Here is a 57,671-nt window from a genome sequence, read left to right as displayed (position 1 = left end):
CCAAGCCCAACCTCGTGATGCAACGTCTGAGCGAACTTGGCGAAACACCTGTCGTGCTGGGTCAGATCGAAGCTGCCGCAACATCGGATGCCGCACCTACGCTGGAGATGGTCGTATCTCCTGACTTCGCGCACGCCTGAGGACAGAGCGTCGTGACGATCCACAAGACCCCGATCGCCATCCTCATCAGTGGCCGCGGCAGTAATATGCGCTCGCTGATCGCGGCCTGTGCTGCGCCGGATTTTCCGGCGCGCGTGGCATTGGTGCTGAGCAACAAAGACGATGCCGCCGGACTGGATTATGCACGTGAATGTGGCATTACCGCAGACGCCATCCCTCACAAAGCATTCGGCAAGGATCGTGAGGCGCATGAACGCGCCGTTGACGCGCGCCTACGCGAAGCAGGTGTCGAGTTCATCTGTCTGGCTGGCTATATGCGTCTGCTCACGCCTTTTCTCACGGACGCATGGGCAGAGCGAATGATCAACATCCATCCCAGCCTGTTGCCACTGTTTCCGGGCACACACACACATGAGCGGGTGCTGGAGGCGGGCGTGCGTATCCATGGCTGCACGGTGCATCATGTGACGGCGGGAATGGACGAAGGCCCGATCATCGCTCAAGCCGCCGTGCCTGTGTTCCCGGATGCCGACACGCCCGATGATCTGGCTGCACGAGTGCTTGTGCAGGAACATCTGCTCTATCCGGCGGCACTTCGAAAAGTTCTTGAGAAGACGGAAAACAACACGAACAAAGCGGCCTCCCTTCTCGTCTGCTGAGCCGGAAAAAGAGAGCCGCCATCGCGCGTATGTTGCGAAAGCATGTCCCCCGCAACATACGTCAACGAAGCTATTCAACTAGAAATGCAGCGCCCCGCCATAGGCCGCCAGCACCGCTTCATGCATAGATTCCGAGATGGTCGGATGCGGGAAGATTGTCTCTTTCAATTCCGCTTCTGTCAGTTCGCCCGTCCGCGCAATGACATACCCCTGGATCATTTCGGTCACTTCCGCGCCGATCATATGCGCGCCAAGCAATTCACCCGTTTTGGCGTCAAAGACGACCTTTACCAAGCCTTCAGGCTCACCCATGGCAATTGCCTTGCCATTACCAATGAACGGGAAGCGTCCCACACGCACCTCATACCCGGCGGCCTTGGCCTTCGCTTCCGTGTAACCCACGGACGCCACCTGCGGACGGCAGTAAGTGCAGCCCGGAATCTTCGTCACGTCGATGGGATGAACGTGCAGTCCCGCAATCGCTTCCACGCACATGACCGCTTCATGACTTGCCTTGTGCGCCAGCCACGGCGCACCGGCCAGATCGCCGATGGCATACACCCCGGCCTCCCCCGTGCGGCACAATTCGTCCGTGACAACATGCGTGCGGTCCACGACGATCTTGGTGCCTTCAAGCCCAAGCTTTTCGACGTTGCCGACAATGCCAACCGCCGAAATCACGCGGTCGATCGTGATGGTTTCTTTCTTGCCGCCTACCTCGATCTCAACCGTCACATCCTTGTCGGACTTTTTCAGCGGGCCAAGCTTCGCACCGGTGAGGATTTTCATCCCCTGCTTCTCGAACGCCGTGCGTGCGAGCTTGCTGATGTCCTCATCTTCAACTGGAAGCACGCGATCGGCCACCTCAACCAGCGTCACCTCGGACCCCATGTTGCGGTAGAATGACGCAAACTCCGTGCCGATGGCACCAGAACCAATCACCAGCAGGCGCTTGGGCAACTCATCGGGCACCAACGCCTCACGGTAGGACCACACGAACTTGCCGTCAGGCTCCAGTCCCGGCAGCACACGCGCACGCGCGCCGGTCGCGAGAATGACGTGCGGCGCTTTCAGCGTGACGGACTTTCCATCCTTAAGCGCCACCTCAACCTTGCGCTTCTTGCCCTCAACGCCGGCCAGTTTGCCGAAACCGTCGAACACCGGCACCTTGGCCTTCTTGAGCAGATGAGCCACACCACTGGAAAGCTGCTTGGAGACAGCCCGCGACCGTCCGATCACTTTGCCAAAATCGAAACGCGGGTTGTCTACAGTAAACCCGAACTGGCCCAGATCGTGCAGCAGGTGGTTGATCTCGGAAGCCCGCAGCAAAGCCTTCGTCGGAATGCAGCCCCAGTTCAGACAGATGCCACCCAGATGGTTGGCCTCCACGACCGCCACCGAAAGCTTGAGTTGGGCTGCGCGCAACGCCGCCACGTAGCCGCCGGGACCGCCTCCCACAACAATCAGATCAAAATCGGTGGTGCTCATATTCAATGTCCTGATCGATGGCTTCGGACGCGGACTGCCGCATGACAGTCCGCGCAGGAGAGGTCAGATGACGAGAGTGATCGGATTTTCCACCACGTCGCGGAACGCTTTCGTCCACTGGGCGGCCAGAGCGCCGTCAATCGCGCGATGATCGACCGACAACGTGGTCGTCATCACCGTGCCAACACCCAGAGAACCATCGGCCTTCACGACAGGACGTTTCTCACCCGCCGCGATGGCCAGAATGGCGGCCTGCGGCGGATTGATGATGGCCGAGAACGAACTCACGCCGAACATCCCCATGTTGGAGACCGAGAACGATCCACCCTGAAACTCTTCCGGCTTGAGCTTGCCCGCACGCGCCCGCTTGGCCAGATCCTTCATCTCCACACTGATCTCGCGCAGGGATTTCCGGTCCGCCTGTCGGATGATCGGGGTAATGAGCCCATCGGGGATCGACACAGCCACCGAGATGTCCACGTCGTTGTATTCAAGGATCGCGTCATCGGTGAAGGAGACGTTCACGCCCTTTACACGACGCAGCGTGACCGCAGCGGCTTTGATCAGCATGTCGTTGACCGACAGCTTGAAAGCGTCCGGCCCTTCTTCTGGAGACGCCGCATTAAGCTGTGTCCTCAGCGCCAGCAACGCATCAAGCTGCACGTCCACCGACACATAGAAATGCGGAATCGTGCTCTTGGATTCCGACAGACGCCGCGCGATGACCTTGCGCATCGTGGACAGTGGATGCGCCGTCGTGCCGCCCACAGGGGCCGCACTGGCCATCGCCTGCGCAGGCCCAGCCGATTTCGCGGCCTCTACATCCTTTTTTACGATGCGCCCATGCGGACCGGTCCCCTTTATGGTGGTCAGGTCCAGACCAGCGTCCTTCGCGATACGCTTTGCCAACGGAGACGCGAAGACTCGCGTGCCTTTGTTAACGGCAGGCGCGGAAGTTTGGGCCGCCAAAGGAGCTGGCATGGCTGTGACGGGAGCCGCGGCTTTGGACGAAGATGGCGCCTCATTAGGTTGCGCCGAAGATGCCTCCGGCACCGCCTCACCTTCCTCCACCAGCACCGCAATCGGCGTATTCACCGCCACACCTTCGGTGCCTTCAGGGACAAAGATGCGGCCAAGAACGCCCTCGTCCACGGCCTCGACTTCCATCGTGGCCTTGTCCGTTTCGATCTCGGCGATCACGTCACCCGACGCAATCTTTTCGCCTTCTTTCTTGAGCCAACGCGCCAGTTTGCCTTCCGTCATCGTCGGAGACAGGGCGGGCATCAGGATTTCGATAGCCATTGCTGCCTGCTCCTCAGACGATCTTGGCCACGGCCTCAACAACCCATTCGGGCTGCGGCAGCGCCAGCTTTTCCAGATTGGCCGCGAACGGCATCGGTACGTCCACACCCGTCACGCGCACAGGAGGCGCATCCAGCCAGTCAAAGGCGTGCTCAATCACCTGCATCGCCACTTCCGCGCCAATGCCGGCAAACGGCCAGCCTTCTTCGACCGTCACCAGACGGCTTGTCTTCTTCACGCTTTCCACAATGGTCGCGGTGTCCAGCGGACGCAGAGTGCGCAGATTGATGACTTCCGCCTCGATCCCCTTCTGCGCCAGAAGATCGGCCGCCGCCAACGCCGTGCCAACGCTGATCGAGAACGCCACAATGGTCACATCCTTGCCCGCCCGCTCGATCTTCGCCTTGCCGATGGGAAGGATAAACTCCTCATCCACGGGACAGGAGAACTTCTGACCGTAGAGAATCTCGTTCTCAAGGAAGACCACGGGGTTCGGATCGCGGATGGCCGCCCGAAGAAGACCCTTCGCATCCGCAGATGACCATGGCGCGACAACCTTCAGACCCGGCACATGCGCGTACCAGCTACCATAACACTGCGAATGCTGGGCACCCACGCGCGAAGCCGGACCGTTGGGGCCACGGAACACGATGGGGCAGCCCATCTGGCCACCGGACATGTAAAGCGTCTTGGCGGCCGAGTTGATGATGTGGTCGATCGCCTGCATCGAAAAGTTCATGGTCATGAACTCAACGATGGGTTTGAGACCTGTCAGCGCCGCACCCACGGCCATACCAGTGAAACCATGCTCCGTGATGGGCATGTCCATCACACGCTTCTCACCGAACTCGTCCAGCAGGCCCTGAGAGACCTTATAAGCGCCCTGATACTGACCGACTTCCTCACCAATCAGGAACACATCCTGATCGCGCCGCAGTTCCGCCGCCATGGCGTCACGCAGCGCCTCGCGCACGGTGATCTCGGACGTCTCCCCCCAGTCTTTCTCCGGCTCGGGAGCAGACAGTGGGGCCGGTGCCGTGGGAACCGCCGTTCTTGCGGCACCTGCGGAGGCTTCTTCACGCGCTCCCTCTGCGGCAGGTGCGCTTGGAGAAATGTTTCCCTCCGGCACAGCCTCACCTTCTTCCACCAGCACGGCAATCGGCGTGTTCACCGCCACACCCTCGGTGCCTTCCGGCACAAGGATGCGACCGATAATGCCCTCGTCCACAGCCTCGACTTCCATCGTGGCCTTGTCCGTTTCGATTTCGGCAATCACGTCACCGGAGGACACCTTGTCCCCATCCTTCTTGAGCCAGCGGGCAAGCTTGCCTTCCGTCATGGTGGGCGAGAGGGCCGGCATCAGGATTTCGGTAGCCATCCGAGTTATTCTCCCACCAGGACGTCAGTATACAGTTCGGACGGATCAGGCTCCGGCGAGGTCTTGGCGAACTCTGTGGCGTCGGCCACCACGGCTTTCACCTTGTCCTCAACCGCCTTGAAGGCCGCCTCGTCCACACCCGCTTCTGTCAGCAACTTGCGAACGTGCTCAATCGGATCGCGCGTCTGGCGGATTTCATCCACTTCGCTACGCTGACGATATTTCGCCGGATCGGACATCGAATGTCCGCGGTACCGATACGTGGACATTTCCAGCAGATACGGTCCCTTGCCTTCCCGGCAATGCGTGATGGCTTCCTGCGCTGCGGCATACACCGCCTCAACATCCATGCCATCCACCTGCTTGCCCGGGATGCCCCATGGCTCTCCGTTGCGCCACAGTTCCTTGGAAGCGGACGCGCGTTCGACGCTCGTGCCCATGCCGTAACGGTTGTTCTCAATGATGAACACACACGGTAGCTTGTGCAGAGCCGCGATGTTGAAGCTCTCGTACACCTGCCCCTGATTGGAGGCGCCCTCACCAAAATAGGTCAGGGAGACTTCGTCCGTCCCGCGATACCAGTTGGCGAATGCCAGTCCGAGGCCAAGTGCTACCTGCGCTCCGACGATGCCATGGCCGCCGTAGAAGTTCTTCTCACGCGAGAACATGTGCATCGAGCCACCCTTACCGTGGGAATAGCCCGTCTCGCGCCCTGTGAGTTCGGCCATCACGCCGCGCGGGTCCATGCCGGCAGCCAGCATCTGGCCATGATCGCGGTAGGAGGTGATGACTTTGTCGCCGGGTTTCTGGGCCAACTCAATGCCCACAACCACGGCTTCCTGACCGATATAGAGGTGGCAGAACCCACCGATCAGTCCCATGCCGTAAAGCTGGCCTGCCTTTTCCTCGAAACGGCGGATCAGAAGCATGTCGTAATACGCCTGCTTCAACTGATCCGTCGTCAGCCCCGGATCGTTCCGGCCTGCGCCAGGCACCTTGCTTTCGTCCATGAGACCGCGCTCCATTCAAACACACATCAACACGAAGGGCTGCATCCATCCCGGATCGTGCAGCCCTTTCGCCAGAATTCTCACTTGTGGGCCGCCGGAGCTTCGAACGCTCCCGAGCGACCTCCGGTTTTCGAAACGAGACAGATGCCCCCAATCCGCATTTCACGATCGAGTGCCTTGCACATGTCGTAAAGCGTCAGGGCGCAGACACTTACAGCCGTGAGCGCTTCCATCTCCACCCCAGTCGGCCCCGTCGTCTTCGCGGTCGCTTCGATCACGAAACCTTCCGTATCAGATTCGATCGTAACCACAAGAGATGTAAGGGCAATCGGGTGACAGAGCGGGATCAGGTCGGAGGTTTTCTTGCCAGCCATGATCCCGGCAATCCGGGCCGTGGCCAGAACATCGCCCTTCGGCATGTCGCCGCGCGTGATGCGTTCGATCACAAAGGCCGCCATGTCGATGCGCCCGCGCGCCACCGCGACACGCGCAGTGTCAGCCTTGGCCGACACATCGACCATTACCGCACGCCCCTGCGCGTCGAGATGCGTAAAGCCATCGGCGTTTTCGATGGGCTGCCCGGTCTGCACTGCGGTCATCCCGCGCTGGTGGCCTCATTGCCCGTTGCCGGTTGAGGAGCGGTTTCCTTGCCCAGAAGGATTTTCAATCCTTCCCCCGGATCGGCATTGCGCAGCAGCGATTCACCCACAAGGAAACCGCTCGCACCCACTTCGGAGAGACGCACAATGTCCTGATGCGTCTTGATTCCGCTCTCGGAAACGATGATCCGGTCAGGGGGAACCAGTGGCGCAAGCTTCACCGTCGTCTCCAGATCGGTCTTCAACGTCTTGAGATCGCGATTGTTGATGCCAATCAGCGAGGCATCCAGCACCAGCGCCCGGTTCAACTCCTCTTCCGAGTGAACCTCCACCAGCACATCCATATCGAGACCCTTGGCGTGGTCGACAAGCGAAGCCGCTTCCTCATCGCTCAGGATCGCCATGATGAGCAGGATGCAGTCCGCGCCGATCAGACGGCTCTCATAAACCTGCCATGGATCGATGATGAAATCCTTGCGCAGAACCGGCAATGAGCAGGCATTGCGCGCCGCCACCAAATCCTCATTCGTGCCATGAAAGCAGGAGCTTTCCGTCAGCACGGACAGGCAGGCCGCCCCCGCCGCTTCATAGGATTTGGCAATCGCCACAGGATCGTAGGGATCGCGCAGCAGACCGGCCGAAGGCGAGGCCTTCTTGATCTCGGCAATCAACCCCGGCACGAGATCGGCCGTCTTTTCCTTCAGCGCACGTCCGAAACCACGTGGCGTAAACTCGGCTTCGCGGGCCTTGGCGGTGATGTCACGCAGACTGAGCAACGTCGAACGATGTCCGACCTCCACCCGCGTGCGCGCCACGATCCGGTCAAGGACATCACGCTGGGTTTCACCAGTTTCTGCCGCCGGAGCCGCAACCGGCGCTTCGGTGGACGTCTGATCCGATGTCTCGTTCATCATGTCTCCGTCTCGCAAATTCGATTGAATGAAGCAGCCTGCCCACATTCCGCCCATTTCGGACGACACGCACCCACCGACCCCGCGAAGTTCATTGCACGCTGCCCTCGCGTGCCCTTTCGAGCACGGCAAGAGCGTCACCTCCGTCGATGGCCTGCGCGGCCATACCGACCAGTTCCAGCAAAGCTGTCGGGTGAATGGCTCCAGCCTGAACCGCTTCACCTCGCCCCGCTACATGCATGGCGCACGCAGCATTGAGGAGCACTGTATCACGATACGCTCCCCGTGAACCACGAAGAAGCGCATTGAGGGCCGCGGCATTCTCAACCGGCCCACCGCCCGCAATGGCTGAGATCGGCGCACGCTGGAAACCCGCCATCTCAGGCTCCAGAACAAGCTGGTAGCGCTGACCGTTTTCCAGAGCTTCGATCCGTGTCGGACCGGCCAGCGTCACCTCGTCCACGAAACCATCCGCTTCTTCGTCGAGTTCACCGCATACCGCCCAGACCCGTTGAGAGCCCAGTTTCGCCAGCGTATCCACGATAGGCGCCAGCCAGCGCACATCCGGCACGCCGACAAGCTGATGCGTCACGCGCGCGGGATTGGCGAGCGGACCGATCAGGTTGAACAGGGTCCGCACCCCGAGCGCACGCCGCACGGCCGCTGCGTGACGCATGGCGGGATGGTGGTTGGGAGCGGCAAGAAAGGCCAGCCGTCGGTCGCGTAGATCCGCGCCCAGCGTGGCCACATCGTCTTTCAACGGCACTCCCAGCGCACCGAGCACATCGGACGCCCCGGATTTCGAGGACAACGCACGATTGCCATGCTTGGCCACCGGCACATCCAGAGCGGCCAGAACGAACGAGACCGCCGTGGAGACATTGAGGGTTCCGTGCCCGTCGCCCCCGGTGCCGCACACATCGATCGCATCGGCGGGCGGATTCTCCAGCGCCTTCATGCGGGCGCGTACAGCTTTCACCGCGCCGAGAAGTTCATCCGGACTTTCGCCACGCATCCGCAGCGCCATGAGAAAACCCGCAATCTGCGACTCACTGACATGCCCATCCATGATGAGACCGAAAGCCGCTTCAGCTTCATCCGCCGTCAGCGGAGCGCCCGTGACGACGCGCGCAAGAACCGCGCGGAAGGACGTGTCTTCCGTTCCCTCAGGCCGCACGACGACCCTCATTCCACTCGCGCGCAAGCGTCAGGAAATTCTTCAGGATTTCGTGACCACATTCGGACGCAATGCTCTCGGGATGAAACTGCACCCCATGAACCGGAAACTGCCGATGCTGGAGACCCATGATCAGGCCATCATCCGTCCATGCCGTACGGTGCAACACATCCGGCAGGGTGTCCGCTTCCACAATCAGACTGTGATACCGCGTGGCCATCAGCGGGTCCGGCAGACCCGAGAACACTCCGGTGTTCGTGTGGTGAATGGCGCTGACCTTGCCGTGCACCGGCATGGGCGCACGGCCCACTTTGCCGCCATAGACCTGCCCGATGGCCTGATGTCCAAGACACACACCAAAAATCGGGGTGGTCGATCCAAGAGCACGTATCACATCGCAGCAGATCCCCGCTTCATCCGGGGAGCATGGACCGGGTGAGAGCACGATGGCTTCAGGCGCGCGCGCAACAACGTCATTCACGCTCAGCGCGTCGTTGCGGTGAACCTCGCACTCTTCGCCCAACTCCCCGAAATAATGCACGAGGTTGAAGGTGAAGCTGTCGTAGTTGTCGATCAGAAGGATCATGGCAGCATGATGACGCTGCAACGGGTTTCGGTCAAACCTTCGCGAGAAAGGCACGAAAAACCGCCGCTTACGCCTCCTTCTTTTTGAGGACAGCGGCAAAGAACCCGTCCGTTCCGTTGACCGCCGGCGTGAGTGAGAACATCGGTGCACCGCGCAGGGTTTCCGGCAGTTCCTCGCTTTCGGGCAACACAGCCTCGAATTCAGGGTGTCGTTCGAGGAACGCCGTGATCTGGGAACGATTCTCAGCGTCCAGAATCGAACAGGTCGCATAGACCATTCGCCCACCCGGCCGCACGAGCGCACTGGCTCGATCGAGAATCTCCGCCTGCTTCACCACCAGTTCCGAAAGGTCCGTCTCACGCAACCGCACCCGCGCGTCCGGATTGCGCCGCCACGTTCCCGTGCCCGAACACGGTGCATCGACCAGCACACGATCGAAGGATCCCGCACGACGCTTGGCCCATTTATCGCCTGCAATAAACAGATGCCGCTCAACATTGTGCACGCCTGCCCGACGCAGACGCTTCACCGCCCCATCCAGACGTGGCGCGGACACATCGCACGCCACGATATGCCCCCGATTCTGCATGGTCATGGCAATGGCGAGCGTCTTGCCTCCTGCTCCAGCACAATAGTCCAGAACACGCATTTCAGGCGCAGCCCCCAGCATGGCCACGACAAGCTGCGATCCTTCGTCCTGAATTTCCACAAGCCCATCGCGGAACGCCACACTTGACGTTACCGGCAGCCGGGAAGGCAGACGTAGCCCCCAAGGCGACAACGCGGTCGGTTCTGGATGCAGTCCATCGCGTGCCAGCGCCTTGCACGCCGCCGCTCTGTCGGTCCGCAGCGTGTTGATCCGAAGATCCAGCGACGCCTCACCGCTCATGGCGGCAAGTTCCTCTTCCACATGCTCCCCGAATGTTGCTTCCAGATGCGGAAGCAGCCAGTCGGGAATCTCCAGCCTTACGGCACGTGGAAGGGTTTGCTCATCGGGGATATCCCGTGCCAGCACGTCCACCGTGTGCCGTTCGTCCCGGTCCAATGCCCCGGGTGCGAAACGTCCCTCCACGAAGGCCTGCGCGACATCGCCCGCTGTCATACCTCCCGCAATCTGCCGCGCTGCAACACGAAGGCGCGGCGTCGCGTCTCCACCTGCCTGCGCAATCCACCACTCCGTTCGCCGCCAGTGGCGCAACACGTCCCACACGATGGCGGAGATGGCGCGACGGTCTCCCCCGCCGATATAACGGCGTTCACGAAAGAAACTGTTGGCAGTGGCGTCGGCGGGTCGACGCGGCGCTGCGTCCATTTCCGCCAAAAGATCGATCGCGGCAGCAAGCCGGGCAGACGGCGTCATGAAATATTCCGGATTCTGTGGGGCCGATGAGCGCAACAGGCAGAGGCTACGCGCCTCTGCCTTCTCACCTCAGTCGCGACGATAGTTCGGGGCCTCACGGGTGATGGACACGTCATGGACATGACTCTCACGCAGCCCCGCGTTGGTAATGCGACGAAAGCGCGATTTCGTCTGAAGATCGGCAACCGTGGCCGAGCCCGTATAACCCATGCCCGCTTTCAGGCCGCCGACCAACTGATGCACGACGGCCGCCATGGTGCCCTTGTAAGGCACGCGCCCTTCGATGCCTTCGGGCACCATTTTCTGCGCGTCACGCACATCCTGCTGGAAGTAACGATCCGCCGAACCACGCGCCATGGCGCCAAGGCTGCCCATGCCGCGATAGGATTTGTAGGAACGTCCTTCGTAAAGGAACACCTCGCCCGGTGCCTCTTCGGTGCCTGCCAGCAGCGAGCCGACCATCACCACATCACCACCGGCGGCAATCGCTTTCACCAGATCACCCGAAGTGCGCACGCCCCCATCGGCAATGGCTGGCACATTCAGTTCATGACATGCGGCGGACGTCTCCAGCACGGCGGAGAACTGCGGCACACCCACACCGGCCACGACGCGCGTGGTGCAGATGGAGCCGGGACCAATTCCCACCTTCACGCCATCCGCACCGACATCGATCAGCGCGCGCGCCGCTTCCGGCGTCGCCACGTTGCCCGCGATGATCTGCACTTCCGCGTTGAACGCTTTCACGCGCTCGACAGCCCGCAACACGCCTGAGGAATGGCCGTGCGCCGTATCGATCACCAGCACGTCCACGCCCGCTTCAATGAGCAGTTTGGCGCGATTGAAACCGTCATCCCCCACGCCCGTAGCGGCGGCACAACGCAGACGCCCCATGCCGTCCTTGATGGCCAGCGGGTGCGCCACCGCCTTGTCCATATCCTTGACGGTCACGATGCCCACGCACCGACCCGCATCGTCCACGACCAGCAGCTTTTCAATGCGGTGCTTGTGCAGAAGCTGACGCGCCACATTGGCGTCCGCGCCATGACGAACCGTGACGAGATTGTCCTTCGTCATCAGTTCACTGACCTTCTGGTTCGGGTCATTGGCGAAGCGCACATCACGGTTGGTCAGGATGCCGATCAGTTTCTGCGAGGACGGCTCCACAACCGGCAGGCCGCTGATGCCGTGGTGCTGCATGATGGCGCGCACCTCGGCCAGCGTCTGCTCGGGGCCGACCGTCACCGGGTTGACCACCATGCCGGATTCGAAGCGCTTGACGCGGCGGACCTGCTCGGCCTGCTCGGCGGGATCGAGATTCTTGTGAATGACACCAAGGCCACCCTGCTGCGCCATCGCAATCGCCATGGCGTATTCGGTCACGGTGTCCATCGCGGCGGAGACGAGCGGAATGTTGAGGTCGATGGAACGCGTCAGGCGCGTACGCGTATCGGCGTGGGCGGGCAGCACATCGGATGCCGCCGGGACGAGCAGGACGTCATCGAAAGCGAGGGCGTCTGAGATGCAATCGTAGAGCGAAGGTGTGGAAGCCATGACGCGGGGAACCCTCAAATGCTGCGTTCTGCGGGCATCCCGAGTTCAAGCATGAGCAAGGCGTTGAATCTGCCGACAGACGCCCTCTCTCCGTTTGCAAAAAGCATCCGGTTTTCGAAGGACTGAGACCGTCGTGGCAGTGAGCCTCGGGTTCCCGACCGTTGGCGGCTCCTCATAAGCACTCGAACGCACCCTGACAAGTACAACTCGTGCCTCTGCTTACGCCTCTGCCCGCCGTCCGCTTTTTTCAGGCAGATTTGTCCTTCGCTGCTGTGCCACACTATCCGTCGGACGCATTCCGTGGAAAAACGGTGCACCACCAAAACAAGGGCCAACCCAACGGGCGGAGAAACCGGCGTGACCCTTCTGCATCATCACAGGAATCGGCGGGACGAACCCACCCTCCCTTCCGACCGGCCCGACGCATTGCTCGCCGTCGTGCTCGACTGTGCCCTCGACCCCGCGACAGATGCGCACCCCGAACGCAGAAAGGATCGCGAACAAGCGATCCTCGATCTGTGCCAGACCGCGCATTTCCGTCCCCATGGCCTGACCGGCCCCTTCATTCTGCACATCGCCGTCAGCGGCAATTCCGGGCTTGTGTTCGACATCCGCACCGAGGAAGACGTAGCACTGCATGCGCAGGGGATTTCCCTCACACCGTTTCGAAGCCTCATCAAGGACTATGCCCTGATGATCGAGAGCTTCGAGGCAGCCATGGAGGAAGGCAACCGGGCAAAAGTGCAGGCCATCGACATGGGGCGCCGGGGCATCCATGACGAAGCCGCCGATCTTCTGATCGAACGACTGTCCGGTAAGATCGCTCTGGACCGCCCCACTGCACGGCGCATCTTCACGCTGGTCTGCCTGCTGGCCAGCCGCAACTGACCCATTCGGAGACGACTGACCGCATCATGGTCGAACACAACAGCCTGACGCCTTCGTCACACAGCCCCTGGTTCCCTCTCGTCATGCGGATGGATGAGGCGGCTTGCGCACTGGTCGTAGGCGGCGGTACCGTGGCCGCCAACAAGGCCGCCCTGCTGCTGGCCACCGACGCCCGGCTGACCGTCCTTTCCCCCACGCTGTGCCCAGAACTGACCCAGCATGCCCTCAATGGACGCATCCATCATGTTGCGAAGGGCGCAACACCGGAACTGGTGGCCGAACACGCACGTCATTGCCGCGTAGTCTTCGCCGCCACGGACGATCGGGCAATCAACCGCATGGTCGCGGCCACGGCCTGCGAACTGAATGTGCCAGTCTGCGCGGTGGACGATCCGGAGCCCTCCACCTTCATCACTCCCGCCATCGTGCGACGTGGTTCCGTGCAGGTCGCCATTTCCACGTCGGGAGCAGCCCCGGTTCTGGCCCGCCGTCTGCGTGAACAGATAGAAGCGCTCCTGCCTGCCGGGTTGGATCGGCTCGCCCGATTCATGCAGGGCGCTCGCGAGATGGTGGGCGCGCGCCACCCCACCCCTGACACCCGCCGCCGCGTCTGGGAGCGCTTTCTCGACGGTAAGGGCGCGGAACAGGCGCTGGCGGGTGAAGACGACGCCGCGCGCGCCACGCTGGAGCGACTGGCGGGCGAGGATACGGGCGGCGGCGAAGTCTGGATCGTGGGTGCGGGACCGGGCAACCCGGATCTTCTCACCCTTGGCGCACTCAGGCTAATGCAGAACGCCGACAGCGTGCTGTATGACCACCTGCTTCCCGCTGACATCCTCGACCGCGTGCGCCGCGATGCCGAGCGTATCTTCGTAGGCAAGCAGCGCAACAATCACGCCCTGCCCCAGCCTTCCATCAATGACGAACTGATCCGCCGCGCCAAGGCGGGCGAGCGGGTGCTGCGTCTTAAGGGGGGCGATCCGTTCATCTTCGGACGTGGTGGCGAGGAAATCGAAGCTCTGATGGAAGCAGGCGTGCCGTTTCGCGTCATACCCGGCATTTCAGCCGCCAATGGCTGCGCGGCGGCGGCGGGGATTCCGCTGACGCACCGCGACTGCGCCCAGTCCTGCCTGTTTCTGACAGGCCACGCCCGAGCGGACGGCACACTGGACCTGCCATGGCACACCATTGCCCAGCGCGGACAGACCGTCGTGATCTATATGGGCCTCGGTGGCGTGGAGAGTCTGTGCTCACGCCTGGTCGAACACGGCCTTCCCCCCGAATGGCCCGCAGCCATGGTCGAACACGGCACACGACCGGATCAACGGGTCATCACGGCGGATCTCGCCACACTGACCGCAAAGGTTACGGAAGAGAACTTCCGCAGTCCCGCGCTCATTATTGTGGGCGAGGTGGTGAAGCACCGGGTCATTTCATCCAATTCTCCCGAGGCATGACGAAAAGAGCAGTGCGCATCATCATCTTGCCACTGGTCCGATCACGACATCTCGCGGTATAGCGAGGCCATGCTTTCACTTTCCTTCCTTGGCGCTCTTCTGCAGGTCGTCCTGATCGACATAACCCTTGCCGGAGACAACGCCGTCGTTGTCGGTCTGGCTGTCCGGCGTCTGGAGGGAAAACAGAGACGCATCGCGGTTTTCGTCGGTGTCGCGGCCGCCGCCCTCATCCGTCTCGGACTGGCGCTGGTGGCGACCCAATTGCTCGGCATCATCGGCCTGCGACTGGCGGGTGGATTGCTGCTGCTCTGGGTCTGCTGGAAGATGTACCGGGAACTGCGCACTCCCGATACGCATGCCGAAGATGGCGGCACGGCCCCCGGCGGTCTGTGGCCCGCCATCGGACGGATTATCGTGGCCGATCTTTCCATGAGCCTCGACAATGTGCTGGCCGTTGCCGGTGCGGCGGGTGAGCACATGGAGGTTCTGGTCGCGGGGCTTGCCATTTCCATCCTGCTCATGGCCTTTGCCGCCACGATCATCGCCCGACTGCTCGATCGCTATCGCTGGATTGCGTGGATCGGTCTGCTCGTGGTGTTCGGCGTGGCCATCGAACTGATCTTCAATGGCGGCAGCGAAGTTCTTTCTCATGTGGGATAATACCACGGAATGAAGCCCAGCCGTCGCAGCCTCGCCCTCACCTGCGTTCTCACACTCTCCGCGTGTGCCCCATCGAGCGCAACCAGTACCGCGCCTCCGCAAACGTGGCCGCAGCCTCAACAGGCGGCAGCAAAGGGGCCGGTCGATGACGTGGCGGCCCGCCTGACCACGTGGCTGCGTCTTGTTGGGCCGAATGCGTCCACCATTCCCGCCCGTGATTACGCCAACTTTCTCACCACCCGCCCGGTGTGGCCGCGCTGGGCTGTCATACGCGCCCGCTATGAACATGCGCTTGTCAACGAGCCAGACGACAGTGTGGCAGCCGATCTCTGCCGGGCCGAACCACCAAAGACAGCCCCTGCCCTGCTGCGCTGCGTTTCCATTGCCGGTGGCATGGACGCCTTTCGCGAGGCCGGGCGCGCGGCGTGGCGCAATGGTAATGACGGTCCACAGGACGCGGCCGCTGTCAAAGACACCTTTGGGCCCGCGCTCACAGCAGACGACAACTGGGCACGTTTTCAACGAGAGATCCGCAACGGCCATTTGACAGCGGCCGCAGCCACAATGTCCTCGCTGGACCCGGACAGAGCCGCATTGGCTCAGGCCGAACTGGCCTTTCGGCGCAACGATTCCACCGCCGAATCCCTTCTCGCTGCTGTGCCTGAGCGTTACGCGGACGATTCCTCCCTCATCCTTGCCCATGCGCGTTGGTTGGCGAAAAACCAGCGCCTCGACGATGCGCTCGCGCTGTGGAAACAGCGGGGTTTCGATGCCGAGAGCCGCGCTGCCCCTGCGGAACAGGGGCATTTCTGGCGCGAGCGGGACGCGCTGGCGCGTGCACTTCTGGCGCAAAATCGTCCCGGCGATGCGCTCACAATGGCGAATGACCCAACGCACATCGAAGGACGCCAACGCTCGGATTCGGCTTTTCTCAGCGGATGGATCGCCTTGCGGGCGCTGCATGACCCGCAACAGGCGGACAGCTTTTTCCGCGAGCTAGCGGCCTCGCCTTCTCTGAACACTCATGCTGGCGGCTTTTACTGGCTGGGTCGGGCACGCTTAGAAGCCAACGATATGGCAGCGGCCCGTGCCGACTGGCAGCAGGCCGCCCTCCAGCCCCAGACATTTTACGGCCAGATGGCGCTCGCCCGTCTGTCGGACAGCGGCAACGCCCTGCTCGCACCCGCCCGGGTGCCGGACGCGCTGCAATCTGCCATTCGCCAGTGGTTCGCCGCAGAAGCCCATAACGAGCACGATCCCACAGCCGTATCCGTGCGGCTGGATGGCAGCGACCTCGCCCGTGCGGCCCAGATTCTCGTGTCATGGAACGACCGCACGCACGCTCGCGACTTTCTACGCGTATTGTTCGTGCAGGACACCGACCCGCAAGATCGGGAAGCTCTGGCTGTACTCGCCCAGCGTGTCGGCCTGCCCGACATCGGCGTGAGTGTCGCCCGCGCCGCGAGCCGCACCGGTACGGCTTTGCCCGATTATGGCTGGCCCGCGCCCTATCGGCCTCCCGGCAGCACGCTGCCCGATGGGTTGGTGCCCTCGCTCATGCGGCAGGAAAGCAATTTCGATCCGGATGCCGTCAGTCCGTCCAATGCCATCGGTCTCATGCAGCTTCTACCGGCTACGGCACAGGAAACGGCGCACAGTATAGGACTGGGGCCGGTCAGTATTGCCGCGTTGCACGATCCCGGCCTCAACATGCAACTCGGCACGGCCTATCTCTCGAAGGTCGCGACCCGATTCGATGGTGTCGTGCCTTACGCTGCGGCAGGCTATAACGCAGGACCGCACCGCGTCTCCCAATGGCTGGAAGAGCGAGGCGATCCGGCTCGGACCGGCGCGGATCAGGATACTCTGATCGACTGGATCGAACAGATCCCCACCGAGGAGACACGCAACTACGTCAAGCGTGTGTGGGAAGGCATCGCCGTCTACGCCAGCCGCCCGAAAGGCTGACCCCGCTCCTTCTGCCCCATAACCGAACAGGACATCATCGCCAACATGACTGACGAGCAACCCACCCGGACCGGCGCCAGCAAGCGCCCCTCTCCCGAAGGTGCCTCGCCCGCCATGGCGCAATGGTTTGCGCTGAAAAACGAAAACCCTGAATTTCTCCTCTTCTTTCGAATGGGCGATTTCTACGAACTGTTCTTTGATGACGCGACGGCTGCGGCCTCGGCGCTCGACATCGCCCTGACGGCACGCGGTTCGCATGGTGGAGAGCCGATCCCCATGTGCGGCGTGCCGGTTGGTGCGGCGCAGGCCTATCTCTCCCGCCTCATCCGGCGTGGCTTTCGGGTCGCTGTCGCGGAACAGACCGCCACTCCACCCTCCAAAATGAAGGGAAAGGGCAAGGTTGCCGCTCAGAAGGGTCCGCTACCGCGCGCCGTCGTCCGCCTGATCACGCCCGGCACCCTGACCGAAGATGAACTTCTGGAACCCGGTCGCTCCAATCTCCTGCTGGCGCTGGTGGCCGAACCGTCACGACGCGGCTTGCCGGAATGGGGCGCGGCATGGATCGACATCTCTACTGGCCAGTTCGAGACCGCCCGCTGCACGGATGCGGAACTGGGGCATCTGCTGGCGCGGCTGGACCCCGCCGAGATCCTTGCCCCGCCAGACCGTGATCTGGGTGAATACGATCTTCGCCGTACGCCGGGCGAACCGCCCTCCTCCCCGGACACGGCACGGGCACGGCTGGCGGAGAGCTTTCATGTCGCCAGCCTCGACGCTTTCGGCACCTTCAGCGATGCCGAAACCACCGCCGCTCTCATGGCCGTGGACTACGTAAAGCGCTCACAGGCGGGCGCCATGCCGCGGCTTACGCCGCCCATGCCGCAGGAGGATCAGGACACGCTGGGTCTCGACCCGGCAACCCGCGCGAGCCTCGATCTACTCCGCGCTCGTGACGGGGGCACCGAACACACTCTGTTCGCCACCGTGAACCGCACCAGCACGGCCGCTGGCGCGCGGATGCTCGCTTCATGGATTGCGGCTCCGCTCACAAATCCAGCGCGGATTGCCGCACGTCAGGCCTGTTGGGACTGGCTGCGCCATGACAGCGTGCGAGCGGAAAATCTTCGCACGATCCTGCGAAGCGCCCCCGATATCGACCGTGCCTTGGGGCGCCTGTCCGTGGGCCGTGGCCAACCGCGCGATCTCGGCGCACTGCGCGATGGCATCGCCGCCGCTCACCTTGCCGACACGGAACTCGCCCGAATCAACGGCAGTGAGGAAAAACGACCGGACCTGATCGAGCGCGTTCTTGAGGACTTGCAGGAATGCGCCGCCCTGCATGACGAACTCAACGACGCGCTTGCCGATGAATTACCGGCCCGACTGGAAGATGGCGGCGTCATTGCCGCGGGCTACGATGAAGAACTCGACACACATCGCACGCTGCGTGACGATTCGCGCCGGATCATCGCCTCTCTACAGGCCGATTATGGTGAGCGGTTCGGCATAACCAGCCTGAAAATCCGGCATCACGCCCAGCTTGGTTATGTCATCGAGGTGCCGGCTGCCGTGGGCACCCGTCTGCGCTCCCGCGAAGATCTTCAATTCCGTCAGGGCACGGCCAGCCTCGCGCGTTTCGCCACCGAGGAACTCTCGGAGCTGGATGCTGAAATTACCGCCGCTGCGGAATGTGCCGCAACACGTGAACGTCAGGTTTTCGCAGCGCTTGTCGCCCGCGCTCTGGATGACGACAAGCTGCCAGCGCTCGCCCGCGCGGTGGCGCTGACCGATGTCATCCGCTCCTGCGCCTCTCTCGCGGCAGGCGAGACATGGTGCCGACCGGTGGTGGACGAAAGCGAGGCGTTCGAACTCGTCGCCTGCCGCCATCCCGTTGTGGAAGCGGCCCTTGGTTCTGGCGTGCGCTTTGCGGCTAACAGTTGCTCCCTCTCCCCTGAAAAACGCGTGATGCTGCTGACCGGGCCGAACATGGCCGGCAAATCCACCTTCCTGCGACAGAACGCGCTGGCCGTCATTCTCGCACAGGCCGGACTGCCTGTGCCTGCCACCTCGGCCCATCTTGGGACGGTGGACCGGCTTTTCTCACGTGTAGGGGCTGCGGACGATCTGGCGCGGGGTCGCTCGACCTTCATGGTGGAAATGACGGAAACGGCCGCGATCCTCAATCAGGCCGGTCCCCGGTCTCTGGTGGTGGTGGATGAGATCGGGCGCGGCACCTCCACGCTGGACGGTCTTTCGATTGCATGGGCCGTGCTGGAAGCACTTCATTCCAACCTGCGATGCCGTGCCATCTTTGCCACACATTTCCACGAACTTGCCCGGCTGACCGAAAGCCTTCCCCGGCTGTCTCTCCACACCATGGCCGTGCGGGACTGGAAGGGGCAGGTCGTGTTCCTGCACGAAGTCGTGTCCGGCAGCGCCAAACGGAGTTGGGGCGTGCATGTCGCAAAACTTGCCGGCGTTCCCGCTCCCGTGGTGGACCGCGCCTCCCGTCTGCTCAAGGAACTGGAACGTGAGCACACAGCGGGCCCGCAACCACTCCCTCTTTTCGATGCGGCGCCTTCCTCTCAACCGGCACACAACGAACCGTCCGGTGAGGTTCCGATCCCTGACGAGCTGCGCGAAAAACTGGCCGATATCGACCCCGATGACCTCTCACCACGGGAAGCTCTCGCCGCGCTTTACGCTCTGAAAAAAATCGCCACTTGAAGCGAAGGCGCGTTCCGTCGGAGAATGAAAGTTCCGATCCCTCTCTTGCCGAGCCAGACCTGATCGCATGTCCCGTCTCAACGTCGATACCCGTCCCGCAGTTGCAGGCGTTTCTTCTCTCATGTCGGGAGATGAGGCTTTGACGCCGGAAATGCTGAGCGTATCTCTTGGCGAAGCCCTGCAAGCTGCAGGCAAGGACGGCCAACCGCCTACACGCGACGATGCGCTGGCGATTTTCCGCCGCCATCTTGGGCGTTATCAGGCCGATGTGCGCCAGCGTTTCGAGGCGCGGCAGCTACGTGGCGTGCAGGCGGCGAAACTTCTCGCCGCTCATGCCGACGAACTGGTGAAAGCGCTGTTCACGTTCGCCACGCAGGCAACGTCCTGTCCTCCCACTGTTGCCGGTCGCATCTGCATCGCGGCGACAGGTGGCTACGGCAAAGGTCTGCTCGCACCGTTCAGTGACATTGATCTGCTCTTCCTCACCCCCGAGGAACCCTCTCCCCCCATGCTCACGCTGGTGGAGTATATCCTTTATTTCCTGTGGGATCTTGGCCTGAAAGTCGGCCATGCTACCCGCTCGATCAATGATTGCATCGCGCAGGCCGAGCAGGACACGACCGTTCGCACGGCCCTTCTGGACGCCCGGCTGCTGAGCGGCAGCTTCGCCCTGTTTGCCATGTTCGAGGCGCGATTTATCGTCGCCTGCGTGGAGGCCGGCTCCGCGCGCTTCATTGCCGACAAACGCCGCGAGCGTGCCGAACGACATCGCCGGTTCGGTGAAAGCCCCTATCTGGTGGAGCCGAACATCAAAGAAGGGCGCGGCGGTCTGCGTGACATGCAGACGCTCTACTGGATGTGTCGCTATACGTTCGGCACACGCCATGTCTCGGATCTGCTGGCACCCGAATTCACCCGTCTGGGGTTCCTCACGGAACAGGAAGCCGCCCGTGCCCGTAGGTCGTGGGACTTCCTGTGGTCCATTCGCCTGCATCTGCATTACGTCGCAGGACGCGGCGAAGATCGTCTGACATTCGACATGCAGCCCGTGCTTGGCGGTCGCATGGGGTACACGCGCCACGGTCGGCAGAATGGCGTCGAACGCTTCATGCGCCACTATTTCCTGACGGTGCGGGAGGTTATGCGCCTTACGCATGTGCTGGAGCCGACCATCGTGCGCGTGGCCCTTGGTCCTGCCGCCCACGTCATGAAAGCGGACGAAGCCATGCGCGAAGCAGGCTTTACCCTGCTCGATGGCCAGATTCTGGCAGACCGTGGCGTCAGCTTCGAAGCCGATCCCATCAAGATGTTCGAGCTTCTGGACTGGTCCCGCAACCGGCATGTGCCGGTTCATCCGCTTGCCCGTCAGCAGCTCATCCGCTGGGAGCGTCGGGCTTCCACACTTCGCACCAATGCCCGCGCCTCCGAAATTTTCCTCAATCTCTTGTGCGACGAGCGGCCCGGTCCTGCACGCCAGACGCGCCGCCCGCCGCATCTTCGCACCGAACCCAAAGGTGAACTGGCCCGGGTGGAAGAGACGGACCGTCGCCCCGATTATGTCCACTGGCTGCGTGTGCTCAACGAGACCGGGCTGTGGGGCGCGTTGATCCCAGACTGGTCCCGCATTGTCGGACAGATGCAGTTCGACACGTACCACATCTTCACGGTGGACGAGCACACCATCGAGGCGCTGCGTATCCTGCGCTGTGTGGAAGACGGCACAATGGCCGACGAGATTCCCGTCGCCTACGAACTGGCTCGAAATCTCCAGTCCCGTCGTGCGCTCTACATGGCCGTCATGATGCATGACATCGCCAAGGGACGCGGTGGCGATCATTCGGAACTTGGCTCCGAACTGGCGCTGGAACTGTGTCCCCGCCTCGGTCTTTCGGGAGAAGAGACCGAAACCGTGTCGTGGCTCGTGCTGCAGCACCTTCTTCTCAGCCACACAGCCTTCCAGCGCGATATCGACGACCCCAAGACGATCCTTGACGTGGCCGATGTCGTGCAGTCTCCCGAACGACTGCGCCTGCTGCTTTTGCTCACCATCGTGGACATGCGCGCCGTCAGTCCGCGTGTGTGGAATGCGTGGAAAGCCACGCTCCTGCGCGAACTTTACACCCGCGTGGCTGAAGTTCTCGAAGGCGGTCTCGCTACGGCGGAGCGCGACGCGCGCGTCGCTCACAGCAAGTCCATGATGGCCGAGCTTCTGGCCGAAGAAGACGTGACACAAGCTGACATCGACCGCTTTCTCGATCTGGGTTACGCCAGCTACTGGCTGTCTTTCGATCAGGAAACTCTGCTGCGTCACGCCAGCCTGATCCGCGAGGCGGAAGCACGGTCAGCACCCATCGTGATCGAGACCCAGCCGCTGCCGGCGCGCGGCGTCACGGAAGTAACGGTTTATACGCAGGATCATCCCGGCGTCTTTGCCGCCATCGCTGGTGCCATGGCACTGGCGGGCGCGTCCATCGTGGATGCCCGCATCCATACGCTCACGAACGGCATGGCTCTCGATACATTGTGGGTGCAGGATGCATCCGGCGAAGCGTTCGATGAACCTCATCGGCTCGCGCGTCTTTCCGCCATCGCGGAAAAAGCGCTGCGCGGAAAGATCAACATCACGGAAGAAATCGACCGAGCGATCTCGCCCGGACAGCTTCTTTCCCGCACACGCGCGATTCATGTTCCGCCCCGCGTCGTGATCGACAACCGGGCATCCAATTCCCACACTGTCATCGAAATCAACGGACGAGATCGCCCCGGTCTTCTGCATGACGTCGCAAGTGCTTTGAACGATATGCGCCTGCAGATTTCCTCAGCCCATATCACCACTTATGGCGTGCGAGCGGTGGACGTATTCTACGTCAAAGATCTCTCCGGCATGAAAATTACGGACGAAGGACGGCTGGGGCGTATCCGGGAACGTCTGATGACGGGCCTCAAGCGCGTGGAAGAGGCCTTGAACTCCGTATATCGTGAGCCTGAACTTACGGCCGCACAGCCAGAATAACTTCTTTCTTATTCCAAAGACATCAGAGCGCGAGCAATGGGCGCGGATCGAGATATATCCGCACCTCCGGCTTTTTCTTGCGGCCAGCGTTCAGTGACGGCGGCAAAAGCGCCAGATATTCTGTCAGAAGCCCTGATGGCGTGGTGCTCATCGAAAGTATTTCGACAGTCCGTATCCGTTCGACAAACGAAAGGCCGATGAGAGACGCATCCGTGTAATGACGCGCGAGCCGTTCCAGCCCCGGCCGGTACTCCGCCGAGCGCGACAATGTGCTTCCCAATGTCGCCAGATGACGCAACCGTCTGTTCCCGGCTTCGAAAGCGATCAGCAGCGAATCTGGCCAGACAGAAACCGGCCATCGAATGAGAAGATCCTCGCTGACCAGCAGCGCAAACTGCGCGCGCGCCGCCTGTATGGCCGCTGCCTTGAGACGTGCTGCCGGAAGCACATGCAATGAGCAGCGATTGGCAAATTTCACCAGAGACAGAACAGACGCCAGTTCAGCGACATCCAGCCAAGGAACGCAACGTCGCATTTCCCGTTCGACCGGTTTTACCCGCTCGATGGCCGCTTGCGCCTGCGTGCAGAAGCCTTCGAAGCGCCCAAAGATGCTGGCCAGCGCGGTATCACACGCATCGAGAAGGCTCCGCCCCACTCCGCACTCACGAGCCACGGACCGGGCAATCGGCAAAACGATGTCGCAAGTAATGCGTGAAGCCAGCAACACGAGCAGCCCGTACATCCATGACCGACTGCCTCCCATCGCCAATCCGCGCAATGTTTCCTCGAATTCGTCACGATCCGGACTGACGGGAGCGGCTTCCCGCCGATGAGGAAAAAGAAATTCAGCCTTCGCGAAAATCACCCCGAGTGCAGGAAGAATTTCTTCTATTTCGTTCGTGCGTAACCCTGATGAGACCGCGATCTCGTTAAGCACCGGCTCTGGAACCGGCCGAGACAGCACATCGGCAGCCCGCGCCCACAACAATTCCGAAGCCCTGCGGATTGGATCGGCCCACTCCGGTTCGTGGACAGCATCTCGCTCAGGAAGGTGCTGACCGTCTGCCGCCTGAATCAGACGCTCAACCAGACTCGCCTGTGGAAAGCAATCCAGCACCCATATGGCGAGCGGCTCAAGCAGGGAATCAGGCACTCCTTTTTCCGATTCCGCAACCGATGCACGCCATGTCGTCACTGGCACGACAAGCGGCCAGAGCGGATGGAGCAACAGAAAAACAGGCGTTACAACAGCATCCGACGGTGGCGTCATGCCGGCTTTCGAAGACAGTACGACTGGCAGATCAATCTTGCCTCGCATGTCAAATCTCCTCCAGCACATGAAGGCATGCCATGCGGAGCAGCCGTTCGTTCCGTTCGACCAGATGCAGGGACATATCCACCGAAACCGGTCTGTCGATCGCAGCCGTCTGCCACCGGCTCGCCCAACTCCGCCCCTCTGCCGCCGCTGTCTGACGATGCATGAGCATGATCGCCAGAGCCGCCATATCCGAAAGAAAATGAAAAGCCGTGTGGGCATGTACCGTATCGCCCAGCAGGTGACAGAACCGTATCCACCCGGGCAGCAAGGCCAACTCCTCGGCATAGGGAAGGTTGGTGGCAGTCAATCGCGTCATTCTCGCTCTGTCATGCAAAAGCGCCCTCATATCCGCATAGACAGCTTCGTAATGCGCGAGAACCTGCCGTGAAACACGTACAAGTCGTTCAAAAATGACGCCACCACCTGTCCAGGCGAGACGATCTTCCACGCTCCCCAGTTCACGTCTCAGAAGCTCCATGGTCGGAACGGCTGAGTGCAATCGCCGAGCATCTTCGGAAGGACAAAATCCCATCTGCACGAGAATGGCCGCCAATCTCTCCGGCACATCGGGCCGCGCTTCCCATGGGCCGAAAAGAGTCTGCACATAGGCCAGCATCCGACTTTGACGCTCGGCCTGCACGGCTCTGGCTTTTCGTGCGAGAACCTGCGCTTCCCGCCCGGCAAAGCCGGCCACTGCCGTAGACAGCGTCAGCGCGCTCATTTCGAGGAAGCCGGGCGCCTCGACCGCTCCGAGTTGCCGAAGAAGCACGCGATCGAAAGCAGTCGGTACGAACCCGAGATCTTCCAGCGAATCAGCAGGTGTAACGAAGAGACCTGCGCCGAAAGGATTGGGCAGAAGAAGCTCCGACTCACGTCGCCGATGCGATCTGAGAAGCAGGCCTCCCGTTACAGGACTGGTGGAGGGAAGAAACAGCAGCAGTCCGGGTGAGAGCGGCAGTTCTGTAGGTGCATGAGAGAGAAACGAGTTCCCGGCAAACATCTCCATGAAGGAAGTCTGTTCTCCTGAGGGTATGGGATCATGACGGATCGAACGGAAAACGGCTGGCACCGACGGCGATGACGTGTCATGTGCTGGCCCGAGCACATTCAGACCGGGAACAATGAACATTCCGTCAAGCGCGCCCTCATCCGCACGCCGCAAGCCCGCCGGCCGTAGCGGCAAATCCCGTCCTGCCAAAGAGAGACGGCCTGTCACCGCCGATCCGACACGCGACATCGCTTTCGACATTGTCAGTGGCGTGATCGAAAACAGGCGCATGCTGGAAACCACGCTTGCGCGCTCATCTGCGGCACAGGACGCCGAAGCGCGTGACCGGGGAGCGGCCCATCGTCTTGCCGCCGCCACACTGCGCCATCGCGGCACGCTCATGGCCGTGCTGGAACCTTTCCTGCGCAAGGAACCACCCGAGCCTGTGCGCATAGCGCTCCTTATTGGTGCCTGCCAGCTCCTATTTCTCGAAACGCCGCCGCACGCCGCCGTGGGCACCACGGTCGATCTGATGCGCCGTCGCGGGCTGGCGCCCTTTGCGGGGCTGGCCAACGCCGTGCTGCGAAAGATCGCGACAGGAGGAGCCTCCCTGCTGGAAGGGCTGGATCAGGAACGCCTCAATATCCCTGCATGGCTGTGGACATCATGGAAGACGTTCGGCCCGGGAACCGTGCGAGCCATTGCGCGCGGCCTCTCCCATGAAGCGCCACTCGACCTGACGCTGCGTCCCGGCACGCCCGTTCCCGAAGGTGGGGAACTGTTGCCAACCGGCTCTGTCCGCCTTCCTGCCGGAACACGGGTCATGGACATTGCAGGCTACGAAGAAGGCACATTCTGGGTGCAGGACGCCGCCGCCTGTCTGCCTGCACGCCTTCTGGCCGCTCAACCGGGCGAGCGCGTGGCCGATCTGTGCGCCGCTCCCGGCGGCAAAACCGCCCAGTTGGCGCTCGCGGGTGCACAGGTCACGGCTCTGGAGCGCGATCCGGTGCGCATGGAGCGTCTGAAGGAAAACATCGCGCGCCTCAGGCTGGATGTGAACACTGTCTGCGCCGATGCGGCCGCATGGCAACCCGAACACCTCTTCGACGCCATCCTGCTCGACGCCCCCTGTTCCGCCACCGGCACGGCGCGGCGCCATCCCGATGCGCTGTGGATCAAGCGCCCCCGTGATCTGAAGGCGTTGGTCGAGTCACAAGAACTGCTTCTCGCTGCCGCTGCCCGCATGCTCAAACCCGGTGGCCGACTGGTTTACGCGGTGTGCTCCCTCCAGTCCGAAGAGGGTTCCGAACAGGCACGCAAAATCGCGGGCAAGCTTGGGCTACAGCCACATCCCTTCACACCGGAGGAACTGTCCGATCTGCCGGAAGCTCTCACCCCTGAAGGCTGGTTGCGCACGCATCCCGGCATGTGGCCGGAACGCGGCGGAATGGACGGATTTTTCGCCGCCCGCTTTGTAAAGGCCGACTGAGGACAGACATCATGACCTCTATCCGGATCGAGCATATCGACACCCCCGAGGGCCGCGCCCTGTGGAGAGAGATGCTCGACCGGATGCCCGGCCTTCAAAGCACCCTCAATTATGTAACCGCACAACAGGATAGACCCTCGGAGCGGCATCTGCGCTGGTACCAGCGGGAGCTGTTCGAGCGCTGGTTCTTCCGCATCCCCTGCCCGCACACCGGTCGTATGATTCACTCAGGCGATTCATGGACCGTCCATGAGCGCAAGACGCTCTTTCGTTTTCCCGACGCGCCCGAACTGATTCTGGCCAGCGCCAATCTCGGTGAAGGCTTTCCCATCAGCACGGCGCTGCTGCCAGAACTGGGCGCAGGCCTGACCTTCGGATCGCGAGTATGGAGCCTGACACCCGAGGAAGCCACAGAGACGCTGACCGCCTTTGCGCGCCCCGAATGGCACCCCCTCCGCCCAGCGAACGCTGCCGTCGCGCTATGCGGTGACGAGAATTATGCGCATGTGCTATGGAATCAGTTGCCGGCCCTGCAGGAAGCTGCCCGCCTGCCACACTGGCGCGGACCCGTGACGCTCTATTCCCTGCTGGAGCCACTTGGAGATGTGCGCAACTTACTACCCGCGCTGAAAGACTGGCCCGTCGAACGGTTCGGTCCCTATCGTATGCCCAATGCGCCGGGACAGGTGACGTTCTGCTTCGGCTCGACATATATCGATCGGCAGACGCGACTGGATGTACTCGCACATGCCCGTCAAACCGCATCCCCCAGTCTCCGTCGCTTGATCGGTCAGATCGGGGGGTATTTCCCCGTGGTGTGGATCAGCGTTCGCACCGGCAACCGCACAGCCACCAATCAGCGGGCTTTTCTTATCGCCCTGTGCTCGGGCATTCTCCGTCATTGGCCGGAAAGCGCCATCCTGCTCGATGGCTTTTCCCTACCCGCCAATCATTCCTATCGCCCACGTGATGAAACGGTGCAGGCCGTGGAACGTGACCGGGCCGAAATCGCCGCGATACGACGTGCCGTGTGCCCGTCCGCACCCGATGGGGAGCAGAGGGTGATCGACGCATCCGGTCTGTCCATCACGGATTCCATTGCCCTTGCGGAACATGCGAGTCTTTCTGTGTGTCATCATGGCACCATCCAGCACAAGATCGGGTGGACCGTGGGGGTGCCGGGCATCGTGCACTCGAATCGACAGGTGCTGGAACGCACGCCCGGACAATGGGCCGCAGAGCAGGCCGAAGGCGTCGCCGTTCCTTATTATCTGCCGCCGGAACTGGTGGTGGACGAAGAGGTCGATCCGGCAAACACAAGCATGGAGCGGCTTTCGTTGCTGAATGGCAATTACCGCTTCGCTTCACCCGATGAGGCGGCAACTCATGCGCTGCGGGAACTCAACCGCCAGCTACGTGTTGGAACACTTTGATGTGGCGTGAAAGTTGCCGTCTGTATGGTTGCGCGAAACGCCACGATTACCGATAACGAAAGCATGACCCAGACCATGCCGTTGCTGATCGCGCCCAGCCTTCTTTCCGCAGACTTTGCCCGACTGGGTGAGGAAGTCGCAGCGATCGAGCAAGCCGGAGCCGACTGGCTGCATCTGGACGTGATGGACGGCCATTTCGTGCCCAACATTTCCTTCGGCCCTGCTGTGATCGCGGCACTGAGACCGCACACGAAACTGCCGTTCGACGTCCATCTGATGATCGAACCCGTAGATCCCTATCTGGAAGCCTTTGCCAAAGCCGGCGCGGATCACATCACGGTCCATGCCGAAGCCGGACCGCATCTCCATCGCTCGCTCCAGGCCATCCGTGCGCTGGGCGTGAAAGCCGGCGTCTCGCTCTGTCCGGCAACGCCCCCTGAGATGCTCTCACAAGTGCTGGACATGGTGGATCTGATCCTCGTCATGTCGGTCAATCCGGGCTTTGGCGGCCAGAAGTTCCTGAGCAGCCAGACACACAAGATCCGCACTCTTCGCCAGATGATCAACGATTCCGGCTACCCCATAAAACTAGCGGTCGATGGCGGCATCGACGCCGAAACCGCACCGCAGGCAGTTGCGGCTGGCGCGGATGTGCTGATCGCGGGCAGCGCCGTCTATGGCAAGACCGATCGTGCGGCAGCCATTCGGGCGCTCCGCACAGCCGGAGCCGCGTCCTGATGCCTGAAGACCCGGACAGTGATGGCAAGGATCGACACGAATGACAGGGGGACGCTGGCTTCGCGACTTACGGTTTTCCCTGGCACTCCTTGGTCCACTGGGAGGCATGCGTTCCATTCCGGTCGTTCCGGAACAGACGGTGCGCGACCTTTGGCCCGGCGACGCGGCAAAGGGAGAGCGACTGGTTCAGGGGACCGCTTCCCATGACGGAGAAGTCCGGCGCCTTCATGCCGGTCATTGGAGCGAACCGGACTGGCCAGAAGATTTTCGTGACTGGCTGCAGGGGTTCGAATGGCTGCGCGACCTGCGCGAACTTGGGTCGGATTCCGCGCGCGCCCGCGCCCGTGTCCTTGTGGCATCGTGGATTCAGCAGCCCATAGCCGATACGCCTCTCCAGAATCCCGCGATTACAGGCGCGCGTATCGCGTCATGGCTGTCGCATTACGACTTCTTCGCCGCCTCAGCCGACGAGCCCTATCGGCGCGCCCTGATGCATCGCGTCGTGCTCGAAGCCCGGACGCTCATGGCGCTCCTGCCGACCGACCGACACGACTGGACGGTGTTGCAGGCCCTCAAAGGGCTGCTTGCCGCCGCCATCGCCATACCGGGACAAACGGGTTTTCTGTCCCGTTACATGAAGCTGATCGATCCGGAACTGGAGCGACAGATTCTGCCCGATGGTTGTCATGCCTCCCGTAGTCCGGGCGCGCAGCTTCGTGTCCTGCGGGAACTGGCCGAAATGCGGCTGATGCTCCAGAGCACGCGCATTCCCATGCCCACATCGCTGGCGTCCGCGCTCGACCGCATGGCGCCTGTCCTGCGCGCCTTCCGTCATGGTGACGGTCGTCTCGCCCTGTTCAATGGCACATGCTTTCACAGCCCTGCGCTGATCGATCTCGTGATCGCACGCGCCATGCCACGTGGCCACGTTCTGGCGCGCAGCATGAAGGACGGTCGCTTCGGACGTGCCGCATCCGGCAACACCGTGCTGCTGGTGGACGGCGGGTCGCCCGCAGCAGACTATCCCGATCTGGCCCATGCCGGTTTCCTGTCGATGGAACTGTCATCGGGACGTTCACAGATTGTGGTGAATTGTGGCAGCAGTCCTAAAAAAGGCTGGCACGAAGCCCTGCGCGATGCACCCGCTCACTCCGTGCTGTCCATCCCCGCGTTTCCTCCAATGACGTGGCGCAATGATGGCCAGATCGAGACCTGTCCGAAGGTCAATTACCGTCACACGATGTCGGACACGGACCATCTGATTGAATTGGAAAGCGACTGCTACCGGCCAGCGGGCGTCGAAACCTATCATCGTCGGCTGTTCCTTGCCCGTGAAGGGGCCGATCTTCGTGGCGAAGACCGGCTCGACTGCAAGGGAGATACTCCCGAGTTTGTCCTGCGCTTTCATCTGCATCCGCTGATCCGCGTGGAACTGGAAGAAACCGATATTCTCCTGCATACGCATGATGAAGTCTGGCGTTTTCGCAGCGACGGTTATTCCTCCATTGAGGAAAGCATGTATTTCGGCGGTCCCACCCCTGTCGCGACCCAGCAGATCGTCGTGCGTCCCGCCGAAATCGAACCTGAGCAACCGGCGTACGAGGCGCCGTCGTCTGCGGAAGAGGCAACTGCCGAACAGACATACGTCGAGGACGTGTCGGTTCAGGAAGAAGAAATAGACTCATCCCCTGCCGAGAGCGTGTCTTCCGATTCTAAAGAACCAATCGCCTCCGCGCCTCCATCAGACGAAGAAACGCACGTCGAGGAACCTCTTTCCACCGAAGCGGAAGTTCGGGAACCAGAACTACCACCTCCTCCACGACTGGCATCCGCCATCCGCTGGGCCTTCACACGTCTCGACGAATGATCGCAGGTGGGACGGTGTTTCACGTATGAAAATACTGGAAGTCACCAACGTCGATTTTTCGCTACGGCACTTTCTGCTTCCTCTCATGAGAGAACTGCGGGCTAGCGGGCACGAGGTTGTCGGTGTCTGCGCGGATGGCCCGCTTCTTGCCGATGTGCGTGCGGAGGGTTTCCGTGTTGAGGTCGCACCGATGGCCCGGTCCTTCTCTCCGCTCGCGCAATTTCGTGCTTTCATCTCTTTGGTCCGGCTTATCCGACGCGAGCGGCCCGACATCGTTCACGCGCACATGCCCATCAGCGGCCTTCTCGCGCGATTTGCGGCCCGGCTCTGCGGCGTGCCGCAAATCGCCTACACCTGCCACGGCTTTCTCTTCAATCAGCCGGGTTCATGGGCGCGGCGCACACTCGCGCTGGTGCTGGAATGGTTGGCCGGACATATCACCAACATCTATCTGACCGTCTCGCAGGAAGAAGCCGCAGACGCGCGACGCCTGCACATCAATCCGCGCGCGCAAGCCATCGGCAATGGACGCGATCCCGAGCAGTTCAGGCCGGACGACGCGGCACGGCGACGGATCAGAACGGCCATGTATGTACCGGATGAGCGGGTGGTGATCGTCGCCGTCTCACGACTGGTGCGTCACAAAGGCTATCCGGAGCTACTGGCGGCCATAGAGCACGTGCCAGACGCGGAACTATGGATCGTAGGCGATCGTCTGAGCAGCGATCATGGAGCCACGCTTGAACCAGTGTTCGAGCGTGGCCGTGAGCAATTGGGGAGCCGGCTTCATTTTCTGGGCTATTGCACAGATGTCCCCGCCGTTCTCGCAGCCGCCGATATATTCACGCTACCAAGCCACTTCGAAGGACTACCCATGTCCATCATTGAGGCCATGCTTACGGGTCTTCCCGTCGTCGCAACCGATATACGCGGCCCCAGAGAGCAGGTGGTGGCGGAAAAAACGGGACTGCTCGTACCTCCCGGCACCATATTGCCCCTCGCCCGCGCCCTTGAACGCCTCGTGCAAGATACGGATTTACGTCACCGTATGGGTCATGCCGGACGCATTCGCGCCGAACATCTGTTCAATGAACGAACAATCCTACGTCGTACCGTGAAACTGCTGACTTCACTCTGAAGAAGAGCCACCCAGCACACCGGGTTGGAGAAGATCCTGCACAAAATTGTAATGAGGTGGCAAAAAAGACGCGAGGCCATAACAGACGAGCGCAAAAACGAACGTCGCTCCGTACAGCACGATGGCACGCCCCCAGCCCAATGCCAGCCCTTTGCGGGCCACAAAGACGCCGAGCCATAGCCCATAAAGATCGCTCGCCAGCACTACGGCCGTTCCAAACCCCGGGCTGCTTGCCAGAGGTGAGAACATCAGGGCGCCCAGCAACAGCGCCACTATGGACACCAGAACCGTAACCCACTCGCACCACACGGCGGCCGTTGCGTAACGCAGCCAAAGTTTCTCACGTCCCCACCGACGGGCCAGTGCGTGGGAAATGACTGGAAGCGCCAACAGCGTACAAAAAGAGAGTTCGACACGCACCAGCCCGATGAAAGGCTGCTTTTGGAGCGGAACCGTCAGAAAACCCACCAGACACATAGCCAGACCCGGAGCGAGCGCTGACAGGAGGCTGTCCACACTTCCTCCGAAACGCTCGATCCCCTCCGCACGACCGCAAGCCAGAAGGGCCATGCCCTCCACGATGGATTTAGGACCCGGCCTCTCGCCGCCACGGGATGAGCCGCTCACGCCACCGTCCTTTCCAGAAGATTTTCATAGATTGCCGTAAGGGACGCCAGATCGGACACTGCGACGTGCTCATCGATCTGGTGCATCGAAGCTCCAACAAGGCCGAATTCCGCCACGGGGCAATACTGCGCGATGAACCGTGCGTCCGACGTGCCGCCTCCCGTGTCGAGTTTCGGATCCCGCCCTGTCACAGCTTTAACCGCAGCACTCAAGGCACTCACATCCGGGCCCGGCTTCGTAAGGAAGGATTCTCCACTGACGCTGACGCTGACATTCACAGTCGCACCCGGGGCATGCCGCATGCAGATCGTCTCGATCCAGCCGCGAAGTGCCGCTCCCGTATGGAGATCATTGAAGCGAATATTGAGCCGCGCCTCAGCCATCGCCGGAATGACATTAGTCGCTGTGTTACCCACGTCCACGCTCGTCACCTGAAGACTGGAAGGCTCGAACCACTCCGAACCGTTGTCCAGTGGTTCGGCCGTCAACTCCGCAAGAATACGAAGCAGCCGATGCACAGGGTTGTCGGCCCGATGCGGATACGCGACATGGCCCTGCCGTCCGTTCACGATGATATGGGCATTGAGACTGCCACGACGACCGATCTTGATCACCTCTCCCATCGCTACGGGATTGGTCGGTTCCCCCACAACGCAGAAATCGGGAATCTGGTCGTGCTGCTTCATCCATTCCAGCACCTTCCGCGTGCCGAACCGGGCTGGCCCTTCTTCATCTCCCGTGATGAGCAGGCTTATGGAGCCGCGTGGCGTGGGTGTTCTCGCAAGAAAAGCCGAAACCGCCGCCACGAAAGCCGCAATACCGCCCTTCATGTCGCAGGCCCCACGCCCATACAGCCGTCCATTTTCGACAGTGCCTGCAAATGGGCCATGCGCCCAGTCACTGCCACCCGGCGGAACGACATCGGTATGCCCGGCGAAGCACAGATGCGGCTTTCCCGTGCCCAGACGGGCAAACAGATTCGGCGTGCGTTCAGCACCTTCCCCGAAGGGAAGATGCGTGACGACAAAGCCCATCGCCTCCAGCGTCGCCCCCAGCGCAATCTGCGACTCACCGGGGTCCGGACTGACGGAGGGATGACGGATCAGATCCGCCGTCAGTGTCGTGACGTCGAGAGACTGGCTCGTCACTGTGGGATCAGTCCCGAAGCAGATCGTTGATGGATGTCTTCGAGCGTGTGCGCTCATCCACACGCTTGACGATCACCGCACAGGCAAGGCTCGGATTGGGGAGACCCTTGTCATTGAGCGGCGTCTTCGGCAGCAGATTGCCAGGCACGACCACGGAATAGGCCGGGACACGTCCCATATGGATCTCACCGGTCGTGCGATCCACGATCTTGGTGGATGCGCCAAGGAAGACACCCATGGACAGCACGGCACCGGTCTCGACGATCACGCCTTCCGCCACTTCCGAGCGTGCACCGATGAAGCAATTGTCCTCAATGATGACAGGAGCTGCCTGCAACGGCTCCAGCACGCCACCAATGCCGGCCCCCCCACTGATGTGGCAGTTCTTGCCGATCTGGGCACAGCTTCCCACCGTGGCCCAAGTGTCCACCATGGTACCGGAATCAACGCGGGCACCGACATTCACAAAGCTGGGCATCAAAACGGCGCCCGGCGCAATGAAAGCCGAACGGCGCACGACCGCCCCCGGCACGGCGCGGAACCCGGCACTGGCAAAGCGTGCCGCATCCCATCCTGCGAACTTCAGCGGCACCTTGTCGAAGGCCGGAGCCCCAGCCGCGCCTGCTTCCATGACGCTGTTGTCGAACAGACGGAAAGACAGAAGAACGGCCTTCTTGAGCCATTCATGTACGGTCCAACCGCCTTCTTTCTTGGGCTCCGCGACACGCAGGCGACCGGAATCCAATGCATCGAGCGCGCTCTCGATAGCGGCACGATCCTCGCCACCCGTGGCGGGCGAAACATCCGCACGCGCTTCCCACAACGCTTCGATCCGGGATCTGAGTTTCTCTTCGCTCATCGTCTTCCACATCCCCTGCTGGTCGCCGCCTTCTGTTCTCGAAGGCCTCTTTCCTGCGCCGGACCATGCTGTTCATGCCCCCGCATGTCAACGCGAAGACCTTAACGCGGAGGAAACCATTCGCACCTGAAATATGATCCCATGAACACGCAGCCTTCCTCCCCTGTCCCGGATTCGTCACCGTCCGATCAGGACACCGAACTGATGAATGCGCTTCTGGCCAGTCGTCGGCGCTGGAAAAGCCTGACTCAACTGGTAGCTGATTTTATTTTCGAAACGGATGAGGAAAGCCGGTTCACCTTCTTCGAGGCCGCGCCCGCCATGGGCTGGGCCGATCAGGATCTGCTCGGCGAACCCAGCAGCCGCCTTCTGCCATTTGTCGCGTCAACCGCCGCCCCCAACCCATTCCAGACGCACGCTGTCATGCGAGGGCGACGCTGCTGGATCAAGCAGGGCGACGGAAGTTTCAGTTGCATGCTCATCTATGCCACCCCACTCCTTTCCCCCACGGGGCAGCATAGCGGCGTACGCGGACTTGGCATCGACGTGTCGGACGAGGTGAACGCAAACGCCGATCTGGCGGTCGCGCGTCTTCACAGCGAAATCGTTCGGCGCATCACCGCGACGATGCGGTCGCGCGCGCTCTCTCGCCTCGGCATTCCCCCGGCATTTGAAGAACTGGCGACCATGCTCGGAGCCGCAGGTGGGCTTCTTCTCGCGCCCGCCAACGCAATGGAAGAAGGCACGGAACCTGCTGAGGAAGAGGACATCGTCCATCGCATTCCGTCATCCATGCCGGCCTTCGATGCGGCAATGGAGCAGATTCTGCGCGAAATTGATGGGGAAAGTTCATTCAATCCGGAAATCCGTCAGATCGACGGACACGATGTCATTATCTGCCGCAGCCGCGTGCGATACAATGCGCCCGTGACCATGGCACTGTGGCGCAACAGTCTGGGCGTCTGGTCACAAGACGATGCGAATCTAGCTGACGCCGCACTCGCCACCGTTGCCTCCGCGCTGGAAATGAGTGCCCTCAATCAGGCACTTGCGCGCAATGCCCGGTTCGATCCGCTTACAGGCATCCTGAACCGCAATGGCTTTCAGGGAGAAATCGCCCGGCGCTTCCCCAGACTGGACCGGGAGCGCTTGTCCGGCACCCTGCTCGTCATAGGTCTTGATCGCTTTTCAGAAATAAACGCCCGCTTCGGGTTCGAGGCCGGGGACAGCGCCCTTCAGCAGGTTGCGACCTATCTGCGCGATGCCATTCGTCCAACCGATCTTGCAGGCAGGCTTGGCGGGGACATCTTCGGTTTGTGGCTGGATGGCGCGGATCATTTCGTCGCTGCTGAGCGGGCCGAGGCCTTTTGCCAGCATGGCGCCGCCATCTTTCTGACCGAACCCGTCACCCTGACTTTTTCTGTCGGTCTGGCCGCACGCGACTGGGAAACGGGGGAAAGCGTCGAATCCCTGATTGATCGCGCCACCTTTGCAATGCGGAGCGTCAAGCTGGCTGGGGGCGCCCGCTGGCACACTTCACTGGAGGAGTCCTCCCCATGACCGCTTCTCTCAATCCGAAGTTCTTTCAGATTTTGCCAACCCGCGCACTGTCGGGCTCCACACCCGCAACCGGAACGCTGCGCGGCAAATCCCGAGCCGAGATACCGGTCGCAACGGACGCTTCCCTGCTGGACAGGTTGAAACAGCGTCTGAACGGTCTGCGTATGGACATGGAGCCGGCCCGACGTGAGGCGCTGATTGCCGTCATGTGCAAAACACTGACCGAACTGATGAATGAAAACTGGCAGGCAGGTCGCCGCATACTGGCGCAAGTGACAGGGGATGCGCAGGCCATAGCCATCATCGGTCCGCTGTCCGAATCGTCCGAGGCCACAGACCGTTTGATGGCAGAGCTTGACGAAGACACCCTATCGCTCGAACTGACACGTCTCGAAGCCAACATGCAGGACCGTCCGAGCAGCATTCGCCAACCAGTAGCAGCTTTCTCTCTCGACGCTCCCGCCAGTCAGTCGATCGCCCATGTGGAACCGGCTCTGGACAAGATGGAACGCCTTCCTCCTCCCCCGACTGCGCTGGAACATGCCTGCATCGTCACGGTCAAGGCGCTGATCCGTGAACGTTGCGCCCATCTTGTCGCACCTGTGCGCCAGAAAATCGAAAAGGAACTTTCCTTCGAAATGGCCGCCACCTCGGAGGTTACGCGCGCGCCAGCCCTTCCGTCTCTTCCCTCCACAGGAGGAATATCTTCCAACGTCGAAACCGTCATCGCGCGCGCCCTGCACGACCATGACCTAGCTGCGATTGCCGCAGTTCTCTCCGAGAAAACAGGCATCGACATTTCGGTCGTGCAGGATGCTTTTTCCGGTCGTAATGCCCGAGCCATTACGGCGCTGTGCTGGAAATCCGATCTGCCCGCTCCAATAGCGGCCGCTCTTGAGATGCACATTGCACTCATTCCACCTCACCGCGCCATTCAGCCGGCTGCTGATGGGTCTTACGCTCTCACTGCCCGCGAACTCCATTGGCAGTTAGATTTCCTCAAGGAAAAATGCACCTCCATGGCGGCCTGAAACTCTTTCATTCTTGTTCTGGAGCAATACGCAGGGCGTGATGATCCAGAACACCTTGCAGCATGTAAGCGGCCGCCAGTTTATCCACGACCTCTTGCCGCCTTTTTCGTGAAAGATCCGCCTCCCCCACAAGGAGGCGGTTCACCACAGAAGACGAGAAGCGCTCATCCCACACAGCCGCTCGAATCCCCAGACGCTCAGAGAGCGCCAACGCCCAATCTCGCGCCGCCTGCGCTGCTGGGCCAAAACTACCATCCAGCGAAAGTGGCAGCCCCACAACCATGCCCCCCACGTCTTCGCGGCTTATGATTTTCTGGATTTCGTCCGCCACGACAGAGAGTTTGCCGCGCTTCACCACACCACAAGGCGACGCAACCATGCGCATCACATCCGAAAGCGCCAACCCGATCGTACGGGAGCCGGGATCGATCCCGAGAAGACGCTGACCGGGTGACAGCTCTTCCATCAGTTGCGCCATGTTGAACAGTGCCATGGCTTGACGGTATGTTACCGGGCCGGTGGCAACGCCAGCACTTTTTTTCCCTTGAGTTGAGAGTTCTACTTCATGTCGCTCGATCCCGCGACCACGAGACGCATAGCCAAGCTCGCCCGCATCGGGCTTGACGATCAGGAAATCGAAGCTGTGCGCACGCAGCTCGGAGGAATCCTCGGCTGGATCGAGATTCTGGATGAAGTCAACGTGGAAGGCGTGCCGCCAATGGTGGGCACAGCCGTCAATACAGCCCTTGCCCCCCGCGTGGATGCCGTGACGGATGGCAACTGTCAGGACAAGGTGCTGTCCAATGCGCCAGACCGCGAAGGTCCCTTCTTTACTGTTCCCAAGGTGGTCGAATAATGCTGACAGATCTCACGATCGCACAGGCGGCTGACGGTCTCCGAAAAAAGGACTTTTCGGCGGTCGAACTGACGCTGGCGCACACCACCGCCATTGAAGCGCTGAATGGACGTCTCAACGCCTACATCACGCCAATGCCCGACAAGGCTCTCGATGCCGCGACAAAAGCTGACGCAGCACTCGCAGTTGGAGAGGCACCCGTTCTCACCGGAATCCCGCTTGGGGTGAAGGATCTGTTCTGCACCGATGGCGTAAAAACCACGGCCGCCAGCAAAATCCTCGCCAATTTCATCCCTCCCTATGAGAGCACGGTGACGGCGAAATTGCTCAAGAACGGAGCGATCTTCCTCGGCAAGACCAACCTTGATGAATTCGCCATGGGATCGGCCAATCTCACGTCCGCTTTCGGAGAAGTCGAGAACCCCTGGCACCGTGCGAATGATCCGTCCCCGTTGGTTCCGGGTGGATCATCCGGTGGATCGGCCGCTGCCGTAGCCGCACATCTGGCGATGGGTGCGACGGGCACCGACACCGGCGGCTCCATCCGCCAACCGGCCGCCTATTGCGGTATCGTCGGTCTCAAGCCCACCTATGGACGATGCAGCCGCTGGGGCACGATCGCCTTCGCAAGCTCGCTGGATCAGGCGGGACCAATGACCCGCACAGTGGAAGACGCTGCCATCATGCTCGGCGCGATGGCGGGTCACGACCCGAAGGACAGCACCTCGGCCAATCTTCCTGTGCCGGATTACAGGGCAGCCTGTGGTCGGAGCCTCAAAGGTCTGCGTGTCGGCATCCCGGCCGAATATCGTGCGTCCGGTATGTCCGAGGAAATCCTCGCGGTCTGGCAGAAAGGCATCGACATGCTGCGTGAGGCTGGATGTGAGATCGTGGACGTCTCCCTGCCCCACACGAAATATGGGCTGGCGACCTACTATATCATCGCACCCGCTGAATGCTCGTCCAACCTCGCCCGCTATGACGGCGTACGCTTCGGCGTTCGGGCCGAAGGTGCCACAAGCCTCGACGAGATGTATGAAAAGACGCGTCACGATGGCTTTGGCGAGGAAGTGCGCCGCCGTATTCTGGTGGGCACCTACGTTCTGTCCGCAGGTTACTACGATGCCTACTATCTGAAGGCGCAGAAAGTCCGCACACTGATCCGTCGTGATTTCACGGAAGCTTTCGAAAAAGTGGACGTATTGCTGACGCCGACGGCCCCGACGGCCGCCTTCCGTCGCGACGAGAAGCCAGTCGACCCGGTGCAGATGTATCTCAATGATGTCTTCACCGTTCCGGCCAGCATGGCGGGGCAACCCGGAATGTCATTGCCGATCGGTCTCGACAGTCAGGGCCTGCCCCTCGGGCTTCAATTGATCGGTCGCCACTTTGATGAAGAAACACTGATTGCCGTGGGTTCGGGCTTGGAAAAGGCCGCCGGATTCACGGCTCGTCCGGATTTGCGGGCGGGAGCGGATGCATGACCTACACACTTGAAGGCAACACCGGTATTTGGGAAATCGTCGTTGGACTTGAGGTACATGCTCAGGTCATCAGCCAGTCCAAGCTGTTCTCGGGCGCGTCCACCCTCTTCGGAGGGGAACCGAACTCACATGTGAGTCTCATTGACGCCGGTTTCCCGGGCATGTTGCCGGTCATCAATCAGGAATGTGTGCGACAGGCCGTCCGCACTGGTCTTGGCCTGAAGGCGCACATCAACCTGGAAAGCCGGTTCGACCGCAAGAACTACTTCTACGCGGATCTTCCCACCGGATATCAGATCAGCCAGTTCGAGCATCCGATCATCGGCACGGGCATCGTCTTGATCGAGCTTTCGGATGGCAGTACGCGCGAAATCGGCATCACGCGCCTGCATCTTGAACAGGATGCGGGCAAACTGATGCACGATCAGGATCCGAAACGCTCTTTCGTGGATCTCAACCGCGCCGGTGTCGCCCTGATGGAAATCGTCAGCGAACCCGATATCCGCTCTCCCGAAGAAGCTGGCGCCTATCTGCGCAAACTGCGTCAGATCCTGCGTTATCTCGGCACCTGTGACGGCAACATGGAAGAAGGCTCCATGCGTGCCGACGTGAATGTCTCTGTGCGCAAGGCCGGAGAGCCGTTCCGCACACGGTGCGAGATCAAGAATGTCAACTCGATCCGCTTTGTCATGCAGGCCATCGAGATCGAAGCCACACGCCAGATCGAGATCTGGGAAGCCGGCGGCGAAGTGGATCAGGAAACGCGCCTGTTCGATCCGAACAAGGGCGAAACACGCTCCCTGCGTTCCAAGGAAGATGCGCACGATTACCGCTACTTCCCTGACCCGGACCTGCTTCCTCTCGTGATCGAACAGGATTGGGTGGATCAGCTCAAGCAGACCCTGCCTGAATTACCTGACGAGAAACGCGCACGCTTTCAGCAGGAGTATGGCATCACGGCTTATGATGCTGGCGTTCTCGTGGCTGAGCAACCCACAGCGGATTTTTATGAGCGCGTGGCCAAAGGTCGTGACGGCAAATCCGCTAGTGCGTGGGTAACAGGGGATTTCTTTGCGGCCCTCAACCGCACGGGAAAGTCGATCGAAGAAAGCCCGGTTAGTTCGGAAAATCTAGGCGCGATGCTGGATCTGATCGCGGACGGCACAATCAATGGCAAGATCGCCAAGGATGTGCTGGAGACGATGTTCGAAACAGGTGAAGCACCGCTCGAAATCGTGGAGCGCAAAGGCCTGCGGCAGGTGACGGATACGGGTGCCCTTGAAACCGCAGCCGATGACATCATCACGAAACATGCTGATAAGGTGGCGGAATACCGTGGCGGCAAAGACAAGCTCTTCGGCTTCTTTGTCGGCCAGATGATGAAGGCAACCGGAGGCAAAGCCAACCCGGCCATCGTCAACGACATCCTTCGCAAAAAGCTGGACGCCTGATGGCGTCTGTCCGGGCCACCTCTTAGTGGCCCGGACAAAGTAATTTAAAGAAGAACCAGATTGTCCCGATGAATCAGTTCCTCAGGACCGTGCCATCCGAGAATATCTTCAAACTCTTCCGACCTGTGCCCAAGTAATCGTGTGGCTTCCCCAGATGTATAGGCACAGAGTCCCCGCCCAAATTCTTCTCCTGAAGAACTCACGACGCGCACCAGATCGCCTCGTCCAAATTCACCTGAGACACCGACAACGCCGACGGACAGAAGCGATCCACCCTGTTTCAGCGCACGCATGGCGCCTGCATCAATGACGATATCCCCAACAGGGTTAAGGCCACCCGCAATCCATTGCTTGCGCGCCGAACGGCCATCCACTCCAGGCAGAAACCACGTGCATGGTGCCCCATCACGCAGAGCCGCCAGTGGATGCTCACGTTTACCCAGCGCAATGGCCATGGCGCAGCCGGATTCCGTCGCGATATGCGCGGCCACGAGTTTCGTCCGCATCCCACCCGAAGAATAGCCCGGCGGGGGAGCGCCTCCCATGGCGTCGATGTCTGGCGTCATCGCCTCGACCAGAGGAATATGCCGTGCTTGGGGATCGGCACGAGGATCGGCAGTGTAGAGACCATCGATATCGGAAAGCAGGATGAGTTGATCCGCGTCGATCATCTGCGCCACACGGGCAGCCAGCCGATCATTGTCACCGAACCTGATTTCCGCTGTGGCGACGGTATCATTTTCGTTGATAACCGGAACACAGCCGAGCGCCAAAAGCGTATCGAGCGTAGCGCGCGCATTGAGATAGCGCTGCCGATCCTCTGTATCATCCGGCGTCAGAAGCAACTGGGCCGCAGTAAGCCCACGTTCCGAGAGAACAGCTGTCCAAGCCTGCGCGAGACGGATCTGCCCGACGGCCGCAGCCGCCTGTTTTTCTTCCAGCCGAAGTTTCGGCCGGCTTGTCAGCCCGAGCGCATGACGCGCCAGTGCAATAGCACCTGATGAAACAAGCACGACTTCCGTCCCCGCCTTTCTCAAAGCGGCAACGTCATCGGCGACACTGGCCAGCCACTCTTCGCGCGGGGCGGCACGATCCGGATCGACCAGCAAAGCGCTCCCGATCTTGACCACCACACGACGAGCCGATGCGAGAGACGGTGTTGCAGTCATGATGCAACGTCCGTATCTGCTGCCGCCTCCGCACGCTTGGTGCGCGCCTCGGCAACACGTTCATATAGCGCGCGCAACACTTCAGGCACACCTTGCCGGGAGACGCCCGACATGACCATGACAGGCGATCCGGAGGCTTTCGCCAGTGCGCGCTTACGCGCTGAGAGTTGCTGCGGAGTCATTGCGTCCGCCTTGTTGAGCACGACAATCTCGGGTTTATCCGCAAGTCCACCGCCATACTCGACCAGTTCATTACGAATGGTCCGCCACGCCTCCACCACATCGCCAGCCGCACCGTCGATAAGGTGGAGCAACACAGCACAACGCTCGACATGGCCAAGGAAGCGATCCCCAAGCCCATGTCCTTCATGCGCACCTTCGATCAGGCCCGGAATATCGGCGAGGACGAATTCTTCCGTCATGGACAGCCGCACCACACCAAGCTGAGGATGCAGCGTTGTGAACGGGTAGTCCGCGATCTTCGGGCGAGCCGCCGACACGACGGACAGGAAGGTCGATTTTCCAGCATTCGGCAATCCGACCAGCCCAGCATCCGCAATCAGCTTGAGCCGGAGCCAGACCCACCGTTCCTCTCCCGGCCAACCCTTGTCAGACCGACGTGGTGCACGGTTGGTGCTGGTCTTATAATGGGCGTTGCCACGACCGCCATCGCCTCCCCGACACAGCACGATACGTTTCCCTGCCGCATCCAGATCGGCCAGCATGGTTTCGCGATCGTCGTCCATGATCTGCGTGCCGATCGGCACCTGAATGACGACATCGGACGCAGCCGCACCAGTGCGATCGGACCCGGCACCGTTGCCGCCTTTGCGAGCGCGAAAATGCTGCGTGTAGCGAAAATCAATGAGTGTATTCAGATTGGGAACGGCTTCGAAGATGATGTCGCCGCCACGACCGCCATTTCCACCATCGGGTCCACCGAACTCGATGTATTTTTCACGCCGGAATGCGGTGACACCGTCACCACCATCTCCAGAGCGCACATAGATTTTGGCCTGGTCAAGAAACTTCATCACCGTCACCTTGCATCCAGAGATGCAAAAAGGGCCGATCCAGATGGACCGGCCCCTGTCTTGCGTCTGAGCACGAACTCGCGTCCGCGCCGGGCGGTCTTACTCGGCCGCGATCGGCAGTGCTTCGACCGAAACATGAACACGGCTATTTGCACGACGCTGGAAACGCACGCTTCCGTCAGTCAGCGCGAACAGTGTGTGATCACGACCCACGCCAACATTCTCACCAGCGAGCATCTTCGTGCCGCGCTGACGGACGATGATGTTGCCGGCCACGACGGCTTCGCCGCCGAACTTCTTCACACCGAGACGACGGCCTGCGCTGTCGCGTCCGTTGCGGGATGAACCGCCTGCCTTTTTTTGTGCCATAAGTCTTGCTCCTTAGTGTCTTGCCGCCTGAAATCTTCAATCCCTTACTAGGGAGAGAAATCAGGCAGCCTTGATCTCGCTGATGCGCAGGACGGTGACCGGCTGACGGTGACCGTTCTTGCGGCGGCTGTTCTGCCGGCGACGCTTCTTGAAGATGATCACCTTGGGAAGACGATCCTGTGCGACGACCGTAGCCGTCACCGTGGCACCTGCCACGAGAGGCGCGCCGATGGTTGTGCCGGCTTCACCGCCTACTGCGAGGACTTCGGAGAAGGTGATGGTCGAACCGGCCTCACCCTCAAGCTTCTCGACCTTGAGAACGGCGTTCGGTGTAACGCGATACTGCTTGCCGCCGGTGCGGATGACTGCGAACATTCTGAAACTGTCTCTTTCCGATCAATCGACCTCTCGCGGCGCTTTCACACAGGCGATCAGTCCAGTCGCTTCTTCTCGTTGACCGTCATACGCGGCCTGCCCCGCCTTATGGTGGCGGAGTGGCGCTTTTACGCGGCGTCATGCCGATCCGTCAACAGGAAACGCCGGAAGATGAAAATGGCTCTTGTCATTCCCATCGGGTTTCCCTAAAAGCCGCTGGCAACGCCGCAAGGCGTGTGGAGAGGTGCCAGAGTGGTCGATTGGGGCGGTCTCGAAAACCGTTGTGCCTTACGGGTACCGTGGGTTCGAATCCCACCCTCTCCGCCAGTTGATATATCCCATAGCAGTCTATAGCGTTTCAAGCACAGAAAGGCTGGCAGTTTTCTGCCGTTTATGTGCTCTATGACGCGCTGTGATGTTCCTTCAAGCTCATGCATTGTGGGGGTAGATATGGGGGTATCATTTCTGGTGTTGGGGTATCAATGCTGACAGACGTTCAGCTGCGTCGCCTCGCACCCCGAGAGAAGCCATACAAGCTTGCCGATACAGGCGGACTGTTCATTCTGGTCCAGAAAAATGGCTCGCGTCTGTGGCGCATGAAGTATCGCTTTGGTGGGCGGGAAAAGCTGCTCGCTTTTGGCGCTTACCCTGAGGTGACGCTTGCAGCGGCCCGTGACGCCCGTGATCAGGCACGCGCGGAGCTGCGGGCGGGCCGTGATCCATCTCTGACCCGTCGTCAGAGACAAGCGCAAGCCAGGCGCACTGATAGACAGCTGCAGCATGTCGGCGAAATGTGGATTCAGACTCAATCTGCCCGGTGGACACCCCGACACAGTGAAGACGTTCGAACGAGTCTTCAGCGTCTGATCTGGCCGCATCTGGGGCACATCGACTTGGACGATATCACTGCTCCGATGGTCCTTGAAGCAATCAGGAAAATTGAAGCTGGGCGTGCGAAGGAAACGGCGCGCCGGATCAGACAGAGATTAAGTGCAATTTTTCTGTTCGGTATCGCGCATGGGCTGGGTTCTCATGATCCCGCCGCCGTTATCAAAGGCGCTCTGGCTCCTCTGAAGAAAGGACGGCAACCTGCCCTCATTGATCTTGATGCGCTAAGACAGCTCTTCCAGGACGTCGAAGCCATCCCGGCCCATCCGGTTACGCTTCTGGCGATGCGTTTTCTGGCTTTGACTGCTGTGCGTCCCGGTGAAGTACATGCAATGGCCTGGCATGAGGTGTCTGCGGACAGAACCACCTGGGTCATTCCAGCAGAGCGCATGAAGATGCGGCGTGAGCACGTTGTTCCCTTATCGCGTCAGGCACGGGACATTCTTGATGCGGTCTTTACGCTGACGGGCAGAGGCCCTCTTGTTTTTCCTAATGCGCGGTGGGCCCATCGCCCGATGAGCGAAAACGCTCTCGGTTATCTTCTGCAGCGGGCAGGCTACGCTGGCAGACAGGTGCCACATGGTTTTCGTGCTTCGTTTTCGTCCATCATGAACGAGCATTATCCGCAGGACAGAGCTGTCATTGATCTTATGCTGGCACACTCAAATCAAAACAGAGTTGAAGCCGCGTATAACCGGGCTCTGCATATGGAACGTCGGCAGGAGCTGGCTCAGATATGGGCCGATCTTCTGATGTCAGACGCAGCCGACGCCGTGACACTTCTACAACACAGAAAACGGTGAGGTCGGTGATCGTCGTATCGAGTAAATTCTTCCATTCATTTCATTCTACACATGAGTCATGAGTTATTCTGTTTTATATTCAACAGTTTAGTGTTTTTTCTGCTCGTGCGTCTTTTCAATCCATTCATTAATGCTGCTTTCGCTCCATCTCACCATACGTGTGCTCAACCTGTGCGTCGCCGCTGGAAATTTTCCCAGCTTAATCCTTTTGCGTATGTGAGACGCCGACATAGACACGCGTTCGCACACCTGAGCAATTGTCAGAAGATTTTCTGCCATCATTACCTCCGAGAAAACATATACTCCAATAATTACTTTTAAAATTAGAGTATATCGAGGCATATCGCCTCTGATGCTAATGGTATATCTCGAAAAAACGTGACTTAAAACAATAAAATATTTTTATCTGTACAAATATAGAAAAAACTCCTGATAATCAGCAAAAAATAGTGCCTAATTCTTCGGTTTGTTGCCAAAATTATGTATTAATATGTATATTTTCATATATTATCGACTTGACACGTGAATATATGCGGCTTAGCAATTTCCAACCCTTGAACTTAAAAATAACATTCGCTCATATTTTTAATATAAATATGAAAAGGAGAAAAAATTACTCAATATGTTCAAATAAACAATAAAATAAATTGAAGTTATACGATATTACTCTAATACGATAATGAATATTCTAATTTTATTTCAATTATTTATTTACTTCAAATAAAAAGGCATAAATTCAAATGATGTAAAAATAATCACTTTCTGCGCGAATCGGATTCGAATCGAGAGGACGCGTCTTCTCCACAAACATGATCATCGCCCGTATCTGTCGATGTCAGGCCAGATTCTGGCTGCAACATTGGTAGCAGCCCCAAAGTAGCGCAATACCAACGATGAAAAGGCGGATCTGCGGGAAGGATGGATCCGACGGATCCCACAGGGACAGGCAGGACAAGCCTCCAAGCTGTCCCACAAGGACCGTCATGCGCGCTGGACGTTGAAGTTCACGAAAGCGAAACGAAAGGAGGACGGGAGTATGCCCGCAACAGACGTGGCCATCCCGTTCTTTGGCTACAAATCTCATATTTCCATCGACCGGAAGTTTCGTCTGCTCCGCAAATAGAAGACGACAGATGCCGCCGCCAGTGATGGTGCGCGATTGAGAGAAGGCTTGCTTGATAAAACCAATACAGCCTCAATACTTTGGGCAAACACAGTCTCCCGTTCAAAAGCCAATGAGGACTTCATGGAAAAGCAAAGCTTTGTCTAAAAAATCCATCGCAAGAAGCTGCATCTCAAGCCTATGCCCTGGCACACCCAACGCTCCAATGCCGGAAAGTTCATCATCCGGCCGCATGTCGAGAATGTCTTTGCCGATCAGAAATCACAGACGGGGCTGTTCGTCCGGACTGTAGGCATCGCTCGAGCCACCATCGTCTATAATATGCGCCGCTTTCTCCTCTTGGAGCGGATTAACGCCGCCGCGTAGCAATCCAGAGCATGAAACCCTCTCTCTGTTTAAAACGCAGAGTAAAAATCACCATACAGAGCCTTCAATACCAGACTATAAGCCCAAAATCAGGCAGAAAGGTCTTCAATCAACGATTCTTCGAACCCGCCACTTGTAATGGTTTTGTGCCGGTCATCTGAGCGTTTTAAGTTCGTATCAGGAGACCGACGAGACCATGAAGCATACGGAAGATTTCAAGCGTTATTTTAAAACTACCGCACTGAAACGTCCGCATCTTCTTTCGGTTAATTCTCTATGCGTCGGAGAGAACCAGAACCACCTCGTCACTCACAGATGAGAGAGGATTTCAGAGAGTTTTTTTCTATTTTTAGAATAATCTTTTGAGGACGGTTTATACTCACACGCAGGATAGTTGGAGCAGCTTTGGAACTCACCAAAGGGTCCTGTCCGTGTGACAATCACTCCTCGCTTACATGCCGGACATCGCTGCTCCTCAATCTTCTCCCCATGGAGATTCGTCACTGTGACCGCTTTGTCAGCGACTAGTTCATCGAGAAAGGTGGAGCGCTCACCCTTAACCGTGAACATGATCACCGACCGGCGAGCACGCGTCAGTGCCACATAAAACAGCCGTCGCTCTTCACCTTGAGGAAAGTTATCACCCGAGGGCATGGCCATCTGCAGTACAGGATCATCCGTCCGCGTACTTGGAAAACTAAGGCCGCGTAAACGGCTGATCATTGATGGCAGAATGACATAGTCGGCTTCACTGCCTTTTGAGCTGTGAATCGTCACGAAAGATAGCTCAATCTTGCTGCCGTACTGAGATTTCCAGCGCCTCAGATGCTCCGGTTATCGGCCCTATAACGTCCTAGAAAAAATACTGATACGTTACCGTGCCGCCCCAAAGGAATGTGTCCGGCACATATTCCTTGGTAGAGAGAGGCCAGAAATTCTCCGACGGCTCGTTCGAGTTCACGCTCTTTGCTTACCTCGAGTGCCTGGAGCACGGGGCCGACGGCTGGCGTGTCCGAATGCACCCGCTTACGGATCTGTGTCGGATTCTTAGTGACGAAATGACTAGAGACATCACACAGCGCCTGCGGGCAACGAAACGTCTGCTCCAGCTTCAGAAGCTGGCCATGATCGAACCAGCGTTCGAAGTCTGTCATGACCGACACGTCTGCTCCGGCGAAACGGTTGATCGACTGCCAATCGTCGCCAACGGCGAAGAAGTGGCGTCCCGGTTTCTGTACCATCGCACGACACAGACGGGCACGAGCGCGGGACGCATCCTGGAACTCATCCGCCATAACCAGATCATACGGAACCTGGCAGCGTCCCTGCTCAACATGTTCTACTGCCATATTGAGCATGTCTTCAAAGTCGATCCCGCCGTCTTCAGCCAAAGCACGATCCCAGTTCGCAATGATTGGCTCAAAAAGATCCAGAAACATGCGATGGCGATACTTGAATGAGCCTTCTGGCATGGCATCCAGACGACGTCGCAAATCTGTAGAATTGAGGCAGTTGCTTTTCGCATGACTGATAAAGCTGCGAACCAGGTAAGCAAGCTCCATCGCTTCCATTGGCCTTATCGCACCCTGAGGAATAGGCCGGTTCGGATTGGGATCCAATTTGACGCCACGTGACGTCAGTTCATGAGCAAGATGCTCAAAAACACCGCCGTTTCTTACCTGATGTGAAGTCGTTTCAATCAGCGCAGTCCCCATGTCGTGATGGAGCTGTCGTTTCCACTTCACCCCTTCCACGTAGTCCTTGAACTGGGGCGGCGCTTTGCCCTCTGCATCCAACGCGAAGTGCTCGTGATACAGCAGAATGTCGGGATAATAGAAATCAGGCTTGTATTGTCGATGCGCTACGTCTGCCGTGTCCGTTTCATAAGGGCGCTCGTACTCGTAATGAACACCATTATAAAAAAGCCAGTTGCAGATAATGGCCTCTTCCTGGCTGCGCACGCGCTGGCCATCCAGAGTCTTAATCAGAGCCGTCCCCATTCTGTCCCAGGCGTCGCCCTCGACGGGCTGACCTGGTGGTGACAGATCACGACCAAAGACCATACGAAACATATCCCACCGCGTCCGGAACTCATCGGACTGATCTTTTAGGCAGTCCACAATCTCGAGGATCTTCTCGCACGAGGCTCCGGTATCAGTCGTCCAAGCTGGAACATCGGGTTTCTTACCCGTCGCCTTGCCGATAATGCCTAATCCCAACGCATGAAACGTCGTGGCCTCAACGCCATTGCCATCCATGCCGAGGCGTTCAAAAGCACGAATGGCGCGATCCTTCAGTTCCTCGGCTGCCTTTTTATTGAAAGCCATCAGAACAATATTCTGCGGAGCCATAAACCCACGATGGATGGCGTACGCAGCCTTTGCCACCATGATTGAAGTCTTGCCAGATCCGGCCGATGCCACGACCTGCACGCGATTATCGAAACAGATATGGGGCCTGTTTGAGGCGTCGCTTCTGGCGACTCACGGTTCGCCAGAGGCCGTTAATTGATGCAGCCGACTGCCTCAATCCAGCATTGGTCCCAGAGTCGTTCGCTTATTTTCGTGACCGGTAATGGCAGGACGGAAGGCTCACAGAGCGGTTTGGCGGCCTCAACATGGCGGCGACGTATGTCCTGACGACCCAACCGGTCCTTGCCGGTCATAACGATCCGGCCGCCGTCCTGACCGCGCTGCTGATCGTACACCGACCGCGCAATAATCTCATCCACGGGCCAAAATGGTTCTATGGCATTGCCGATCAGCGCGCCAATTTTGACAGTGCCAACCCTGTTTTGATGGCGGCAAAGAACATGTCCGCCCGTTCATGGCTGGTTGAGCTCCGCTGCCGCAATAGTCGCCTTTCGTTTTCTGGGCGCGGCTTGCGCTTCTTCATTTGTTCGAGATCATTGAGAGATCAATCGGCGCTTTCTGACGATCTGGCGAGAAAGAATCTTGCCAAATCCGGAGAAGATCTATTCAAGTGGAACTATGAAGCGGAGTCGGGGCGGCATGGACAAAAGAGTGCGGACAGCGAGGGCAATCGATCTTTATTCTGGCGTCGGAGGATGGTCGCTTGGCCTCCAACTGGCCGGCGTGGAGGTGGTTGCATCCTACGAGCTCTGGGGACCAGCGAACGAGACCAATTTCAAGAACAACTCGCATCAGGCCCAGACCGTCGATATCCGTCGGTTGGCCCTCAAGGACCTGCCGACCGATATCGACATTGTCGTCGGTAGTCCACCTTGTACCCAATTTTCCTTCAGTAATCGTGGAGGCGGTGGTGACCTCGTCGATGGCTTGAAGGACATCATCCAATTCTTGACGATCGTTGATCACCTGAAGCCGCGGATGTGGGCGATGGAGAACGTCCCACGGGTGGCGAAGATCATCGAAAAGGAACTCGAAGTTGGCGGCGTCTTGGCGGACTTCTCTCATCTCGGCTGTGTAACGCACGTCGTCGACATGGCCGAATTCGGCATTCCGCAACGCCGGCGTCGGTGCATCGCGGGCAATTTCGACATGGAGTTGCTCAAATCGTACAAGCCTACGTCGGCCCCATGCACGCTTGGCGACATTGTCTCCGGGTTGGCGGCCACTCCGGTGGTCGATCCGATCTATGGTTTCGAGATCGATCGCTCCGACCTGATAGACCATGTCGAAGAGGATTTACTGAGCCCGGAAGAGGTTCGGATCAACCGTGCGAACAAAATGACGCACACGGTCTATAATTCGATGCCGTTCCCTGATCCGATGGACAGGACCGTGCGGACCATCACGGCGACATGCACTAGGGTTTCACGCGAAAGCATCGTCATCGCGGTGCCTGGCCGCGATGACGCCTACCGGAGGTTAACCCTGCGCGAGCGCGCCTGTCTCCAAGGATTTCCGGTCACCTTCCAATTCTACGGCGCTAACTATGGCCAAAAACTCCGTATGATCGGCAACGCGATCCCTCCGGCTTTTTCCTACCTTATGGGACAGGTGCTGCAGCGGCGCAACGCGAAGGAGGTGCCATTGCTTCCTCAAGCCGCGACTGCCCTTCGTCGACCAGAGCCGATCCCGGTCGAGACCCCTCCAGATCGTGCTGGCGTGCGCTACCCGGCCAACAGGACGTTCAAGTTCGCGATCCCCAGCCTTCAATTGAAGAGTGGGGTGCGCTTCGAGCTTGACAATGATTGCTCGGGCGAGATCGTTAAATGGGGCGTGGCCTTCTATTTTGGCACATCAAAAGCGATCCATTCCCTCCAACTGGACGAGGAGACCGCGAGATACCTCAAAACTAGGTCCAAGAAAGCTTTGAAGCAGGCCGCCGCTCCCTATCTCGAGGAAGTGCGTCAATTTGTTGCGTCTGCCGACATCCGCAATATGCAAGCCGTCTGGACGCATCGCAGACCGGGGGGCATCCGGCCATTCATGCTCCTCGATAAGCTGGACGAGATCGGTTCAGCGCTGTCTGCATCGCTTTCGCAACACGCAGACGAAGCCGCCAGCGTGATTGAAGCACTTATCCAGCATCAACATGGCGCCGCCGCAGAAGCCCTGTCGGGGGTGGCCAAATTAACGCGGAACTCGGCGACGATCTTGGCCGGACTGCTCATCGGCTCGACGGTAAACCCGCTCCTGCTCGCGCGGGTCTTCTGCTGGGATCGACAGAAAGATAGCATCTCGAATTAAGAGGTGGGTTTAATCGCGACCAACATCACGTTTCCCAGACGGCGCAGTTTGGAAGTCTTGACGACCTGGCAATGTGGATTGAAAAGCAAGCGTGGGCTCATCGATGATCTGGTTGAATTACTCGGCCCACCAAGAGCCGGCGTCTGATAGGTATTGTGCGCTTCCGCCCATCATTGATAGAGGGTGTTAATGATCACTTGGATCGAAAACCCGAACGACGACACCGCTCGTTACCAAGCGGCGGAACGCTTTGTCGCATGGCTCGAGCGACGGGTGATGATCGAGGCGCGAGGAGATGAGGAAGTCAGTTCCCATGTCGATCCAACTGGCCGTTTTTGGCTCGGACGCCTTGGCCCCAAAGATTTCGTGACGCGCCCCGACGAACGGCAAGATCGACTGGAGCCTTGTGCGATCGGTGTGAGGATTCGGCCTGCTGCGAAATTCCCCCTTTCATTCGAGGTGCGTGTCGGTAGTCACCTCTGGAAGCGACGAAGGGCCGATGATGGTGGTGGTCTCCGTTGGGCGTGGGACAAGACCGATCCAGTGCTCGTCTCCGTGCCGATCGTCGTCGAGGATAAGCACGGGGATCAAATCTTCGGATCTGAACCGATCACCGAGGCCTTGGTTGCGACCGGTGCGGAGGGTCTCAGTGGGGAGATACGCGTCCGGATGACCGGACGCACGCCGTCCTCCCGAGCCTTGGAGATCACGTTCGTCAACACTAGCCAAGAAATCACCGACTTCGCCGATGGACGCTTCTTCGAAGCTTATCTGGAAGTGATCGGCCTTGCGCGCCGGCCTTTCGAACTGGAAACGCTGCCCGACTCGTTCCGCTATGATCGACACGTCCAGGCCTATGGCATCAACTGCGGCTTCACGATCTTCGAAGAGGGGACAATCCGCACGAGCGATGGTCCAGCCCACACCAAAGAACGGCCGACGTTCTGGCCGTCAACTGACCAGAAGCCCGATCTGACTTTCGCCAGACTCGCGGCTGACCCGATCGAAAGCGCCCGTCGTCTTCTGCGATCGTTCGAGGAGTGGTCGGCCAGCGTCTGGTCTGACGCCGCACTTGAAGCTTGCGCCAGTGCCGAGCAATGGTCCGACGGAATGCGCCAGGAAGCGCAAGAGGCACAGGACGAATTCCGATTGGAGCTAGAGCGGATCAGATCAGGTGTGCGGTCGCTGGAGACCAATGAGCGTTTGCGCACGTCCTTCCAGTTGATGAACCGGGCGATGCGGATTTCGGCGGCGGGTAAGTACGATGAATGGCGGCCCTTCCAACTCGCGTTCCTACTTGCGAACCTGCGGTGTCTCGTCGACCCGATAGCCGAAGCGGAGATCGTCGATATTGTCTGGTTCGCAACGGGCGGAGGTAAGACCGAGACCTATCTCGGCCTGCTGCTCACCGCGGCGTTCCTGGATCGGAAGCGCGGTAAGATTTCCGGGATCACCGCATGGTCGAGGTTCCCACTGCGGCTGCTGTCGTTGCAGCAGACCCAGCGATTCGCGAATGCCCTTGCAGCCGCTGAGATGGTCCGCCGAGAGGTCGACCTCCCCGGCGATCCATTCTCCCTGGGTTTCCTCGTCGGCGGGGGTGCAACACCCAATAGAATCGTGAAAGACGGTTCCCGACGCGGCATCGACGCGGAAACGGTGGAGGAGAAGCAGAATCCCTTCATGCTGTTGGACCGTTGTCCGTTCTGTCGTGAACGCACCGTTGGCACCGAGTTCGACCGGCTCTTGTGGCGCCTCGATCATATCTGCTCGAACGCCGATTGCCCGACGGCAGGCGCGCCTTTGCCGATCCATGTCATCGACGATGAGATTTGGCGCTTCTTGCCGACCATAGTGATCGGGACGTTAGACAAGGCCGCGAACATCTCCCGTCAGACCGGAATGCGAGGCTTGGTCGGCAGCCCTCATGGCAAGTGCAAAGTGCCCGGCCACGGATATACCTATGCGACCAGAAGCATGTTCCCGAATGGTTGTTTCGTCCCCGACTGCCCCGGTGGAGCGCCAGGTCCTTTGCCGATGGCGGCCGAACTCTATCCGGTGAGTTTCCGTTTGCAGGATGAGTTGCATCTCCTCCGCGACAGCCTCGGCGCGGTCGACGCGCATTACGAGTGTGCTCTCGACGGCATCCAGGAGCAGCTCACCGGAAGCAAGCCGAAAATCCTCGCTTCTTCTGCGACACTTTCAGGCTACGCCAAGCAAGTCGACGTTCTTTACCGACGCAAGGCTAGGGTGTTCCCGCAGCCTCCGCCGATTGATGGGCAAGGTTTCTGGGCTGCTGACTCTGGCCAGGTGATGCGCAGATACGTGGCCTTCGCGCCCCGCCGCCTGACTGTCGAGTTTGTCGTGGATCGATTAATCGTCACCCTACAGCGGGCCATCCGTCGAATGGTCTCCAACCCTCAACAGATGTGCAACGAGCTAGCGATCGATGCAGGCTTCGCGCAATTCCTGATCGATCTGTACGGCACGAACGTGATTTATGGGAACACGCTCCAGGACATCGACGCGGTGCTTCGGTCATCGGAGACGCAATATGCCGAGCTTGAGCCTCCGCCCAACGTGGCCACGTTGACCGGAAGAGTCGGTTTCGAAGAGGTGAAGCGGACGCTCGATCGACTGGAGGCGGCCGAGCAGAAGTATGAGGATCGACTGCATCTAGTCGCAGCCTCGTCGATGATGTCGCACGGCGTTGACATCGATCGGCTCAATGTGATGATCATGTTGGCCTTTCCGCTCGGCGTCGCGGAATTTATCCAAGCTACTGCCCGCGTCGGTCGCAAGTGGCCAGCACTCGTGATCGTCGTCCCCAAGATGACCCGGGAGCGAGACGCGAGCGTTTATCGAGCTTTCCCAGAATTCGTGTCCCATGGCGATCGGTTCGTCGAGCCGATCCCGATCACGCGGAAAAGCAGGAGGGTCTTGGAGAGGACGATATCAGGTCTTGAGCTAGCTAGGATCAATCTGATCCATGAACCAGCCTCAAACGGCCGGATGACGATGATCCGCGACCTCAATCAATATTTGCAGGCCAATCCAGATATGCTGGTCGATGACGAGCGGTCAATCGCAGTCGACATCGGGATCGACGAGCATGACGAGTTCATGCGGGCGCAATTGCAGGGATGGTTCGAAGGCTTCGCTCGGAATCTACGGGAGCCTCCGGCTGATGCGCGGTTCCCGTCCGATGCGTCGCCGACCGGTTCGCCGATGACATCATTGCGCGACGTGGAGGAACAGGCACCCTTGAAGGGAAACAGCACGTCATGAGGGAGATGCGGAGCGGGTCACAAATACTGTTCGGGCATCTTCCCGAGCAGACCGTCGACGCCGACGGCGGCATCTGGAAGGTCAAAAAGTGGAATGATCCGAAAACGGTAACGGCTATCGACACCGGGGCTCTGCGCGAGGAGTTAATCCGTGCAGCATATCCCTGGAAGGAGGCGAATCCAAGCCAAGACGGCGGCTTCGTCGATGATCTGCTGGCGCACAAGCCGGTGCGCGTACACGCTTTGAACCGGGAAGAAGGTCTCTATTGCGAGCCGTTTCCGCGGCTCTTCATGTGCCAGCGCTGCAAGCGGCTCCATGATGATGCAATGGGAAGATGCAAATGCGGCGCGACGGGGCGGCGTGGCCAGCTCCCGTTCGTCGGCTACCATGAAGCCTGTGGCGCGATCAAAACTCCATATGTCCGAAAATGTCCCCAGCACGGACAAAGGGCAGTGCGTTTCCCGGGAACGGCCTCGGCAGCTGAACTGGTGTTCTATTGCCCAGAGTGCCCACCAGGCACGCATCTTGATCGCGGCTTCGGCGCATCCTGCGATTGCGCGCTGGGCGGTGCGCTCTCATTCACAGTCCATCGATCGGGAAATGTGTTCAAGCCTCGCGGCATCAGCATGATCAATCCACCGCGTCGCGAGGTTCTTGTTCAGATTGAGCAGGCAGGAGGCGGAGAGCGGGCACTCGAGTGGATGCTTGAGGGTATGGTAGGGCGACGGCTCACCGAATCGGCGGCCGCACAGAACCCGACATCAATCCGGAAGCTGCTTGAGGCCCGCGGCTTCGACGAGGCGACTATCTCCGCCATGATCGCTGCGATGCCTGAAGCGGCCGGGACGGGGAAGAAGTCTCTCGTTCTCGACCTTGAATTGCGTGCAGATGCTGAACGCCAAGCCAAGCAAGTGGCGCTGGCGACCTTCGAGAGCCGCATCAAGATCGCCGATTTATTGGCTCGATCAACTGCGGATGTCCTGCGGGATCAATATCAATCGGACTACCCACGCGCGTTAAAGCGCGCTGGGATCGAGCGGATCGAACTGATCGATAAGTTCCCGGTCCTTACCGCTCAGTTTGGTTACACACGTGGCAAATCCAATCCCGGTGACAGTAGGCTGCGTACCTATCGCGAGAAGACCGGCGAATACATCGTCTATGGTGACTTGGCGCAGACCGAGGCGCTCTTGGTCAAGCTCGACCCGACGATGATCCTACGATGGTTGATCAAGCGGGGCTTCGTGTTCGCTGACGTTTCGACAGGTCGTGAGGCGGCCGAAGCGATCCTGGCCGAGATGAGGTCGATGGACCGGCCCAATCCGCTCACCGAGCAGGTGATCGAACTGGTTCATTCAATCTCGCATGCGTTCATCAAACGGGCCGCCGTCTTTGCGGGCATCGAGCGAAGCGCCCTGTCGGAGGTCGTCCTGCCAGCAGCCTTCTCATTCTTCGTATATGCTGCAGCCCGCGGCGATTTCGTGCTCGGCGGACTACAGGCTCTGTTCGAATCCGACCTCCATCACCTATTGGACGGGATGGTTGATGACGAGCACCGATGCGCTTTGGACCCTGGTTGCGAGGACACTGGAGGTGCCTGTGCGGTCTGTCTCCATCTGGGCGAACCTTCCTGCCGTATGTTTAATACGCGGCTGTCGCGAAAAGCACTTGCCGGGGGGCTTGGCTATTTCGACGTCACTGCGTGTCCCAGCTGAGCGGTGACTGATCCGCGCCGTCGCCAACCACGACTAGGACGCTTCGGGCACGGCTCATGCCCACATACGCTGAGGTGGGCGCGTCATTCGAGAAGGGTCCATCGAGAACGAGAATTATCGCTTGCGATTCGAGGCCCTTGAAACGCGATACGGTCTCCACCGGAATACCACGACTGCCCCAAAGCCCAAACGAGAACGGCCCGATTGATCGTTCCCTCAACCGCTCCGCCATGCGTCTCGAACCGCACAAGACTACGAGACTCGTGGGGCCGAATCCCTGATCCAGCAGATGCTCGACGGCATTGACGACGTCCCGTTCTTTCGCTGGCCCATCGCTCGCCCTCCAGATCGGATTGGGGCCAAGGATGCCACGATCCTGTGCATCGCCACCCACGATCGCCGCGACGCGTTTCGCGATCGGGTGGGTGTTACGCATGTTGCGCGTCAACTCCCACACAAACGGGAAATCAGCATCGAGATCCCACCCGCGGCGCCAAATGTCTTGGCGCGAATCCGCGAACATGAAGAACGGAGCTTCCTCGACATTCCGAGTCACGCATTTGAGAGCATCGAGCCAGCTCGGCGAGAAATCCTGGCCTTCGTCGACGACTATTGCGTCGTAGATGGTTTCGTTGCGCGAGCATGCATCGATGAGAACTGATGGCGCCTCATCCTCCCACCATGCTTGATCACGCTTGTTCGAGACGACTATCCCGGCGCGTTGCACCTCTCGCAGGCATAGCGCATGAAACGTACCAGCCGTGAGGCTAGGTGTCTGGCCAACGCGCCGAGCGAGCTCAGCGCCTAACAATTCATTGTAGCAGACTAACATGGTCCGGAACCCGTCTTTCGCGAGTTGCTGGGCGCGAGCGATTGCCAGCACCGTTTTCCCGGTTCCAGCTCCGCCGAGGACTAGGGTTTGTGGGGATTCACATGAGGCTTGGGTTATGATTCAAGCTTCGGATGGAACGCTTTGTGCTGACAGACGCCCAATGGGCGCTGATTGAACCTCATTGCCTTGGCA

46 protein-coding genes, 1 tRNA gene and 2 pseudogenes (1 of these 49 running past the window's edge) are annotated in these 57,671 nt (G+C 59.8%); 24 read left to right on the top strand and 25 right to left on the bottom strand.

The window, feature by feature from the left end:
- On the top strand, positions 1–140 hold the 3' portion of the coding sequence (purM, locus tag GOB87_RS08305) for a phosphoribosylformylglycinamidine cyclo-ligase (RefSeq protein WP_166315078.1). The gene continues 946 nt to the left of window position 1, outside the view; the window shows 140 of its 1,086 coding nt (coding positions 947–1,086); its start codon lies off the left edge, out of view; its stop codon occupies positions 138–140.
- 12 nt (positions 141–152) lie between these two features.
- A complete protein-coding gene (gene purN / locus GOB87_RS08300; protein WP_166315075.1) occupies positions 153–779 on the top strand; it encodes a phosphoribosylglycinamide formyltransferase in 627 nt (208 codons plus the stop codon).
- Between the two features lie 78 nt (positions 780–857).
- Here the strand turns inward: purN and lpdA are convergent, their stop codons facing one another.
- The 10 genes from lpdA to guaB all read right to left on the bottom strand — a co-directional run bounded on the left by lpdA (position 858) and on the right by guaB (position 12,144).
- Positions 858–2,267, bottom strand: a complete 1,410-nt coding sequence (gene lpdA / locus GOB87_RS08295; protein ID WP_166315072.1) for a dihydrolipoyl dehydrogenase — start codon at positions 2,265–2,267, stop codon at positions 858–860.
- A 63-nt stretch (positions 2,268–2,330) separates the two neighbouring features.
- Complete coding sequence (locus tag GOB87_RS08290) at positions 2,331–3,569, bottom strand: pyruvate dehydrogenase complex dihydrolipoamide acetyltransferase (protein WP_166315069.1); 1,239 nt, start codon at positions 3,567–3,569, stop codon at positions 2,331–2,333.
- A 13-nt stretch (positions 3,570–3,582) separates the two neighbouring features.
- The gene (locus GOB87_RS08285) at positions 3,583–4,947 is read right to left on the bottom strand and encodes a pyruvate dehydrogenase complex E1 component subunit beta (protein ID WP_166315066.1); all 1,365 of its coding nucleotides are present in this window, start codon (positions 4,945–4,947) and stop codon (positions 3,583–3,585) included.
- Between the two features lie 5 nt (positions 4,948–4,952).
- On the bottom strand, positions 4,953–5,957 hold the full coding sequence (gene pdhA, locus GOB87_RS08280) for a pyruvate dehydrogenase (acetyl-transferring) E1 component subunit alpha (RefSeq protein WP_166315063.1): 1,005 nt from the start codon (positions 5,955–5,957) through the stop codon (positions 4,953–4,955).
- Positions 5,958–6,037: 80 nt separating this feature from the next.
- Positions 6,038–6,556 (bottom strand): cyclic pyranopterin monophosphate synthase MoaC, encoded by a 519-nt coding sequence (gene moaC / locus GOB87_RS08275; RefSeq protein WP_166315060.1) that lies wholly within the window; start codon positions 6,554–6,556, stop codon positions 6,038–6,040.
- Positions 6,553–7,470, bottom strand: coding sequence for an indole-3-glycerol phosphate synthase TrpC (gene trpC, locus GOB87_RS08270; protein WP_166315057.1), 918 nt, complete (start codon positions 7,468–7,470; stop codon positions 6,553–6,555). Before trpC ends, moaC begins: the two co-directional genes overlap by 4 nt.
- 88 nt (positions 7,471–7,558) lie before the next feature.
- Positions 7,559–8,656 (bottom strand): anthranilate phosphoribosyltransferase, encoded by a 1,098-nt coding sequence (gene trpD / locus GOB87_RS08265; RefSeq protein ID WP_166315054.1) that lies wholly within the window; start codon positions 8,654–8,656, stop codon positions 7,559–7,561.
- The gene (locus GOB87_RS08260; protein WP_166315051.1) at positions 8,634–9,230 is read right to left on the bottom strand and encodes an anthranilate synthase component II; all 597 of its coding nucleotides are present in this window, start codon (positions 9,228–9,230) and stop codon (positions 8,634–8,636) included. Before GOB87_RS08260 ends, trpD begins: the two co-directional genes overlap by 23 nt.
- 67 nt (positions 9,231–9,297) lie before the next feature.
- A complete protein-coding gene (locus tag GOB87_RS08255; RefSeq protein WP_166315048.1) occupies positions 9,298–10,590 on the bottom strand; it encodes an RsmB/NOP family class I SAM-dependent RNA methyltransferase in 1,293 nt (430 codons plus the stop codon).
- 69 nt (positions 10,591–10,659) lie between these two features.
- Complete coding sequence (guaB, locus tag GOB87_RS08250; RefSeq protein ID WP_166315045.1) at positions 10,660–12,144, bottom strand: IMP dehydrogenase; 1,485 nt, start codon at positions 12,142–12,144, stop codon at positions 10,660–10,662.
- 357 nt (positions 12,145–12,501) lie between these two features.
- Here guaB and GOB87_RS08245 point away from each other — a divergent pair, with 357 nt between their 5' ends.
- From GOB87_RS08245 to GOB87_RS08220, 6 genes are all read left to right on the top strand, one after another.
- Complete coding sequence (locus tag GOB87_RS08245) at positions 12,502–13,032, top strand: UPF0262 family protein (protein ID WP_166315042.1); 531 nt, start codon at positions 12,502–12,504, stop codon at positions 13,030–13,032.
- A 44-nt stretch (positions 13,033–13,076) separates the two neighbouring features.
- Positions 13,077–14,489 carry a siroheme synthase CysG gene (gene cysG, locus GOB87_RS08240; protein ID WP_194303279.1) on the top strand — a complete coding sequence of 471 codons (1,413 nt, stop codon included), beginning with the start codon at positions 13,077–13,079 and terminating at the stop codon, positions 14,487–14,489.
- A 69-nt stretch (positions 14,490–14,558) separates the two neighbouring features.
- A complete protein-coding gene (locus GOB87_RS08235) occupies positions 14,559–15,149 on the top strand; it encodes a YjbE family putative metal transport protein (RefSeq protein WP_166315036.1) in 591 nt (196 codons plus the stop codon).
- Positions 15,150–15,158: 9 nt separating this feature from the next.
- A complete protein-coding gene (locus GOB87_RS08230) occupies positions 15,159–17,117 on the top strand; it encodes a lytic transglycosylase domain-containing protein (protein ID WP_166315033.1) in 1,959 nt (652 codons plus the stop codon).
- Positions 17,118–17,162: 45 nt separating this feature from the next.
- Positions 17,163–19,844 (top strand): DNA mismatch repair protein MutS, encoded by a 2,682-nt coding sequence (mutS, locus tag GOB87_RS08225; RefSeq protein WP_166315030.1) that lies wholly within the window; start codon positions 17,163–17,165, stop codon positions 19,842–19,844.
- 121 nt (positions 19,845–19,965) lie between these two features.
- Positions 19,966–22,857, top strand: a complete 2,892-nt coding sequence (locus GOB87_RS08220) for a [protein-PII] uridylyltransferase (protein WP_194303278.1) — start codon at positions 19,966–19,968, stop codon at positions 22,855–22,857.
- Between the two features lie 22 nt (positions 22,858–22,879).
- Here GOB87_RS08220 and GOB87_RS08215 read toward each other — a convergent pair whose 3' ends face one another.
- Complete coding sequence (locus GOB87_RS08215) at positions 22,880–24,175, bottom strand: hypothetical protein (protein ID WP_166315024.1); 1,296 nt, start codon at positions 24,173–24,175, stop codon at positions 22,880–22,882.
- A gap of 1 nt (position 24,176) precedes the next feature.
- Positions 24,177–25,181 (bottom strand): hypothetical protein, encoded by a 1,005-nt coding sequence (locus GOB87_RS08210; RefSeq protein ID WP_166315021.1) that lies wholly within the window; start codon positions 25,179–25,181, stop codon positions 24,177–24,179.
- Between the two features lie 115 nt (positions 25,182–25,296).
- Between GOB87_RS08210 and GOB87_RS08205 the strand changes: the two genes are divergently transcribed.
- The 5 genes from GOB87_RS08205 (at position 25,297) to GOB87_RS08185 (ending at position 31,828) form a co-directional block, all read left to right on the top strand.
- Positions 25,297–26,652 (top strand): RsmB/NOP family class I SAM-dependent RNA methyltransferase, encoded by a 1,356-nt coding sequence (locus GOB87_RS08205; RefSeq protein WP_166315018.1) that lies wholly within the window; start codon positions 25,297–25,299, stop codon positions 26,650–26,652.
- Positions 26,653–26,663: 11 nt separating this feature from the next.
- A complete protein-coding gene (locus GOB87_RS08200) occupies positions 26,664–28,085 on the top strand; it encodes a hypothetical protein (protein ID WP_166315015.1) in 1,422 nt (473 codons plus the stop codon).
- 63 nt (positions 28,086–28,148) lie between these two features.
- Positions 28,149–28,823, top strand: coding sequence for a ribulose-phosphate 3-epimerase (gene rpe, locus GOB87_RS08195; RefSeq protein ID WP_166315129.1), 675 nt, complete (start codon positions 28,149–28,151; stop codon positions 28,821–28,823).
- Positions 28,824–28,863: 40 nt separating this feature from the next.
- The gene (locus tag GOB87_RS08190) at positions 28,864–30,690 is read left to right on the top strand and encodes a heparinase II/III family protein (RefSeq protein ID WP_166315010.1); all 1,827 of its coding nucleotides are present in this window, start codon (positions 28,864–28,866) and stop codon (positions 30,688–30,690) included.
- A 25-nt stretch (positions 30,691–30,715) separates the two neighbouring features.
- A complete protein-coding gene (locus GOB87_RS08185) occupies positions 30,716–31,828 on the top strand; it encodes a glycosyltransferase family 4 protein (protein ID WP_166315007.1) in 1,113 nt (370 codons plus the stop codon).
- On the opposite strand, the gene GOB87_RS08180 is transcribed toward GOB87_RS08185, so the two are convergent.
- The 3 genes from GOB87_RS08180 to dapD are packed head-to-tail and all read right to left on the bottom strand — an operon-like array spanning position 31,820 to position 34,462.
- Positions 31,820–32,455, bottom strand: a complete 636-nt coding sequence (locus tag GOB87_RS08180; protein ID WP_166315004.1) for a hypothetical protein — start codon at positions 32,453–32,455, stop codon at positions 31,820–31,822. The two genes, GOB87_RS08185 and GOB87_RS08180, sit on opposite strands and share 9 nt — an antisense overlap.
- The gene (gene dapE, locus GOB87_RS08175; protein WP_166315001.1) at positions 32,452–33,660 is read right to left on the bottom strand and encodes a succinyl-diaminopimelate desuccinylase; all 1,209 of its coding nucleotides are present in this window, start codon (positions 33,658–33,660) and stop codon (positions 32,452–32,454) included. Before dapE ends, GOB87_RS08180 begins: the two co-directional genes overlap by 4 nt.
- Positions 33,611–34,462, bottom strand: a complete 852-nt coding sequence (gene dapD / locus GOB87_RS08170; protein ID WP_166314998.1) for a 2,3,4,5-tetrahydropyridine-2,6-dicarboxylate N-succinyltransferase — start codon at positions 34,460–34,462, stop codon at positions 33,611–33,613. The genes dapE and dapD overlap by 50 nt, the downstream gene beginning before the upstream one ends.
- Positions 34,463–34,603: 141 nt before the next feature.
- On the opposite strand from dapD, the gene GOB87_RS08165 reads away from it, so the two are divergent.
- Together GOB87_RS08165 and GOB87_RS08160 are read left to right on the top strand one after the other, a co-directional pair.
- Positions 34,604–36,022, top strand: a complete 1,419-nt coding sequence (locus GOB87_RS08165) for a sensor domain-containing diguanylate cyclase (protein ID WP_166314994.1) — start codon at positions 34,604–34,606, stop codon at positions 36,020–36,022.
- Entirely contained in the window at positions 36,019–37,053 is a 1,035-nt protein-coding gene (locus tag GOB87_RS08160) for a DUF2336 domain-containing protein (RefSeq protein ID WP_166314973.1), read from the top strand. Before GOB87_RS08165 ends, GOB87_RS08160 begins: the two co-directional genes overlap by 4 nt.
- A 7-nt stretch (positions 37,054–37,060) precedes the next feature.
- On the opposite strand, the gene ruvX is transcribed toward GOB87_RS08160, so the two are convergent.
- A complete protein-coding gene (gene ruvX / locus GOB87_RS08155) occupies positions 37,061–37,546 on the bottom strand; it encodes a Holliday junction resolvase RuvX (RefSeq protein ID WP_166314970.1) in 486 nt (161 codons plus the stop codon).
- Between the two features lie 72 nt (positions 37,547–37,618).
- Here ruvX and gatC point away from each other — a divergent pair, with 72 nt between their 5' ends.
- Genes gatC through gatB form a run of 3 tightly spaced genes read left to right on the top strand, consistent with a single transcriptional unit; the run spans position 37,619 to position 40,844 of the window.
- Entirely contained in the window at positions 37,619–37,909 is a 291-nt protein-coding gene (gatC, locus tag GOB87_RS08150) for an Asp-tRNA(Asn)/Glu-tRNA(Gln) amidotransferase subunit GatC (RefSeq protein ID WP_166314967.1), read from the top strand.
- Entirely contained in the window at positions 37,909–39,393 is a 1,485-nt protein-coding gene (gene gatA, locus GOB87_RS08145; RefSeq protein WP_166314964.1) for an Asp-tRNA(Asn)/Glu-tRNA(Gln) amidotransferase subunit GatA, read from the top strand. Before gatC ends, gatA begins: the two co-directional genes overlap by 1 nt.
- Positions 39,390–40,844: an Asp-tRNA(Asn)/Glu-tRNA(Gln) amidotransferase subunit GatB gene (gene gatB, locus GOB87_RS08140; protein WP_166314961.1), complete on the top strand. Its 1,455-nt coding sequence runs from the start codon at positions 39,390–39,392 to the stop codon at positions 40,842–40,844. The genes gatA and gatB overlap by 4 nt, the downstream gene beginning before the upstream one ends.
- Before the next feature lie 44 nt (positions 40,845–40,888).
- Here gatB and proB read toward each other — a convergent pair whose 3' ends face one another.
- The 4 genes from proB to rplU form a co-directional block, all read right to left on the bottom strand.
- Positions 40,889–42,013, bottom strand: coding sequence for a glutamate 5-kinase (gene proB / locus GOB87_RS08135; protein WP_166314958.1), 1,125 nt, complete (start codon positions 42,011–42,013; stop codon positions 40,889–40,891).
- On the bottom strand, positions 42,010–43,047 hold the full coding sequence (gene obgE / locus GOB87_RS08130) for a GTPase ObgE (RefSeq protein ID WP_166314955.1): 1,038 nt from the start codon (positions 43,045–43,047) through the stop codon (positions 42,010–42,012). The genes proB and obgE overlap by 4 nt, the downstream gene beginning before the upstream one ends.
- Before the next feature lie 99 nt (positions 43,048–43,146).
- Positions 43,147–43,416: a 50S ribosomal protein L27 gene (gene rpmA / locus GOB87_RS08125; RefSeq protein WP_166314952.1), complete on the bottom strand. Its 270-nt coding sequence runs from the start codon at positions 43,414–43,416 to the stop codon at positions 43,147–43,149.
- A gap of 60 nt (positions 43,417–43,476) precedes the next feature.
- Positions 43,477–43,791, bottom strand: coding sequence for a 50S ribosomal protein L21 (rplU, locus tag GOB87_RS08120; protein WP_166314949.1), 315 nt, complete (start codon positions 43,789–43,791; stop codon positions 43,477–43,479).
- Positions 43,792–44,029: 238 nt separating this feature from the next.
- Here rplU and GOB87_RS08115 point away from each other — a divergent pair.
- Positions 44,030–44,118: transfer RNA gene (locus GOB87_RS08115), tRNA-Ser, on the top strand.
- 155 nt (positions 44,119–44,273) lie between these two features.
- Positions 44,274–45,482, top strand: coding sequence for a tyrosine-type recombinase/integrase (locus tag GOB87_RS08110; RefSeq protein ID WP_166314946.1), 1,209 nt, complete (start codon positions 44,274–44,276; stop codon positions 45,480–45,482).
- Positions 45,483–45,569: 87 nt separating this feature from the next.
- On the opposite strand, the gene GOB87_RS16770 is transcribed toward GOB87_RS08110, so the two are convergent.
- Positions 45,570–45,761, bottom strand: coding sequence for a helix-turn-helix transcriptional regulator (locus tag GOB87_RS16770; RefSeq protein ID WP_257916676.1), 192 nt, complete (start codon positions 45,759–45,761; stop codon positions 45,570–45,572).
- A 544-nt stretch (positions 45,762–46,305) separates the two neighbouring features.
- Here GOB87_RS16770 and GOB87_RS08100 point away from each other — a divergent pair.
- Positions 46,306–46,971: pseudogene (locus GOB87_RS08100) on the top strand (IS5/IS1182 family transposase); the annotation flags it as partial.
- A gap of 309 nt (positions 46,972–47,280) precedes the next feature.
- On the opposite strand, the gene GOB87_RS16605 reads toward GOB87_RS08100, so the two are convergent.
- Positions 47,281–47,763 carry a 3'-5' exonuclease gene (locus GOB87_RS16605; protein ID WP_264806358.1) on the bottom strand — a complete coding sequence of 161 codons (483 nt, stop codon included), beginning with the start codon at positions 47,761–47,763 and terminating at the stop codon, positions 47,281–47,283.
- 29 nt (positions 47,764–47,792) lie between these two features.
- Positions 47,793–49,421, bottom strand: a complete 1,629-nt coding sequence (locus GOB87_RS08095; protein ID WP_264806360.1) for a UvrD-helicase domain-containing protein — start codon at positions 49,419–49,421, stop codon at positions 47,793–47,795.
- Between the two features lie 561 nt (positions 49,422–49,982).
- Here GOB87_RS08095 and GOB87_RS08090 point away from each other — a divergent pair.
- The 3 genes from GOB87_RS08090 (at position 49,983) to GOB87_RS08080 (ending at position 56,647) form a co-directional block, all read left to right on the top strand.
- A complete protein-coding gene (locus GOB87_RS08090; RefSeq protein ID WP_166314940.1) occupies positions 49,983–51,647 on the top strand; it encodes a DNA cytosine methyltransferase in 1,665 nt (554 codons plus the stop codon).
- Between the two features lie 189 nt (positions 51,648–51,836).
- Complete coding sequence (locus GOB87_RS08085) at positions 51,837–54,932, top strand: helicase-related protein (RefSeq protein WP_166314937.1); 3,096 nt, start codon at positions 51,837–51,839, stop codon at positions 54,930–54,932.
- Complete coding sequence (locus tag GOB87_RS08080) at positions 54,929–56,647, top strand: DUF1998 domain-containing protein (RefSeq protein ID WP_194303275.1); 1,719 nt, start codon at positions 54,929–54,931, stop codon at positions 56,645–56,647. Before GOB87_RS08085 ends, GOB87_RS08080 begins: the two co-directional genes overlap by 4 nt.
- Here the strand turns inward: GOB87_RS08080 and GOB87_RS16765 are convergent.
- Positions 56,628–57,083, bottom strand: a complete 456-nt coding sequence (locus GOB87_RS16765; RefSeq protein WP_242006245.1) for a DEAD/DEAH box helicase — start codon at positions 57,081–57,083, stop codon at positions 56,628–56,630. The two genes, GOB87_RS08080 and GOB87_RS16765, sit on opposite strands and share 20 nt — an antisense overlap.
- Before the next feature lie 72 nt (positions 57,084–57,155).
- A pseudogene (locus GOB87_RS17115) lies at positions 57,156–57,596 on the bottom strand (AAA family ATPase); the annotation flags it as partial.
- Positions 57,597–57,671: the final 75 nt, after the last annotated feature.

This window comes from Acetobacter estunensis (assembly GCF_011516945.1).
Lineage (GTDB): Bacteria > Pseudomonadota > Alphaproteobacteria > Acetobacterales > Acetobacteraceae > Acetobacter > Acetobacter estunensis.
The sequence above is the reverse complement of the archived record's forward strand: the minus strand, read 5'-3'. Positions and strand labels throughout refer to the sequence as shown.

Bases quoted from the DNA above. Each gene is read 5' to 3' on its own strand.
- rpe (WP_166315129.1), top strand. From the start codon at position 28,149: ATGACCCAGACCATGCCGTTGCTGATCGCGCCCAGCCTTCTTTCCGCA.
- GOB87_RS08220 (WP_194303278.1), top strand. From the start codon at position 19,966: ATGTCGGGAGATGAGGCTTTGACGCCGGAAATGCTGAGCGTATCTCTT.
- lpdA (WP_166315072.1), bottom strand. From the start codon at position 2,267: ATGAGCACCACCGATTTTGATCTGATTGTTGTGGGAGGCGGTCCCGGC.
- GOB87_RS08165 (WP_166314994.1), top strand. From the start codon at position 34,604: ATGAACACGCAGCCTTCCTCCCCTGTCCCGGATTCGTCACCGTCCGAT.
- GOB87_RS08080 (WP_194303275.1), top strand. From the start codon at position 54,929: ATGAGGGAGATGCGGAGCGGGTCACAAATACTGTTCGGGCATCTTCCC.
- GOB87_RS08205 (WP_166315018.1), top strand. From the start codon at position 25,297: ATGAACATTCCGTCAAGCGCGCCCTCATCCGCACGCCGCAAGCCCGCC.
- GOB87_RS08085 (WP_166314937.1), top strand. From the start codon at position 51,837: ATGATCACTTGGATCGAAAACCCGAACGACGACACCGCTCGTTACCAA.
- GOB87_RS08090 (WP_166314940.1), top strand. From the start codon at position 49,983: ATGGACAAAAGAGTGCGGACAGCGAGGGCAATCGATCTTTATTCTGGC.
- proB (WP_166314958.1), bottom strand. From the start codon at position 42,013: ATGACTGCAACACCGTCTCTCGCATCGGCTCGTCGTGTGGTGGTCAAG.
- gatC (WP_166314967.1), top strand. From the start codon at position 37,619: ATGTCGCTCGATCCCGCGACCACGAGACGCATAGCCAAGCTCGCCCGC.
- ruvX (WP_166314970.1), bottom strand. From the start codon at position 37,546: ATGGCACTGTTCAACATGGCGCAACTGATGGAAGAGCTGTCACCCGGT.
- GOB87_RS08110 (WP_166314946.1), top strand. From the start codon at position 44,274: ATGCTGACAGACGTTCAGCTGCGTCGCCTCGCACCCCGAGAGAAGCCA.
- gatA (WP_166314964.1), top strand. From the start codon at position 37,909: ATGCTGACAGATCTCACGATCGCACAGGCGGCTGACGGTCTCCGAAAA.
- GOB87_RS16770 (WP_257916676.1), bottom strand. From the start codon at position 45,761: ATGGCAGAAAATCTTCTGACAATTGCTCAGGTGTGCGAACGCGTGTCT.
- guaB (WP_166315045.1), bottom strand. From the start codon at position 12,144: ATGGCTTCCACACCTTCGCTCTACGATTGCATCTCAGACGCCCTCGCT.
- GOB87_RS08200 (WP_166315015.1), top strand. From the start codon at position 26,664: ATGACCTCTATCCGGATCGAGCATATCGACACCCCCGAGGGCCGCGCC.
- GOB87_RS08230 (WP_166315033.1), top strand. From the start codon at position 15,159: ATGAAGCCCAGCCGTCGCAGCCTCGCCCTCACCTGCGTTCTCACACTC.
- obgE (WP_166314955.1), bottom strand. From the start codon at position 43,047: ATGAAGTTTCTTGACCAGGCCAAAATCTATGTGCGCTCTGGAGATGGT.
- GOB87_RS08260 (WP_166315051.1), bottom strand. From the start codon at position 9,230: ATGATCCTTCTGATCGACAACTACGACAGCTTCACCTTCAACCTCGTG.
- GOB87_RS08285 (WP_166315066.1), bottom strand. From the start codon at position 4,947: ATGGCTACCGAAATCCTGATGCCGGCCCTCTCGCCCACCATGACGGAA.
- trpD (WP_166315054.1), bottom strand. From the start codon at position 8,656: ATGAGGGTCGTCGTGCGGCCTGAGGGAACGGAAGACACGTCCTTCCGC.
- mutS (WP_166315030.1), top strand. From the start codon at position 17,163: ATGACTGACGAGCAACCCACCCGGACCGGCGCCAGCAAGCGCCCCTCT.
- GOB87_RS08160 (WP_166314973.1), top strand. From the start codon at position 36,019: ATGACCGCTTCTCTCAATCCGAAGTTCTTTCAGATTTTGCCAACCCGC.
- dapD (WP_166314998.1), bottom strand. From the start codon at position 34,462: ATGAGCGAAGAGAAACTCAGATCCCGGATCGAAGCGTTGTGGGAAGCG.
- GOB87_RS08290 (WP_166315069.1), bottom strand. From the start codon at position 3,569: ATGGCTATCGAAATCCTGATGCCCGCCCTGTCTCCGACGATGACGGAA.
- pdhA (WP_166315063.1), bottom strand. From the start codon at position 5,957: ATGGACGAAAGCAAGGTGCCTGGCGCAGGCCGGAACGATCCGGGGCTG.
- trpC (WP_166315057.1), bottom strand. From the start codon at position 7,470: ATGATGAACGAGACATCGGATCAGACGTCCACCGAAGCGCCGGTTGCG.
- GOB87_RS08235 (WP_166315036.1), top strand. From the start codon at position 14,559: ATGCTTTCACTTTCCTTCCTTGGCGCTCTTCTGCAGGTCGTCCTGATC.
- moaC (WP_166315060.1), bottom strand. From the start codon at position 6,556: ATGACCGCAGTGCAGACCGGGCAGCCCATCGAAAACGCCGATGGCTTT.
- GOB87_RS08185 (WP_166315007.1), top strand. From the start codon at position 30,716: ATGAAAATACTGGAAGTCACCAACGTCGATTTTTCGCTACGGCACTTT.
- rpmA (WP_166314952.1), bottom strand. From the start codon at position 43,416: ATGGCACAAAAAAAGGCAGGCGGTTCATCCCGCAACGGACGCGACAGC.
- GOB87_RS08255 (WP_166315048.1), bottom strand. From the start codon at position 10,590: ATGACGCCGTCTGCCCGGCTTGCTGCCGCGATCGATCTTTTGGCGGAA.
- GOB87_RS08190 (WP_166315010.1), top strand. From the start codon at position 28,864: ATGACAGGGGGACGCTGGCTTCGCGACTTACGGTTTTCCCTGGCACTC.
- rplU (WP_166314949.1), bottom strand. From the start codon at position 43,791: ATGTTCGCAGTCATCCGCACCGGCGGCAAGCAGTATCGCGTTACACCG.
- dapE (WP_166315001.1), bottom strand. From the start codon at position 33,660: ATGAGCGCACACGCTCGAAGACATCCATCAACGATCTGCTTCGGGACT.
- gatB (WP_166314961.1), top strand. From the start codon at position 39,390: ATGACCTACACACTTGAAGGCAACACCGGTATTTGGGAAATCGTCGTT.
- GOB87_RS08210 (WP_166315021.1), bottom strand. From the start codon at position 25,181: ATGGAGATGTTTGCCGGGAACTCGTTTCTCTCTCATGCACCTACAGAA.
- GOB87_RS08215 (WP_166315024.1), bottom strand. From the start codon at position 24,175: ATGCGAGGCAAGATTGATCTGCCAGTCGTACTGTCTTCGAAAGCCGGC.
- GOB87_RS16765 (WP_242006245.1), bottom strand. From the start codon at position 57,083: ATGCGTAACACCCACCCGATCGCGAAACGCGTCGCGGCGATCGTGGGT.